At 59.7% G+C, this 57,671-nt stretch carries 50 protein-coding genes, 1 tRNA gene and 2 pseudogenes; 28 read left to right on the top strand and 25 right to left on the bottom strand.

The features are described from left to right. Nucleotides 1–243 precede the first annotated feature (243 nt). From LMG28727_RS29640 to LMG28727_RS29650, 3 genes are all read right to left on the bottom strand, one after another. A complete protein-coding gene (locus LMG28727_RS29640) occupies nt 244–618 on the bottom strand; it encodes a hypothetical protein (RefSeq protein WP_201645894.1) in 375 nt (124 codons plus the stop codon). Between the two features lie 209 nt (nt 619–827). Then, nucleotides 828–1,559 (bottom strand): hypothetical protein, encoded by a 732-nt coding sequence (locus LMG28727_RS29645; protein WP_201645895.1) that lies wholly within the window; start codon nt 1,557–1,559, stop codon nt 828–830. A gap of 2 nt (nt 1,560–1,561) precedes the next feature. Then, nucleotides 1,562–2,014, bottom strand: coding sequence for a hypothetical protein (locus tag LMG28727_RS29650; protein ID WP_201645896.1), 453 nt, complete (start codon nt 2,012–2,014; stop codon nt 1,562–1,564). A 234-nt stretch (nt 2,015–2,248) separates the two neighbouring features. Here LMG28727_RS29650 and LMG28727_RS29655 point away from each other — a divergent pair, with 234 nt between their 5' ends. Beyond that, the gene (locus LMG28727_RS29655; protein WP_201645897.1) at nt 2,249–2,524 is read left to right on the top strand and encodes a hypothetical protein; all 276 of its coding nucleotides are present in this window, start codon (nt 2,249–2,251) and stop codon (nt 2,522–2,524) included. On the opposite strand, the gene LMG28727_RS29660 is transcribed toward LMG28727_RS29655, so the two are convergent. From LMG28727_RS29660 to LMG28727_RS29700, 9 genes are all read right to left on the bottom strand, one after another. Then, on the bottom strand, nt 2,482–3,873 hold the full coding sequence (locus tag LMG28727_RS29660) for an amino acid permease (RefSeq protein WP_201645898.1): 1,392 nt from the start codon (nt 3,871–3,873) through the stop codon (nt 2,482–2,484). The two genes, LMG28727_RS29655 and LMG28727_RS29660, sit on opposite strands and share 43 nt — an antisense overlap. Nucleotides 3,874–4,255: 382 nt before the next feature. After that, nucleotides 4,256–4,912 carry a response regulator transcription factor RqpR gene (gene rqpR / locus LMG28727_RS29665; RefSeq protein ID WP_201645899.1) on the bottom strand — a complete coding sequence of 219 codons (657 nt, stop codon included), beginning with the start codon at nt 4,910–4,912 and terminating at the stop codon, nt 4,256–4,258. A 10-nt stretch (nt 4,913–4,922) separates the two neighbouring features. Further along, nucleotides 4,923–5,786 carry a sensor histidine kinase gene (locus LMG28727_RS29670; RefSeq protein ID WP_201645900.1) on the bottom strand — a complete coding sequence of 288 codons (864 nt, stop codon included), beginning with the start codon at nt 5,784–5,786 and terminating at the stop codon, nt 4,923–4,925. Nucleotides 5,787–6,223: 437 nt separating this feature from the next. Continuing rightward, nucleotides 6,224–6,994: a ferredoxin--NADP reductase gene (locus tag LMG28727_RS29675; RefSeq protein ID WP_201645901.1), complete on the bottom strand. Its 771-nt coding sequence runs from the start codon at nt 6,992–6,994 to the stop codon at nt 6,224–6,226. A gap of 777 nt (nt 6,995–7,771) precedes the next feature. After that, entirely contained in the window at nt 7,772–8,731 is a 960-nt protein-coding gene (locus LMG28727_RS29680) for an ABC transporter permease (protein WP_201645902.1), read from the bottom strand. Between the two features lie 30 nt (nt 8,732–8,761). Next, on the bottom strand, nt 8,762–9,673 hold the full coding sequence (locus LMG28727_RS29685) for an ABC transporter permease (protein WP_407945884.1): 912 nt from the start codon (nt 9,671–9,673) through the stop codon (nt 8,762–8,764). Nucleotides 9,674–9,788: 115 nt separating this feature from the next. Then, the gene (locus tag LMG28727_RS29690) at nt 9,789–11,363 is read right to left on the bottom strand and encodes a sugar ABC transporter ATP-binding protein (protein ID WP_236592479.1); all 1,575 of its coding nucleotides are present in this window, start codon (nt 11,361–11,363) and stop codon (nt 9,789–9,791) included. A gap of 311 nt (nt 11,364–11,674) precedes the next feature. Beyond that, nucleotides 11,675–12,694, bottom strand: a complete 1,020-nt coding sequence (locus LMG28727_RS29695; RefSeq protein WP_201645905.1) for an ABC transporter substrate-binding protein — start codon at nt 12,692–12,694, stop codon at nt 11,675–11,677. Between the two features lie 115 nt (nt 12,695–12,809). Next, entirely contained in the window at nt 12,810–13,862 is a 1,053-nt protein-coding gene (locus LMG28727_RS29700; RefSeq protein WP_201645906.1) for a LacI family DNA-binding transcriptional regulator, read from the bottom strand. Between the two features lie 339 nt (nt 13,863–14,201). Between LMG28727_RS29700 and LMG28727_RS29705 the strand changes: the two genes are divergently transcribed. Continuing rightward, the gene (locus tag LMG28727_RS29705) at nt 14,202–15,185 is read left to right on the top strand and encodes an aldose 1-epimerase (protein ID WP_201645907.1); all 984 of its coding nucleotides are present in this window, start codon (nt 14,202–14,204) and stop codon (nt 15,183–15,185) included. A gap of 78 nt (nt 15,186–15,263) precedes the next feature. Here the strand turns inward: LMG28727_RS29705 and LMG28727_RS29710 are convergent, their stop codons facing one another. Beyond that, on the bottom strand, nt 15,264–16,061 hold the full coding sequence (locus LMG28727_RS29710) for an endonuclease/exonuclease/phosphatase family protein (RefSeq protein WP_201645908.1): 798 nt from the start codon (nt 16,059–16,061) through the stop codon (nt 15,264–15,266). Between the two features lie 91 nt (nt 16,062–16,152). Further along, nucleotides 16,153–16,677, bottom strand: coding sequence for a hypothetical protein (locus tag LMG28727_RS29715; RefSeq protein ID WP_201645909.1), 525 nt, complete (start codon nt 16,675–16,677; stop codon nt 16,153–16,155). Between the two features lie 293 nt (nt 16,678–16,970). Here LMG28727_RS29715 and LMG28727_RS29720 point away from each other — a divergent pair, with 293 nt between their 5' ends. From LMG28727_RS29720 to LMG28727_RS29735, 4 genes are all read left to right on the top strand, one after another. Then, nucleotides 16,971–17,948, top strand: coding sequence for an AAA family ATPase (locus LMG28727_RS29720; protein WP_201645910.1), 978 nt, complete (start codon nt 16,971–16,973; stop codon nt 17,946–17,948). A gap of 455 nt (nt 17,949–18,403) precedes the next feature. Further along, nucleotides 18,404–19,510, top strand: a complete 1,107-nt coding sequence (locus tag LMG28727_RS29725) for an NAD(P)/FAD-dependent oxidoreductase (protein ID WP_201645911.1) — start codon at nt 18,404–18,406, stop codon at nt 19,508–19,510. Nucleotides 19,511–19,741: 231 nt separating this feature from the next. After that, a complete protein-coding gene (locus tag LMG28727_RS29730; RefSeq protein WP_201645912.1) occupies nt 19,742–20,053 on the top strand; it encodes a high-potential iron-sulfur protein in 312 nt (103 codons plus the stop codon). 254 nt (nt 20,054–20,307) lie between these two features. Beyond that, entirely contained in the window at nt 20,308–21,600 is a 1,293-nt protein-coding gene (locus LMG28727_RS29735) for an MFS transporter (RefSeq protein WP_201645913.1), read from the top strand. 64 nt (nt 21,601–21,664) lie between these two features. Here the strand turns inward: LMG28727_RS29735 and LMG28727_RS29740 are convergent, their stop codons facing one another. After that, entirely contained in the window at nt 21,665–23,182 is a 1,518-nt protein-coding gene (locus tag LMG28727_RS29740; protein WP_201645914.1) for an amidase, read from the bottom strand. 244 nt (nt 23,183–23,426) lie between these two features. Continuing rightward, entirely contained in the window at nt 23,427–24,125 is a 699-nt protein-coding gene (locus LMG28727_RS29745) for a dienelactone hydrolase family protein (RefSeq protein WP_201645915.1), read from the bottom strand. Between the two features lie 283 nt (nt 24,126–24,408). Here LMG28727_RS29745 and LMG28727_RS29750 point away from each other — a divergent pair, with 283 nt between their 5' ends. The 3 genes and pseudogenes from LMG28727_RS29750 (at nt 24,409) to LMG28727_RS29760 (ending at nt 28,293) form a co-directional block, all read left to right on the top strand. Continuing rightward, a complete protein-coding gene (locus LMG28727_RS29750) occupies nt 24,409–25,512 on the top strand; it encodes an NAD(P)H-dependent flavin oxidoreductase (protein WP_201645916.1) in 1,104 nt (367 codons plus the stop codon). 480 nt (nt 25,513–25,992) lie between these two features. Then, a complete protein-coding gene (locus LMG28727_RS29755) occupies nt 25,993–27,138 on the top strand; it encodes a branched-chain amino acid ABC transporter substrate-binding protein (RefSeq protein WP_201645917.1) in 1,146 nt (381 codons plus the stop codon). 139 nt (nt 27,139–27,277) lie between these two features. Next, nucleotides 27,278–28,293 (top strand): annotated as a pseudogene (locus LMG28727_RS29760) (cupin-like domain-containing protein). Nucleotides 28,294–28,431: 138 nt separating this feature from the next. Here the strand turns inward: LMG28727_RS29760 and LMG28727_RS29765 are convergent. Both LMG28727_RS29765 and LMG28727_RS29770 read right to left on the bottom strand, forming a co-directional pair. Further along, nucleotides 28,432–29,937 carry a collagen-like triple helix repeat-containing protein gene (locus tag LMG28727_RS29765; RefSeq protein ID WP_201645918.1) on the bottom strand — a complete coding sequence of 502 codons (1,506 nt, stop codon included), beginning with the start codon at nt 29,935–29,937 and terminating at the stop codon, nt 28,432–28,434. A 256-nt stretch (nt 29,938–30,193) separates the two neighbouring features. Further along, nucleotides 30,194–31,405, bottom strand: coding sequence for an MFS transporter (locus tag LMG28727_RS29770; RefSeq protein WP_201645919.1), 1,212 nt, complete (start codon nt 31,403–31,405; stop codon nt 30,194–30,196). Nucleotides 31,406–31,606: 201 nt separating this feature from the next. Here LMG28727_RS29770 and LMG28727_RS29775 point away from each other — a divergent pair, with 201 nt between their 5' ends. The 3 genes from LMG28727_RS29775 to LMG28727_RS29785 all read left to right on the top strand — a co-directional run bounded on the left by LMG28727_RS29775 (nt 31,607) and on the right by LMG28727_RS29785 (nt 34,496). Next, nucleotides 31,607–32,269: a HugZ family pyridoxamine 5'-phosphate oxidase gene (locus LMG28727_RS29775; protein ID WP_201645920.1), complete on the top strand. Its 663-nt coding sequence runs from the start codon at nt 31,607–31,609 to the stop codon at nt 32,267–32,269. Between the two features lie 396 nt (nt 32,270–32,665). Beyond that, nucleotides 32,666–32,971, top strand: coding sequence for an H-NS histone family protein (locus LMG28727_RS29780; protein WP_201645921.1), 306 nt, complete (start codon nt 32,666–32,668; stop codon nt 32,969–32,971). A gap of 280 nt (nt 32,972–33,251) precedes the next feature. Next, a complete protein-coding gene (locus LMG28727_RS29785; protein WP_201645922.1) occupies nt 33,252–34,496 on the top strand; it encodes a cation diffusion facilitator family transporter in 1,245 nt (414 codons plus the stop codon). A 123-nt stretch (nt 34,497–34,619) separates the two neighbouring features. On the opposite strand, the gene LMG28727_RS29790 is transcribed toward LMG28727_RS29785, so the two are convergent. The 3 genes from LMG28727_RS29790 to LMG28727_RS29800 form a co-directional block, all read right to left on the bottom strand. Next, entirely contained in the window at nt 34,620–35,078 is a 459-nt protein-coding gene (locus tag LMG28727_RS29790; RefSeq protein WP_012431468.1) for an Lrp/AsnC family transcriptional regulator, read from the bottom strand. Between the two features lie 90 nt (nt 35,079–35,168). Further along, nucleotides 35,169–35,798, bottom strand: a complete 630-nt coding sequence (locus tag LMG28727_RS29795; RefSeq protein ID WP_201645923.1) for a 3'-5' exonuclease family protein — start codon at nt 35,796–35,798, stop codon at nt 35,169–35,171. After that, nucleotides 35,795–36,439, bottom strand: coding sequence for an MBL fold metallo-hydrolase (locus tag LMG28727_RS29800; protein ID WP_201645924.1), 645 nt, complete (start codon nt 36,437–36,439; stop codon nt 35,795–35,797). The genes LMG28727_RS29795 and LMG28727_RS29800 overlap by 4 nt, the downstream gene beginning before the upstream one ends. 638 nt (nt 36,440–37,077) lie before the next feature. On the opposite strand from LMG28727_RS29800, the gene LMG28727_RS29805 reads away from it, so the two are divergent. Further along, nucleotides 37,078–37,677: a septal ring lytic transglycosylase RlpA family protein gene (locus tag LMG28727_RS29805; RefSeq protein ID WP_407945883.1), complete on the top strand. Its 600-nt coding sequence runs from the start codon at nt 37,078–37,080 to the stop codon at nt 37,675–37,677. A 134-nt stretch (nt 37,678–37,811) separates the two neighbouring features. Here the strand turns inward: LMG28727_RS29805 and rsmI are convergent, their stop codons facing one another. Next, entirely contained in the window at nt 37,812–38,690 is an 879-nt protein-coding gene (gene rsmI / locus LMG28727_RS29810; RefSeq protein ID WP_201645926.1) for a 16S rRNA (cytidine(1402)-2'-O)-methyltransferase, read from the bottom strand. 247 nt (nt 38,691–38,937) lie between these two features. Here rsmI and LMG28727_RS29815 point away from each other — a divergent pair, with 247 nt between their 5' ends. The 7 genes and pseudogenes from LMG28727_RS29815 (at nt 38,938) to LMG28727_RS29845 (ending at nt 43,323) form a co-directional block, all read left to right on the top strand. Continuing rightward, nucleotides 38,938–39,342, top strand: a complete 405-nt coding sequence (locus tag LMG28727_RS29815; RefSeq protein WP_236592469.1) for a YraN family protein — start codon at nt 38,938–38,940, stop codon at nt 39,340–39,342. Nucleotides 39,343–39,603: 261 nt separating this feature from the next. Next, on the top strand, nt 39,604–40,191 hold the full coding sequence (locus LMG28727_RS29820; RefSeq protein WP_201645927.1) for a phosphoheptose isomerase: 588 nt from the start codon (nt 39,604–39,606) through the stop codon (nt 40,189–40,191). A gap of 26 nt (nt 40,192–40,217) precedes the next feature. Beyond that, nucleotides 40,218–41,012 carry a BON domain-containing protein gene (locus tag LMG28727_RS29825; RefSeq protein ID WP_201645928.1) on the top strand — a complete coding sequence of 265 codons (795 nt, stop codon included), beginning with the start codon at nt 40,218–40,220 and terminating at the stop codon, nt 41,010–41,012. Then, nucleotides 41,009–41,362, top strand: a complete 354-nt coding sequence (locus tag LMG28727_RS29830) for a c-type cytochrome (protein ID WP_201645929.1) — start codon at nt 41,009–41,011, stop codon at nt 41,360–41,362. Before LMG28727_RS29825 ends, LMG28727_RS29830 begins: the two co-directional genes overlap by 4 nt. A 64-nt stretch (nt 41,363–41,426) precedes the next feature. Next, nucleotides 41,427–41,502: transfer RNA gene (locus LMG28727_RS29835), tRNA-Ala, on the top strand. 301 nt (nt 41,503–41,803) lie between these two features. Further along, a pseudogene (locus LMG28727_RS34855) lies at nt 41,804–42,106 on the top strand (integrase arm-type DNA-binding domain-containing protein); the annotation flags it as partial. Nucleotides 42,107–42,108: 2 nt separating this feature from the next. Then, nucleotides 42,109–43,323, top strand: a complete 1,215-nt coding sequence (locus LMG28727_RS29845; protein ID WP_201645930.1) for a tyrosine-type recombinase/integrase — start codon at nt 42,109–42,111, stop codon at nt 43,321–43,323. A gap of 63 nt (nt 43,324–43,386) precedes the next feature. Here LMG28727_RS29845 and LMG28727_RS29850 read toward each other — a convergent pair whose 3' ends face one another. After that, on the bottom strand, nt 43,387–44,040 hold the full coding sequence (locus tag LMG28727_RS29850) for a hypothetical protein (RefSeq protein WP_201645931.1): 654 nt from the start codon (nt 44,038–44,040) through the stop codon (nt 43,387–43,389). A gap of 402 nt (nt 44,041–44,442) precedes the next feature. Between LMG28727_RS29850 and LMG28727_RS29855 the strand changes: the two genes are divergently transcribed. The 5 genes from LMG28727_RS29855 to LMG28727_RS29875 all read left to right on the top strand — a co-directional run bounded on the left by LMG28727_RS29855 (nt 44,443) and on the right by LMG28727_RS29875 (nt 50,574). After that, entirely contained in the window at nt 44,443–44,820 is a 378-nt protein-coding gene (locus LMG28727_RS29855) for a hypothetical protein (protein WP_201645932.1), read from the top strand. Nucleotides 44,821–44,835: 15 nt separating this feature from the next. Then, entirely contained in the window at nt 44,836–46,410 is a 1,575-nt protein-coding gene (locus tag LMG28727_RS29860; protein ID WP_201645933.1) for an AAA family ATPase, read from the top strand. Nucleotides 46,411–46,569: 159 nt separating this feature from the next. After that, entirely contained in the window at nt 46,570–47,736 is a 1,167-nt protein-coding gene (locus LMG28727_RS29865; RefSeq protein WP_201645934.1) for a hypothetical protein, read from the top strand. A gap of 785 nt (nt 47,737–48,521) precedes the next feature. Next, nucleotides 48,522–49,652, top strand: a complete 1,131-nt coding sequence (locus LMG28727_RS29870) for an inovirus-type Gp2 protein (RefSeq protein WP_201645935.1) — start codon at nt 48,522–48,524, stop codon at nt 49,650–49,652. A 547-nt stretch (nt 49,653–50,199) separates the two neighbouring features. Beyond that, on the top strand, nt 50,200–50,574 hold the full coding sequence (locus LMG28727_RS29875; RefSeq protein ID WP_201645936.1) for a glutaredoxin family protein: 375 nt from the start codon (nt 50,200–50,202) through the stop codon (nt 50,572–50,574). A gap of 392 nt (nt 50,575–50,966) precedes the next feature. On the opposite strand, the gene LMG28727_RS29880 is transcribed toward LMG28727_RS29875, so the two are convergent. Then, a complete protein-coding gene (locus LMG28727_RS29880; RefSeq protein ID WP_201645937.1) occupies nt 50,967–52,673 on the bottom strand; it encodes an RNA-directed DNA polymerase in 1,707 nt (568 codons plus the stop codon). A gap of 40 nt (nt 52,674–52,713) precedes the next feature. Next, a complete protein-coding gene (locus LMG28727_RS29885; protein ID WP_201645938.1) occupies nt 52,714–53,562 on the bottom strand; it encodes a class I SAM-dependent methyltransferase in 849 nt (282 codons plus the stop codon). Between the two features lie 735 nt (nt 53,563–54,297). Here LMG28727_RS29885 and LMG28727_RS29890 point away from each other — a divergent pair. From LMG28727_RS29890 to LMG28727_RS29900, 3 genes are all read left to right on the top strand, one after another. Then, nucleotides 54,298–55,314, top strand: coding sequence for a hypothetical protein (locus tag LMG28727_RS29890; protein WP_201645939.1), 1,017 nt, complete (start codon nt 54,298–54,300; stop codon nt 55,312–55,314). Nucleotides 55,315–56,220: 906 nt separating this feature from the next. Beyond that, nucleotides 56,221–56,553 (top strand): hypothetical protein, encoded by a 333-nt coding sequence (locus LMG28727_RS29895; protein ID WP_236592471.1) that lies wholly within the window; start codon nt 56,221–56,223, stop codon nt 56,551–56,553. Between the two features lie 92 nt (nt 56,554–56,645). Next, nucleotides 56,646–57,620 carry a DUF932 domain-containing protein gene (locus LMG28727_RS29900; protein ID WP_201645941.1) on the top strand — a complete coding sequence of 325 codons (975 nt, stop codon included), beginning with the start codon at nt 56,646–56,648 and terminating at the stop codon, nt 57,618–57,620. Nucleotides 57,621–57,671: the final 51 nt, after the last annotated feature.

Raw genomic sequence — 57,671 nt, forward strand, 5'->3', positions numbered from 1 at the left:
GCAAGGCAAGGCAAGGCAAGGCAAGGCAAGGCAAGGCAAGGCAAGGCAAGGCAAGGCAAGGCAAGGCAAGGCAAGGCAAGGCAAGGCAAGGCAAGGCAAGGCAAGGCAAGGCAAGGACTGGGGCCCGGCTACGCCCCGGGCGTGGCACGCATTGCCGGCTTTAGTCGCGTGACTTCAGGAATCTGGCAGACGGACGCCCCCTCGATGTTCGCGTTTAACCCAAGGGGACGCCGCAACGGTTATCTAGGAATCGCGCTTACGCGCGGATACAAGCGACAGCGCGACGAGCAAGATCGACCCGCCAATACACAGAAGGACCGGCAGCCGGTTCCATCCGCGGACGTATCCAACGAGCGCAGGTCCAAGCAAAACTGCTGCGATGAGCTGCATCAGCTTTTCCCGCAGACCCAGCACAATGGTCGGTTTGCGAGCAAGCCAGAATGTCGCGCCGCATGTATCTGACGTGATCCACGCTTCTGATGTTTTATCGCGAGTTAGCGCTCGTGCGCCGAAGCGCAGCGCGATAATTCCTGCGACTCCGAGCAATGAATATCCGCCGAGTTGGGAAAGCGGACCCTTGCCGAGGGGCCACCAAAGCAGACTCAACGGCGCAAGCACAACCAGTGCTCCATAGGCCCATCTGCGCCGCATCAGACAGTACAAAAGAACCAGAGGATTAACACAGAGGAGTGGTAGCAATGCTACCGAATGAAATACGGATAGCAATTGCGAGTGCATCAGAGCAAAAACTATCCCTGCTTCGCATACCGATGCAATGAACCACGCTGAAAGCGCAAATTTGATCCTTATTGGCATTCGCTGCTTTTTTATCTGAACTGACTTATGCAGTAATCTCTGGCGGCGATTGAATTTTCAGACGCGCAAAAGTTTTCCTTATAAACGGCTTCATGGACCGGTGTCAGGCTACCGGGAACCGGCGTATTAAGCGGGAAAACAAACTGGCCTCCAGCGCCCTGATCGCCCAGGCAGACGAACAAGCCGTTCTGCGAAAAGATTTCGTTGTACGTGGCCAATGAGCGCCCGGAATTCGGCGGCAGAGTTGCCCAATAGAGCGAAGAACTGGCGGTGGATATGGGATCTTCGATAGGTAGATAGGTTGTGATGGTGTTGCCGAGCCAGATTTTCAGCGACGGCAGGTACGGTTCAGCCGCTGTCTGCACGTCAGCGGTCAGCGCAAGCCCTGCTATCGTGCGTCCAACCCCGGGCCCCATTTCCGCCCACACCTGCATCGGAACAGTTACTACGCCTGTGGCTGAAACCAGCGTTAGCACGTCACCGGGCTGGACCCGTTTCGCCGGATCGGCCCAGTCGGCGACAACCTTTGCCATTGCCGTTGTCGCAACCAACCCATTCGCGACGACTCGTACCGGTTGCAGCATCGGTGCCAGCTGACTGATAACCGCGACAACGCCAACACCATTCTGGACGATTGATATAGAGTCCGTACCGCTATTGACCGCCCCCATGAGCGTCTGGAAAGCGTTCATATTATTTGAACCCGCTTCCATTATCTGAATTGCAAATTCTGAATGCGCCATTGTTATTGGACTCTCGATTCGTTATCCCAAGGAGCAATGCTGCCCACCACGGCGCTGACGGCAGGCGCTGCTGACGCGCTTTGACCGATGACATACCGGTAATAAAGTTGCGTATTGCCCACTCGCGGCATGTAGGGAATCTGCGCGATAAATGACTTTGGGGCAGTGAGTGTTACTGGCAAAACGTCGACTAATTGCTGAAAGTCTCTATCGGTTGCAATCTGAAGATTTGCCGAAACAGCTACGCCAGGTTGATCCAGATTCACAACGCGGACCCAGAAAACCCAGGTGCCGTCTTTGCGCTTTCTCGCGGTGACACCGTTGGTGAGGGCATAGCCTCTTTGGTCCATGCTGATTTTCGGTGGCGGCATGGCTGGCGCCGCCCGCGCGACCGATGAGATGGCGCTGAACGACGAAAGCGTTCCGGCCTGAAGAAAGAGTCGTCGACTAGTCATTGTTCGAGCTGCGCTCCCATATGAATGCGTGATTAAAAAGGTTCGGATCACGCAATGACGGTAACGTGGGGCGTGGGCGACGGAGCATCGGACAACTCCTAAATCGCACCGCTGAACGACAACGTTTGAATCGATGATGGGGATTTACACCGGTACGGCGCAAAGCGCCGCGCGACGCGTCACGCCACCTCGTCACACAGCGCGAGGTGGGTAATCGTCTCTTGGAGGGTTTTGTTGCGAGTCGATCGCGTAGAGGTGGCGCGTGGCCATGACAGGTACGCGCCAGAAAACCAGTCCGCCTATCGCGGGCATGTTTTGCCGGTAATGAAGCAAAACGGTACTGCTAAAAAACGCTTCGGGTTCCACAACTCGGACCTGCTGCTGCGACCGACGGAAGAAGTCGCGACGCAGATCAGCAGCGAACACCACGCCTTCGTACCGACCACGCCCGCACGAAGGCGAATCTGTTACTCGGCGAGCCTGGAATTGCGCCGCGAATACCCGAAATAAATCACCATGCCGATCACCAGCCAGATCCCAAATGCAGCCCAGGTGACCCCCTGAAGGTTAAGCATAAGAAACAGGCACGAGGCAACAGCCAGCACCGGCACGACCGGCACGCCAGGGCATCGAAACGCGCGCGGCAAATCCGGATGCGTCTTTCGCAACACCAGTACCGCAATCGACACCATCGAGAACGCCGCCAGCGTCCCGATATTGATCAACTCAGCCAGCACATTCAACGGCACGAGCGCGCCAATCAAGCCGAAGAAAATCCCCACCAGCCAGGTCGTGAAAAACGGCGTCGCAAACTTCGGATGCAAACGCGACAGCCGCGCCGGCAACAGGCCGTCACGCGACATTGCGAAGATCACCCGCGTTTGCCCATAAGCCATCACGAGAATGACGGTCAGCATGCCCAGCACGGCGCCGAGGTCGATAAAGCCTGCCACCCAGGTTTGCCCCGCCAGTTGCAGCGCATAAGAAACCGGATGCGAAATGCCCGCAAACTTTTCCGACGGCACAATACCCGTCACCACCGCCGCCACCGCCACGTACAACACCGCGCACACGCCAAGCGACGCGATAATTCCGATCGGCAGATCGCGCTTCGGATTCTTCACCTCTTCCGACGCCGACGACACCGCGTCGAAACCGATAAACGCAAAGAACATCACCGCCGCCGCGCCGAATACGCCATTCCAGCCGTGCGGCATGAACGGATGCCAGTTAGCCGGTGTCACGTGGAAAACGCCCACGCCGATCACCAGCAGCACGACGGTCACCTTGATCGCGACCATGATGTTGTTGATCCGCGCGGATTCGCGGATGCCGACCGACAACAGCGCGGTGATCACCATCATCACAAGGAACGCGGGCAGGTTGAACAGCGTATGTTGCCCAGCCACCGCGCCCGGTGCCGCGCTCAACGCAACCGGCAGCGAAATGCCAAAGCCCGACAGCAGCGACTGCAGATAGCCCGACCAGCCGACCGAGACCGCCGAGGTTGCCAGCCCATACTCGAGCATCAAATCCCAGCCGATGATCCACGCGGCCAATTCGCCGAGCGTGGCATACGAATACGTATAGATGGACCCGGCGACCGGAATTGTCGACGCAAATTCGGCGTACGAGAGCGCGGCGAAACCGCATGCGATCGCCGCGATGATGAACGACACCATCAGCGCCGGGCCGGCCTGGACGGCGCCCGTGCCGGTCAGCACGAAAATGCCGGTGCCGATGATGGCGCCGACCCCGAGGAAGGTCAGATCGAGCGCGCCGAGCGCTTTCTTGAGGCCGGCAGTCTGAGCGCTTGACGCGATCATCTGCTCGACGCTCTTTTTGCGAAACAGGGACATTGGCGTGGGTCTCCAGTGGTGCACGCGTGTTGCGAGCCGAATGTCAGGGAAACCCACGATTTTAACGGATGCAGCGCGCTGCACTATTTTGAGACGTGCTTTCGGGGTGATCAGGAGTGGGCGGAAACTCCCAGCCGGAAGGGCTTCGAGCGCGTCGTTCGTCCGCCGAACGCAGAACGGCAGCAAAGCTTTAGCGCGATGCGTGATAAATGGGGAGGGAATCTCTCCGTTGCAAACCCGCCGGGTTCACGGCGGGTTATTCAGCAGGCGTAGAGCAACGCAGCGGCCACGGCAACGCAACGGCAACGCAACGGCAACGCAACGGCAACGCAACGGCAACGCAACGACAACGCAACGACAACGACAACGCCGCTCGGAGCGCTCAACCCGCCATCGCCGGATTCAGGTCGACGAGACGGTTGCTCATCACATAGAAGGTCAATTCGGCGTTATTGCGCAGCTTCATTTTCTCGAGCAGCCGCGTGCGATACACGCTGACCGTCTTCACCGACAGCGACAGCGTCGCGGCAATATCGGTCAACCGCTTGCCGGATGCCAGCATGCACAGGGTCTGGTATTCGCGATCGGAGAGCTTTTCGTGCGGCAACTGTTCGCCGTCGAAAGAGACGTAGTCGGCCAGTGCTTCGGCCATCGCCGGGCTGACGTATTTGCGGCCGGCCGCGACCTGCTGGATCGCGCAGATCATCTGCGCGGCATCGACCGTTTTCGACAGATAGCCGGAAGCGCCTGCTTTCAACGCGCGCACGGCGTACTGGTCTTCGCGGTACATCGAGAACATCAGGACGGCCACGCGCGGCGCCTTGCGCTTCAGGCGTTTCAGCACTTCGACGCCGTTCATGTCGGGTAACCCGATATCGAGCAGCACGACGTCGAACGCATGCTGCTCGACCGCCTCGAGCGCTTCGATGCCGCTTTGCGCTTCAATCACTTCACGCGCCACGCCACGGTCGAGCAGCAATTGGCGCACGCCCTGGCGAACCACGGCGTGGTCTTCGGCGATCAGAATGCGCAGGCTCATGACAGGGCGCTCACGATTGCAGTGCGTGCCGTTCGGTGCGCGGCGCTGGTGCCAACATCGCGTCCCACATAAAGCGCGCCCGCACGAGCGTTCCGCGTGGCGCGTGGGTGTCGCCGCTTGCGGCGCGGCGCGTACTGGTGCGCTTCGTACTGACGCGCAACGTGCCATTGAACGCCGCGCAGCGCGCCTGCATCCCGCTCAGGCCGAAATGCCCGCGACGATTGCCGGCATGGCGGGCGAGCCCGATGCCGTCGTCGCTGATAAGCAGTGTGAGGTGCTGGCGGCTGGTCTCGATTCGCACGTCAGCCGATTCGGCGCGCGCATGTTTCGCAATATTGTTCAGCGCTTCCTGCGCGACGCGGAACACAGCTAGCGCGGCATCGGCGGGCAGGCGCGTGAGGCGCAGGTCGGCGGCGCACACGAAACTCGTGCGCAGATGCGTGCGGCTCGCAAAGTCGTCGGTCCAGTGCGCGAGCGCGCTCACAATGCCCGATTCGAGCGACGGCGCATGGAGTTCGGCCACGGTCTGGCGGCTTGCGTCGCACGCGGCGTCGAGCGAACGGTTGGCGACTGCGAGTGCATTGGCGCATTGCGGTGGCGCGCTGGCGGGCAGCCACGTTTCGACACCGGCGAGCGCAAAGCGCACCGCGGTCAGTTCGGCGCCCACGCCGTCGTGCAGTTCGCGCGCCACGTGGCGGCATGCGGCTTCCCGAGCCTGAACCAGTTCTGCCGACAATTCGCTGACCCGGGCGCGCAATCGTGCAAGCTCACGCTCAACGGCCAGCGACGGCGCAATCACGCTCGCGTCGGAGCCGTCACACGTCGGTGACGAAGGAGGCTGGGGGTTGAACGGCACGACAGTCAGCGTATCCATAAGGTTTCCCTGTCAGGAAGCGATGTGGATAGCGAGGCGGGGACGCACCGGCGGCGCGAAGACGAAAGAACGCATGCGAATCTCTGGCCTCCAGATAGAACCGCCGGATCGAAAATCTGACGGACAAAACGCTATGGTAAGAGGTAACGAAAGTTACATTCAGTAACAAGCTAGACGGTTCGCCGAAGGTTTGTCAAATCGTCTGATTGTGCGGCGCGATGATATCTCAAAAAAAGAAAAAAAGCAGTCTCAGCAAGGGTTAGAGCTTGCTTTTCATGCAATCCTTGATGATTTAATAGGCATCATTTGTAGGAAGAAAGCCGACACTAAATGTTAAATTGCAGCTGCGTAATTTGTAACTGGCCAAATAAAAAAAGGAGCCCGAAGGCTCCTTTTTTCTGCTTCCGCGACACGGTGTCGCGCACTTGCAACCATGCTTAGCCAACGAAGGCTTTTTCGACGACATAGTGACCCGGCGAATTGTTGCTGCCTTCCTCGAAACCGAGGTCGTCGAGCAGCTTGCGGGTGTCGCGCAGCATGTGCGGGCTGCCGCAGAGCATCACGCGGTCGTCTTCGAGCGAGAAGCCCGGCACGCCGAGGTCGGCGAACAGTTTTTCAGTCTCGATCAGCTCGGTGATGCGGCCGCGGTTCTGGAACGCTTCACGCGTGACCGTTGGGTAGTACAGCAGCTTTTCCTGAACCAGTTCGCCCAGATGCTCGTGCGCCGGCAGGTGGTCGGTGATGTACTCCTTGTACGCCAGTTCGTCGACGAAACGGCAGGTGTGCGTGAGCACCACGCGCTCGTAGCGGTCGTAAATGTCCGGATCTTTGATGATCGACATGAACGGCGCGAGGCCCGTGCCGGTGGACAGCAGCCACAGCGTCTTGCCCGGCAGCAGGTTGTCGGCCATCAGCGTGCCGACCGGCTTCTTGCCGATCAGGACCTGGTCGCCGACCTTCAGATGCTGCAAACGCGACGTGAGCGGGCCGTCCTGCACCTTGATGCTCAGGAATTCGAGATGTTCTTCGTAGTTCGCACTGGCGAGGCTGTAGGCGCGGATCAGCGGCTTGCCGTCGACTTCGAGGCCCACCATCGTGAACTGGCCGTTTTCGAAACGGAAGCCCGGGTCGCGCGTGCAGGTGAAGCTGAAAAGCGTATCGGTCCAGTGATGGACGCTCAGGACGGTTTGTGAATTCAGGTTGCTCATGGCTTCTTGGATAGTGCGAAAACAAAGGCGGCCAGTCGTTGGAGCCGGCCGGCACGGCAAGGGCGATGCTGCGCTCACCCGTGGTCGGGAGTCACGCGCAATCCGCTATTTTACCGCGCCCGCTGGCTGGAGGCCTGCGGCGCGGCGGTTGAGCGTGTGATGCGGGTTGCCGGACCTGGAAGCGACGGCGCCGGCTAGCGATACAGTCGGGCGCCGCGAAGTGCCCCGGCGTGAGTGCTGCCGCGCTTCAGCAGTGGAACGGCGATAGGCGAAAACCGCGCTGGGCGGCTGCCATCCGCTGCCCGGCAAGCACCGGATAGGCGCGTCGCACGAGCAACATTTTCAGGATGATACCGAAACCCGGCGTGCACCGCAGCATTGACCCTGCTAATAAAACTGGCAAATGGGGATGGTCAAGGGTCGCGGCCGGGCGCGGAGACGCTGGGTAAGCCGGTATTTTGCACCCGCGTGAACGCAGTTTTTTGGTACACAGCGGAGGAGGGGGCTATGTGCCGACCGCTTCGAGGTCTTGCAGAGAAAGGCTTTTGCTGCCAGGCAGTTTGATTACTTTGAGGAGGCTTGGCGTAGGATTGAGGGCCCGGCCGAAGAGAGAACGGCGCTGGGAGACACCACGGGGCGGAATCGAAAGGCGACAAGCGACAAGCGTCAGCGACCTCCCCCGCCTGCCAACTATTGAAGCCAAAGCAACGGTATCAAACCCGCCACCTCGGCCCCGTCACGCTTCACCGCGATTCCCGCCCCGCCTTGGCCCAACAATCAAGCCGCAGCAGCCACCCGTTTCTTCCCACGCTGCTTCAACACGCGAGCCTGCAACACGATCACCAGCAGCAGGAACACGCCGCGAATCACCGACTGCCAGTAAGCCGACAAGCTGATAAAACCCAGCCCGTTTTCGAAATTCAGCAGATTGAACACCAGCCCGAGCAGCAGCACGCCCGCAATCGTCATCGCCACCGAGCCTTCTCCGCCAGTCAGCAGCGTGCCACCCAGCACCACCGCCGAAATCGCGAACAGCTCCCAGCCCACGCCTTCGTTCGGCTGTCCCGCGCCGAACTGCGCCGCGAGGATCACGCCGGCCATGCCGGCCAGCAGCCCGCTGACCGCATAAGCCAGCACCAGCGTACGGTCGACATTCAGCCCCATCAGCCGCGCGGCTTCCTCGCTGCCGCCGATCGCCAGCGAATGCCGGCCAAAGCGCGTACTGCGCAGCGCAAGCCAGCCCGCCACCGCCGCGACGACCGCGACGATCCCCGGAATCGGCAGACCGAACAGATCGCCCTGTCCGAAGTTGCCGAAGTTCGAGTCCGACGCAATCGACACCGCGTCGTTCTTGCCCAGCAGCAGCGCCACACCATGCGCGCCGAGACTGGTCGCGAGCGTCACGATAAACGGCAGGATCTTGAGCCGCGTAATGATCAGGCCGTTGAGCACGCCGACCACGAGTCCCGCGACGCAGCCCGCCACGACGGCGGCCAATCCGCCGTACGTGCTCGCCAGTGCGGCGACGACGCTCGCCAGCGCCGCGACCGTGCCCACCGACAGATCGATACCCCCGGTGATGATCACGAACGCCATGCCGATCGAAATCAGCGCGAACATCGAGTTGTAGCGCCAGAACGACGTGATGTTGTACGCCGAGCCGAAATGGTCATAGCGCACGAGGCCGAAGATAACGAGCGCGGCCAGCGCAACCAGGATAGGAAGATTCTTTTTCATCGCATCGAGTCCAGGAGTGTCCTTGAGGCGTTAGCGCGAGCGCCGCTGCACATAAACCGCCGCGACGATAATGCCGGCCTTCACCACGAGTGCCGCCGCATCGGGGATACCGTGCGCAAGCAGCGTGTAACGCAGCAACTGGATGATCAGCGCGCCAATCAGCGTGCCGCCGATATACGCCTTGCCGCCCGTCAACGCCGTACCGCCAACCGCCACCGCTGCAATCGCGTCGAGTTCGACGCCGAGGCCGACCACGTTCGCATCGGATGACGAGTTCACCGAGATCGAGATCAGGCCGGCGAGACCTGCCAGAGCCGCGCACAACGTGTACGCGATCAACTTGACGGTGGCCGTCGGTACGCCGCACAGATACGCGGCTTTTTCGTTGCCGCCGGTAATCAGCAGGTATTGACCGAACAGCGTCTTGCGAACCACCCACACGAAAATCGCGACCAGCGCCAGCATCAGCAGAACCTGGAAGGGCACGCCGGCGACCTTGCCGAGCGCGATCCACTGGAATGCCGGTGTGTTGAACGCTTGCAGACTGCCGTCGGTGACAACCTGCGCGATCCCGCGTCCGGCGATGAACAGCACCAGCGTCGCGACAATCGGCTGAACGGATAGCCTCGTCACCAGCAAGCCGTTGAACACGCCGCACAACCCGGCAGCCAGCACCGGCAGCACGAATGCAAGCGCGATCCCGCCAGGCCCCGCGATGTTCAGGAACAGCATCGGCGCGAGCGCACCGGAAATCGCCATCGACGCACCCACCGACAGATCGATCCCGCCCGTCGCCACCACCAGCGTCATGCCGATGCCGACGATCACGATCGTCACCACCTGCGTCATGTTCACGTTGAAGGTTTGCAGCGACCAGAAGTGCGGCGTGAAGATCAGGTTGAACAGCACCATCGCGAGCAGCACGATGACTTCGCGCTGCATCGCCAGATGCCGCCACTTCTGCACGGTGGACGATGCTTTGGTGCGGGTCGCGGCAGCGGGCGTGGAGCCGGTGTCGAGCTGGCGCACTTCGGGTTGCAGTGTTTCGGTATGCAGCTTAAGCGCCATGACGGTCGCCCTCCAACGCGTCTTCGATATGGGCGGCGTTCGCCGTTTGCGCGGCGTCGGCCAGTTGCGAATGACCTTCGCTGCCGTAGGCGATCGCGTCCATGATCGCGGTCTCGCTCATCTCGGCGCCATTCAGTTCGGCGACCGTGCGGCCGTCGCGGATCACCACCGCGCGGTCGGCCACGGCGGTCAGCTCTTCCAGTTCGGATGCGGACAGCAGCACCGCGAGGCCCGCGTCGCGCAATTCGCGGACGATTTTCGCGACATCCGCTTTCGCGCCGACGTCGATGCCACGCGTCGGCTCGTCGAGCAGCAGCAGCGACGGCTCAGCGGCGAGCCAGCGCGCCAGCAGAACCTTCTGCTGATTGCCGCCCGAGAGTTCGCGAATCGGTTGATCGGCGGAACGCAGTTTGATGCCGAGCGAGGCGATGAAGCGGTCGACAATCACCTGCTGCTTTTTCACATCGACCACGCCGTTTTTCGCCAGCGTGCGCAGGCAGACCAGCGTGAGGTTGTCGCGCACCGAGAGCTCGGGGACGATACCTTCGCCCTTGCGGTCTTCGGTCAGATACGCGAGGCCGCGTGCGATCGCATCTTGCGGCGACTTCAGCGTGACCGCTTCGCCGCCAATCGACAACGAACCTTGCTCCAGCGGATCGGCGCCGAACATCAGCCGCATGGTTTCGGTACGGCCCGAGCCGAGCAGACCTGCGAGGCCCACCGCTTCGCCCGCGTGCACCGCGAGCGACACGTCGTTCACCTTCGGATGTGCGCTCAGTTGAGTCGCGGCAATCGCCTGCTTGCCGCGCCGCGCCAGATTGGCTTCGCGCGAGGCGGTGTCTTCCTGCACGACGGCGGCCAACGTACGGCCAAGCATCGTCGTGACGAGTTGCAGCTTGTCCATCTCGGCCATCGTGCTTTGCGCGACGGTCTGACCATCGCGCATCACGGTGACGCGATCACACAGCGCATACAGCTCGTCGAGCCGGTGCGACACGAAGATCACCGCGCGGCCGTCGTCGCGCAGCTTGCGCACGACGGTGAACAGCAGTTCCACTTCGCGTTCATCGAGCGACGACGTGGACTCGTCCATGATTACCATCTTCGCGTCCGACGACACCGCGCGTGCCAGCGCCACCATCTGCTGGATCGCGGTCGAATAGCGGCCAACCGGTTTTTTCACATCGATCTGCAAGCCGAACGATTCGAGCAGCGCGGCGGCGCGTTGCTGCACCGCGCGCCAATCGATCAAACCGTAACGACGCGGCTCGCGGCCCAGAAAAATGTTTTCCGCGACCGAGCGGAACGGCACCAGGTTGATCTCCTGATAGATCGTGCTGATGCCCGCTTCACGCGCCTGCTTCGGCGTGCGGAAATCGACTTCGCGGCCTTCGAAGCGCACGCTGCCCGACCCTCGCCGATAGGCGCCGGTCAGGATCTTGATCATGGTCGATTTGCCCGCGCCGTTCTGGCCGATCAGCGCGTGGACTTCGCCTGCGGCGACGCTCAGATTTGCGCCCCGCAATGCGGGTACGCCGCCAAAGCTGATGCCGATGTCCTGCATCTCAAGCAGCGGCGAACGGGTAAGGGGGGAGTGTGGCGTCTGCGTGCCGGATTCCGTCACGGGGTGTCCTCCTGATGCGGGTGCTGCGTGTGCCGCACGGGCAAAGTGCCGTGCATGTCCGGACTCGATGCAGGGGCGTCTCAGATCGTTGTCGGATCATGTTACGCCGCATAAAAGCGAAGCGACGGTCCGTGCAATCACGGGCACGTCGCTTCGAACCCTTCCCGTCACCCGCTTCCCGAGGAGACGGTTGTCAAAGCGGGTGACTTTCCTGCTGCAACGCTTCTCTACAGCTGATCGTGGCTAGTCGATCAGTAGCCGTACTGCATGTTCTGCTGGACGTTGTCCTTGTCGTAGAACTTGTCGGACACCTTGACCCACGTCGGGATCTTTTCGCCCTTCGCGTAACGCTGTGCGACGTCGCAGGCGAGCGGGCCGAAGAACGGGCTCGACTGCACGCTTGCGCCGAGTTCGCCGGCAGCGATGGCGTCCATGCCGCCCTTGGTGCCGTCGATCGTCACGACCTGGATGTCCTTGCCCGGCTGCTTGCCCGCAGCCTTGATCGCGGCAATCGCGCCGAGCGCCATTTCGTCGTTATGCGCGTAGACCGCGGTCACGTCCGGATGCGCCTGGAGCAGCGTTTCCATCACCTTGCGGCCGGTGTCGCGTGCGAAGTCGCCGCTTTGCGACGCGATGATCGTCATGCCCGGGTTCTTCGCGATGACTTCGTCGAAGCCCTTCTTGCGATCGTTTGCCGCCGACGCGCCGGTCGTGCCTTCGAGTTCGATGATCTTCGCCTTGCCGCCGGTCGCTTTCACGAGCCAGTCAGCGGCGCGATGGCCTTGATCGATAAAGTCCGAGCCGATGAACGTGATGTAGTCGCGGCCTGCCTTCGCCACCGATTGATCGACGTCACGGTCGACGAGAATCACCGGAATGCCGGCCTTTTTCGCTTGCAGCACGATCGGTGCGAGCGGCTTTTCTTCGCGCGGCGGGAACACCAGCAGATCGACGTGCTGCGCGATCATGCTTTGAATGTCCGAGACCTGCTTGGAGTTGGAGCCGTTGGCGTCGGTCATCACGACCTGCCAGCCGCATTTCGCGGCGACGTCCTTGAACGACTTGGTTTCCGCGAGACGCCACGGATTGTTGCTTTCGGTCTGTGCGAAGCCGACTTTCAGCGGGGTCTTGGCCGGCAGCTTGGGCAATGCGTCGTCAGCGTGCGCGGTGGCGACGCCGAGACCGATTGCCAGGGCCAGCAGTGAACCTGCCAGCGGACGAATCTGATGCTTGCGCGCGAGTTTGCGCGACTGCGTATTGAGCGACGCCATGTCTTCCTCCAGTACCTGGTGAGGTAGGTGTGTATTTGCTTTTGTGTTTCTGTTGCCGGTCGCGCCGTTGTGCTTGACCGGACGTGCCGATTATTCCACTCAGAATTATTATCGGTCAATCACTAATAATATTAATTATTGGTTTTTTTGCCTCGGTAATTACCCTGACCGATGCGCGTTCGACCAGCGGACCATCGAGCTTGACCATCCGGTGACGCACCGGCGCACCGGCGGCGCGGTTGTGTTCCTCCTGTAGCAGGGTTTCGACGGCCCAGCGTCCCAGTTCGTAGTTCGGCAGCACGACGGTGGAGAGCGGGGGGTGCGTGTGGCGGGCGATTTCCTGGTCGTCGTAGCCGAGTACCGACACGTCTTCGGGCACCCGCAACCCGAGTTGCTTCAACGCTTCGATTGCGCCGATCGCGGTCAGGTCGTTCGCGCAGAAAATCGCGGTGGGCGGATTGGCTTCGCGCATTAGCGAAAGCGTCAGTTCGAAGCCGAGACCCGAGCTCCAGTCGCCGTCGCGCACGAGTTCTTGCGCGTAGGGCAGGTCAGCGGTGGCGAGGGCGGTGCGATAGCCTTTCAGGCGATCTTTCGACGCGTCCTGCCACGGTTCGCCGTTGATAAAGCCGATCCGCCGATGCCCGGATTGCAGCAGGTAGTCGGTGGCGAGATGACCGCCCGCGACCTCCGCCGGGACCACCGACGAAAACCCGCCATCGCCCGTGTAGCAGTTCAGCAGCACGGTTGGAATCTGCGATAGCGCTGCGGGTGGCGTCACCTTGCGCGTGTAGACCGTCGAGTAGATCACGCCGAACACGTGCGGATTCGTGAGCACCGTGTCGAGCACCTGCTTCTCGATGTCGGCATTGCCGTGCGTCGAGTAGACGGCCAGCATTTTGCCGGCCGCATACGCGGCGTCGCGCGCGCCGTCGGCATTCACCACGGGGTGCGGGCTGGTTGAAATTTCGTCGGCGAGGTAGACGATCAGATTGCGCTCATCCGTCGATGTCGCGACCGGTTCGCGCAGCGACAGCCGGTAGCCGAGATCGTGCGCGGCCTTCAGCACCTTGTTGCGGGTGGCCTCGGAGAACTTCGCGCCGGTCGCGTTGTTCAGGACTAGCGAGACAGTGGATTGCGACACGCCAGTGAGCTTGGCGATGTCAGTCATGGTCGGACGTCGTTGAGTCGATTTTTTCATTGGGCGGGCCGCGCTGTGGCGGCGCGAAAGCAGGGGCATGCCGTGGGCATCGTGATGCTGACGGTACCACTAATAATATGCGCGCGGCAACGCGCGCTAACCCGCCATTTGGGACTTTTATGCGTAGTGCGGAGAGGTCCGGTAAGAGAAATTTATTACTAATAATATTGACCAATGGGCTTTGTCGTGCGATTCTCGGTCGCGCGGACTCCGATAAGTCCGTCGGCCGCGCGCTGTGCGCGGCACGCTACAGGAGACACCGATGCGCGTATTTGCCGCCATCCGCCCGAGGCCTCGCCTCTTCTGACCATGCGCGACGTTTCCTTGAATTCAATTCCAACGATTGCCACCGACCTCGCGTGGCTCGACGATCCCGTGATTGCAGCCGGGCTTGTTACTCTGCAGGCCGGTGCGCTGCGAGCCGTGCTCGCGCCCAACGTGGGCGGTGCGCTTGCGGCTTTCTACGAAATCACGCCTGACGGTCCGCTGCACTGGCTGCGGCCCGCCGTGCCGGAAGCGTTTGTTGAGCGCGATCCGCTGAAGATGGCGAGTTTTCCGCTGTTTCCGTATTGCAACCGGATTCGCGACGCGCGTTTCGAGTTCGACGGCGCGACCGTCGATCTGACCGGCAATGACCTTCGCTTCGCGCATGCGCTGCATGGGAATGCGTGGCGGCATCCGTGGCAGGTCGGCGCGCGCACGGAAAGCGCGGTGGAGTTGCAGTTTGAACACCAACCGGACGCGGGCGTGCCGGGCGACTGGCCGTTTCGTTATCGCGCGCAACAGCGTGTCGAGTTGCGTGACGGGGCGCTGCACATCACGATGTCCGCGCAAAACCTGAGCTCACGGCCCATGCCGTTCGGGATGGGGCATCACCCGTACTATCCGCGCACCGCGCAGACCCGCGTGCATGCGAACGTGCAGGCAATGTGGCATGCCGACGCCGACGTGTTGCCGACGCATCTTGGTCCGCATCCCGCGGTCGACGCGCTGCGCGACGGCATGTCGGCCGATGCGTTCGACCTCGACAATAACTTCGCCAACTGGTCGCGCGAGGCGGTGATTGCATGGCCCGACGAACACCGTCAACTGACGATGACCGCCGAAGCGCCGTTCGATCACATGGTGGTTTTCGCGCCGGCCAACGATCCGCAACTGTGTGTGGAACCGGTGACGAACACTACCGATTCGTTCAATGCCGCAGGTCAGCGCGAACAGGTAGGCGGCTGCGTGTTGCAGCCGGGCGAGGAGATTGCCGCGACGCTAACGTGGACGCCGCTGCGGGCTTCGTGACGGCGGTTGACTCCTTGTGGCGTTACACAAAAGGAAAGGGGCGGCATATGCCGCCCCTTTCCGTTGACGCCAACCCGGTCACTCCACCCGCAACCGCGCCATATACGGCAAATGATCCGACAGCCACGCGGTTTCCTGCGTCGGCTGAATCCATTCGACGGGTTGCATACCGCGTATGAACATCTTGTCGAGCGCGAGCGCCGGTGAGAACGCCGGAAACGTGCGGCCCGATTCTCCCAGCAAGGTCGCCACTTCCTGCAAACCGTGCTCGCGAAACAGCGGCACCGAGTCGTTGCGCCAGTCGTTGAAATCGCCGGCTAGCACGAGCGGGCCTTCCGGCGCTTCCTTTTCGATCCAGTTCGCGATCCAGTGCATCTGCCGCAGACGCGCCGGCCGCGTGAGCGCGAGGTGCGCGCACAGCAGCGTGACCGAGTGACCGCCGAAAGTCGCGCGCGCTACCAGCAGACCACGCTTCTCGAAGCGATGTGCGGAGATGTCCCAGCGTCCGCCGAGGTCGAGCGGATGCGGCGACAGAATCGCATTGCCGTGCCTCCAGGACGGCTTGAACACATTCGGCCCAAGCGCGACTTCGAGTTCCAGCGCCCGGGCGATCTCGGTGGCCTGGCAATGCCAGACGTCGTTTAAAGGATCGTCGATCGGCGCGCCGAAACTGCTGGCCAGCACGGGCGATGGCATACGCCGCGCCATGGCTTCCTGCAGGAAATAGGCGTCGGCGTGAGTCGACTGAACCCAGCGCTGCATGGCCTGCCACGCCTGAAAACCTAACGGTGTACGGCCTTTGTGCAGGTTCCAGCTCACCGCGACGAAATCGTTCGGCGCGAGGTTCTCGCGGATCAATTCTTCTGGGTTTCGCATGCCGCGTTATCCACGTGTTCTGTTTTGAGGGCTTGATTGACGCGCGCTGTTGCTTGCCTCGTGGCTGCCGTCACGGCGCGCGGGTCTCATATCAGTTTGCATTGTTGGCCGCGTCGCTGGCCGCACTGCCAGTGTCCGTGAGATTGGCGCGCACGCGGTAGACCAGGTTCGGATTTTTGTCGACGATCGTCCAGCTCGCCCATTGGCCGGCCGGCGCAATTAAGCCCGGATGGCTCGCGTTCACCTGACGCGGTTGTGGCGGCAATTTGCAGCCGGTGTCGGTTTGCTGCGCGGCGTCGTCTTCCAGCGTTTCCTGCGTGTCGATTGACAGCGTCACCTGGTTCGCGTCCGCGCGCAATGGCGAAACCGTCAACGTGCGCGACAGATCGATGCTGCCGCCCGGCTGATCCTTACAGCCGACGTTATGTTGGACCATCTTGTGATGCGTGTCCGTGCGCGCCTGGCCGACGGTGGTGGTGCCGTCGAACGAATCGATCTGCTGGCCGTCGCGCATCACCTGCAACTGCCATTGCACGACCTGCGGCTGCGGCCGTTGTTGCGCGTTTGCAAGCAACGAAGTGCCGAACAGCACGGCCACGATACTGATTTTCCACATAGAAGGAATCTCCGGTCACTGCGCCGGCCCGAGGCGTCAAAGGGCCATCTTACCCCCGATAGGGGCAACGATTTTCTGACACGTCAAACGGGGCCGGGTTCAGCAACAATCCATTTCAGATAAGGACGCTTATTGGCGAAAACAACCTGTCGCCGCCGCCATGTTCCAGCCATGCCGTTAGCAGCAGAGCCATGAGACTGCTGGCTTGCACGGGAATATGTCCTCGCTACACTGGGCTTGAAACGGTGCTCATCAGGCGCCGTCATAGCAGCACCAGCCAGACGGGGTAAGCGATGACAACAGCAATGGTCAAACAGGAAATCGCCGTGGCGTCATTCAGTCGGGTGTACGACCTCGATCAGGTCGAAACCGCGCTGAACGATCTGGGCGACGGCGCGAACGAGGCGCTGCGCGCGACGTACGAGAAGATGCTGAAAACCGGCAACCTGCGCTTTTGCGTGAAGCCGAACCGGATGCCGTCGATCGACGATCTGATCGACGCGCTGCCCAATTTTTCAGCGCCGCTCGACGACATCCGCAAGCAGGTCGCGCTGTGTCTCGAAACCGAAGACCGGCTCGAACTGATGCCTATTCTGCTGCTCGGCGATCCCGGCATCGGCAAGACGCACTTTGCCAAGCAACTGGCGCGTCTGCTGGGCACCGCTTATCAATATGTGGCGATGAGTTCGCTGACGGCGGGGTGGATTCTGTCGGGCGCATCGTCGCAATGGAAAAACGCCAAGCCCGGCAAGGTGTTCGAGGCGCTCGTGAACGGCAGCTACGCGAACCCCGTGATCGCCGTCGATGAAATCGACAAGGCCACCGGCGACTCGCAGTACGACCCGCTTGGCGCGTTGTACGCGCTGCTGGAGCACGACACTGCGCAGACTTTCATCGACGAATTCGCGGAGATTCCGATCAACGCGGGCAACGTGATCTGGATCGCGACGGCGAACGACGAGCGCTCGATTCCCGAGCCGATTCTGAACCGGATGAACGTCTACGAGATCCCGCCGCCGGATCGCGACGGCGCGCGGCGTATCGCGCAGGCGATCTACGACGAGATCCGCTCGGCGCACAACTGGGGCCTGCGTTTTCCCGAGGTACTCGGCGACGATGCGCTCGACGCGCTGAGGTTGGCCTCGCCGCGAGAAATGCGTCGCGCGATGCTGAATGGATTTGGTTCGGCGCGGATTGCGGGACGCGACCAGATCGAATCTGGCGATATTCGCCTGGACTACGGAAATCGGCGAAAACCGATCGGTTTTTGAGGTTTTTTGCCTATTTTTCGCACGAAATCTGCGATTGAGGCGGCTTTTTCAAGGCTTTTTCGGCAGAAAAAACAGGTTGTCTTTACTGAAAATAAATGAATGCACTGGCAATTATTGCCAATTATGGGATGAGTGCGTGCGATCAATCGACCTGTTTTTTGATGCTCGACAAATGCATTGGGCTCCAACGAAGCAAGCGTTAGACCCTTCGACGGCGTACACTGAATGAATCAGTCCAACCGATACGCTTCAGACGCGCCCCATACCGAATGCCCGCAGTCGCCCAGACTGCGGGCATTTCTATCTGCGCGGCGTCGCGGAATTTTCGCGCAACGGTTGTGCAAGGGCAGGTGCGTATGGCAACGAGCGGTTTGCAAGAATCGAGTGCCGCATCCTGTCTTCTTCTTATCCGCTGAACGAGGCAGCGCGCGGCGAATCTGGCCGCGTCAAGGGACATGGATCAAATCGAATGTGTTGTGATCGGCGCGGGTGTGGTCGGTCTTGCCGTGGCACGCGCCCTGGCAGCGCGAGGACGCGAAGTGATCGTGCTGGAAGCTGCCGAGGCAATCGGCGTGGGCACCAGCTCGCGCAATAGCGAAGTCGTTCACGCGGGCATCTACTATCCGCGCGGGTCGCTCAAGGCGGCGCTTTGCGTACGTGGTCGCGAGATGCTTTACGACTACTGCGTCGAGCATAACGTGCCGCATTCGCGTTGCGGCAAATTGCTGGTGGCCACGTCGCGCAACCAGATTCCTCAGCTCGAAAGCATCATGGCCAAGGGCCGCGATAATGGCGTGCTCGATCTGATGCGTATCAGCGGTGAACAGGCGCAAGAACTCGAACCCAAACTCGAGTGCGTCGAAGCCGTGTTCTCTCCGCAAACGGGCATTGTCGATAGTCATCAGTTCATGCTGGCGCTCCAGGGCGACGCCGAACGCGATGGCGCGGTGTGCGCGTTTCACGCACCGGTGGAGGCGATCGCTGCCAGCAACGGCCGCTTCGTTGTCACGGTCGGCGGCGATGCGCCGATTACGATCAGCGCCGCGTGTGTGATCAACAGCGCCGGATTGCACGCGAATTCGCTCGCCCGCAAAATTCGCGGGCTCGATGCGCGTCATGTGCCGCCGCTTTATCTGGCGCGCGGCAACTATTTCAGCATTTCGGGGCGCGCACCGTTCAGTCGTCTGATTTATCCGATGCCAAACGAAGCCGGCCTCGGCGTGCATCTCACCATCGACCTCGGTGGCCAGGCGCGCTTCGGTCCCGATGTCGAATGGGTCGATGCGATTAATTACGACGTCGATCCCCGTCGCGCGGAGTCTTTCTATTCGGCGATTCGCGCGTATTGGCCAGAGCTTCCCGATAACGCATTGCAACCGGCGTATGCGGGTATTCGCCCGAAGCTGTCGGGCCCGGGCGAGCCTGCCGCCGATTTCGTCATTCAGGGACCGGCCGCGCATGGTGTGCGTGGGCTGGTTAATCTGTTCGGTATCGAGTCGCCTGGTTTGACTGCATCGCTTGCCATTGCGCAGCGGGTTTGCGAGTTGAGCGGCCGCGCCTGATCAAAGTGCGAGCTACTCGCGTCTGTTCGTTGTCGTTTTGCCGCACCGGTTCGCTATCCGTTTGCATGAGCGCAGCGTGACCCGCTACGCAGACGTCGGCACGTGAACAGCCTAGCTACCAATTCGGTTATCTCCAGCATTTGGAGCGTCACGCACGGCGGCTTCATTGCTATCCTTGGGGACCGCTGTCGAAGAACAGCGATCGGTTCAATACCAACAAGCGAGTCCCCCATGAAATCATCCCGTCGTACGTTTCTGATTACGAGCATTGGCGTCGCATCCACATTCGCGCTGTCGCGCCAGGCTTTCGCCGATGCGCCGAAAGTGGCCGACACCGATCCGACCGCCCAGGCGCTCGGCTATAAATCGGATGCAAGCAAGGTCGACAAGGCGAAGTTCGCCAAATACGCAGCCGGCCAGGACTGCGGCAACTGCAGCTTCTACCAGGCAAAAGCCACCGACGCGTACGGCGGTTGTCCGATGTTCGCGGGCAAGCAGGTCGCGAGCAAGGGTTGGTGCAGCGCATATAACAAGAAGAGCTAACGGCGCTTTGAGGTGGCGCCTCCTCGATGTCGGACGGGAAGCGCCGCAACATGAATACGCACTGCCGGCGGTCAGCCGCGAAGGCGTCATCCGTCTCGCGCGGACGACGCCTTTTTGTCCCTTGAAAACCGCACAAGCGCTCTTTACACTCGAATTCGACCCCTTCCGCTAGCAAGTTTTTGCGCACGCTAACGAAGCGTCATGGCGTCTGAAACGGCCTGACTCGGAACTCTTTCCGCTGGCTGGAGATTCGAATGTCACCTGCGTCAAGGAGCTTCAATACACGGGCCGTCGTCGCGGCCGTGATCGGCAATGCGCTGGAGTGGTACGACTTCACCGTGTTCGGTTTTCTGACGGTGGTGATCGCGCAATTGTTCTTTCCGGCGAGCAATGACTACGCGTCGTTGCTGCTGACCACCGCGACGTTCGGCGTCGCTTTCGTGATGCGGCCAATTGGCGGCATCGTGCTCGGACTCTATGCCGATCGCGCTGGACGCAAGGCGGCGTTATCGCTGGTCATCGCGCTGATGACGTTCGGCATTCTGCTGCTGGCTATCGCGCCTCCGTATTCGGCAATCGGTGTTGGCGCGCCGTTGATGATCGTCGTTGGACGTATGTTGCAGGGCTTCTCTGCCGGCGGCGAGTTCGGCAGTTCGACGGCATTACTGATCGAAGCGGCGCCGTTCTCGAAACGCGGCTTTTACGGTAGCTGGCAGATGGCGAGTCAGGCAGCGGCGCTGCTGCTCGGCGCGCTGGTGGGCGGCGTCATAACGCGCGGCCTGTCGCCTGAAGCATTGCATTCGTGGGGTTGGCGCGTTCCGTTTATTCTCGGGCTGATCATTGGGCCAGTCGGCTTTTATATCCGCCGACATCTGGCTGATTCCGAAGCCTTTCTGCTCGCACAAAAAACCGCGCCCCGTGCGACGCTTGGCGAGGTCTTCAAGAGTCATAGCCGTGATGTGCTGTGCGGACTCGGCTCCGTCGTTGCACTCACGGTGACGATCTATGTGTTGATCAGCTACCTGCCGACCTTCGCGGTCAACCAACTGAAACTGCCTTATGCGCAATCGTTTTATGCGGTGATCGTCGGCAATCTTTTATTGACCGTGCTGTCGCCGCTCACCGGCGCATGGTCCGACAGAATTGGACGCAAAGGGCTTTCGCTGTGGTCGCTGGTGATTACGCTGGTGGCTATCTACCCGTTGTTCGCGTGGCTCGCCGCTTATCCCAGCGTGTCGAAGCTGATTCTCGTGCAGGCGCTTCTGTCGATCACGCTGTCGGGCTATTACGGGCCGTTCGGCGCATTGATCGCCGAACTGTTTCCGACGAACGTGCGCTCAATCGGCTTATCGATCGCCTATAACATCGCGGTGATGGTGTTCGGCGGTTTTGGCCCGTTTGTCGTGACGTGGCTGATCAACACCACCGGTTCGTCGCTCGCGCCAATCTATTACGTCATGGGCGGACTGATGGTGTCGATTATCGCGGTGGCCTGTATTCCCGGGCAGCGTCACGTGGATCTCGACGCGCAGCGCAAACCGGCGTAACGGGTGGCAGAACGGTTCAGATTCTGGCCTTGCCGTGCAGCACTCGCAGCGATTGTTTGAGCCGCTAACTGCGCGCCTGCATCAACGGTGGCCTTTTGTCGAACCATGGCCGCGCGGCTTCTAGTTGTGCCGCCAGACGCAACAGCGTCGCCTCTCCGCCAATGCGCGATGCGAACTGCACGCCAATCGGCAATCCACGCGCATTCCAGTACAGCGGCACCGACATTGCCGGCTGGCCGCTCAGATTGAACACCTCCGTGCATCCTGCCCACGCGAATGCTTTGTTCGACGCTTCGGTCAGCAGTTTCTTCATCAGCGCTTCGAGCGGCATGGCGGTAACGGCGCGCATCTGCAGGCGTTCTGCGGACGTGGGTTGCATCTCGCCAATCTTGATCGGCGCGGACGCGAGTGTCGCGCACAGTACGACGTCAAACCGGTTCAGCAGATCGGTCAGGTGTTCCGTGATGCGGCGTTGTTCGTCAAGCGCAGCGGGGAGCCCTCGCTCACCGAGTTTGCGGCCGACATGCGCCATCGCCCATGTCGAGATTTCGAATTCGCCGCGCTGCGGTTTGTGTCCGGAGATGCGCTCGGCGTTCAGCACGAGATCTTCTGCTGTGACTGACCACAGCGTCAAAAACGCATGACGTACCGCGGCGAAATCGATGCCGAGCGAGACCGGCTCGATGTTATGACCCAGCGAACTGGCGAGCTGCGCGGCGTCTTCGAGTGCCGCGAGTGAATCGACGGACAGCGACGGCGCGAGCATTGCGTCGGTCACGTACGCAATATTCAACGGGTTGCATGGCTCGCGGCTCGCGCCGAGAAAAGTACCCGGCGCGCCGGGCGCACGTTCGGCGTTCCCCGCGAGCAGGTCGAGCAGCAACGCGCTGTCACGCACGCTGCGCGACACCGCGTGATCGATGCCGAGGTCGCCCGCGCCTGGCGGTGCGGCGCGCGGCACGCGTCCACGGGATGGTTTGAGGCCGAAGAGTCCGCAGCACGAAGCCGGAATGCGGATCGAGCCGCCGCCGTCCGACGCATGCGCAAGTGGCACGATACCCGCGGCAACGGCCGCCGCTGCGCCACCGCTCGACCCGCCTGGCGTATGGTCCAGATTCCACGGATTGCGGCACGCGCCAAACAGTTCGGGCTCCGTATAAGGCATCTGGCCGAGTTCGGGCGTGCTCGTCTTGCCAAAGATATTCAGACCGGCCGCTTTGGCCAGCGCGACGACCGGCGCATCCTGCGCGGGAACGAAGTGCCGATAGTGACGGCTGCCCATTGCCATGCGTAACCCCGCAACGGGAGCGCCAAGGTCTTTGATCAGATAGGGCACGCCCGCGAGAGACGCTTGTGCGCCCGTACTATCTGCGCTCGTTTCGCCGCTTGCCCGCTTCTCGTCGTCGCGCGATGCACGTTGACGGGCTGCATCGTAGTCCTTCAGCACAATCGCATTGATCGCGGGATTGACGGCTTCGGTGCGCGAGATCGCGATGTCGATTAATTCACGTGCGCTGGCCTGGCGGGTTCGCACGAGTTCGGCGAGGCCGATGGCGTCATGGGCGAGATAGTCTGATTGCACGTCGGATGGGCCCTCGTTATTGAGTTTGTCGAGTGTGGATCAGCCGCTTTTCATGCGCGCGTTGCGTTAGCCCGAATCGATTCAAGCCGCCGCACGGATGGACCCGCATGGAAAAAGACGGCGTGCCGTTTGACTGACACACCGTCTTTGACAGCGTACCCGAGTTGCAAGCGGGACAGTGATACGCCTACCTGATTAATGCCGATTTAGAAGCGCCAATCAGTGCGCAATTCAATGCCGCCAATTACAGACGTTCGCCAAGGAAAGTCAACGTGCGGCCGTGCGCCAACGCAGCGGCGCGCTGGTTATACGACGGACGGTCCGAGCAATTGAAACCGTGATCGGCATTCGGATAAATGTTGAAGTCGACATCGGTGCGGCCTGCGAACCGTTCCTGAATCTCGCCCACGGCCGACAGCGGGATATGCGCGTCGAGTTCGCCGTAGTGGAATTGCATCGGCACCTTGATGTTCGGAACCAGTTCGAGCTGGTTCTGGATGCCGCCGCCGTAATAGGCGACCGCGCCGTCTACCGAGCCTTGCGCCGCAGCCAGATACGCGAGGCGTCCGCCAAAGCAGTAGCCGATGGCCGCAACTTTGCCCGTGACTTCCGGCATTGCGCGCAATGCTGCCGCAGCGGAGCCGATGTCGGCGACCGCCTCGTCGACGTTGAGCTTTTGCATCAGTTCGACGCCCTTGTCGCGATCGGCGCCGTTGTACGTCAATTCGACGCGCGGCTGCACGCGCCAGAACACGTCCGGTGCGAGCGCGATGTAGCCGTCTTGTGCGTACTGATCCGCGACCGAACGGATGTGGCTGTTCACGCCGAAGATTTCCTGAATGATGATGACGGCCGGTCCTTTGCCACCTTTAGGCAGCGCCAGATAGCCGCCGAAACTGTCGTTGCCGGCGGGGATGTCGATCCATCGGGAAGTCGTGCTCATACTGTTCTCCTTAGACTCGCGCCGTGCCGCGCGGGGTTGGTTTTGATGAAGCGCCAGAGGGCGGAATGCCTGAAGCGGGCGGTTAGTTTGCCATCAAAAGATTGGCCTTGCAGTGGCGCCCGGAGTGGGCGCAAAGGGCCGCTGCGGGCTTTGCGCGTGACACGATTCTCGTAAGGGGATTGAAACGTTCTCGATAATTCATTTCTCCGCCGGGAGCCGCGTCGGTACAGTTCAGAGTGTCGGCTCGCCCTATGGTGAGCGTGTGGCTGAACAGGAGTGGATCATGAGCGAAGGCAGTTTTGTGACACCGTTTGCCGAGCGTTTTCAGATGCGGGTTCCCGTAATACAGGCACCGATGGCAGGCGGCGCCACTACACCGGCACTGGTGGCCGCGGTATCGAATGCGGGCGGATTCGGTTTTCTGGCGGGCGCGGCGCTGTCGCCGGAAAAGATTGCGAGTGAAGTCGCAGCGATTCGCGCGCTGACGGACCGCCCGTTCGGGGTCAATCTGTTCGTGCTCGACCCCGCATCGCCGGATGAAGCGACCGTGCGCCGCGCGCTCGAAGCGATCGATCCGCTGCGGGCCGATCTCGGTTTGCCGCCGGGCCAGCCTCTCGAACGCTATGCGCCGGATTTTCGCGCGCAACTGGACATGCTGATCGAATTACGCGTGCCGGCGGCGAGTTTCACGTTCGGGTTGCTTTCCAGCGCCGATGTCGGCCGCCTTCATGACAACGGCCTATATGTAATAGGCACCGCGACGCATGTCGCCGAAGGCGTGGCGTGGCGCGATGCCGGTGCCGATGCGATTGCGGCGCAGGGTGCGGAAGCGGGCGCGCATCGCGGCACGTTCATCGGCGCATTCGAAGATGCGCTGGTTGGCACCATGGCGCTCGTGCCGCAACTCGTCGATGCAACCGGACTGCCGGTGCTCGCCGCTGGCGGCATCATGGACGGCCGCGGCATCGTCGCCGCGCTGTCGCTCGGCGCGCAGGCCGCGGTGATGGGCACGGCGTTCCTCACCTGCGAAGAGAGCGCGATCCCGCAGGCATGGAAAACCCGGGTACGGTCCATGTCCGATACGTCAACCACCGTCACGCGCGCGATCACCGGCCGGCATGCGCGCGGCATACGTAATCCGTTGATGCAGCGTTTGAGCGAATCCATCGACAGGATTGCGCCGTATCCCGTGCAAAACGCGTTGACGCAGGAACTGCGTCAGAACGCGGGCCGCGCGCAAAACAGCGACTATCTGTCGTTATGGTCGGGCCAGGGCGCGCCGTTGGGCCGCACGCGCCGCGAAGGGATCGGCGCCGCCGAATTGATGGCGCAACTCGAACAGGAATGGCATGCGGCAACGGCACGGATCGCCGCATTCAGGCCGTGATTTGGCATGAGTCACGCGCATCGTGCGGCAGCGTGCGGTGCGCCTCCTTTTTAAGCAGAAAAGCGAGTTGAATCATGAGTCGTTTAACCCGCCTTCAGATCGCATTTACTCTTCTTTAAAACCAGGTTCAACCCTCCAGAAAAGCCTCGCGGCGTGCTGTCAGAGGAATCCTTCACATAGCGGAAACCCGCATGGGCCGGTGCTTTCCAGCCCGTTTGCCGGGTCGTCCGCGACACCTGTTGGATAAACGCTATTAGTGTTCATCCCACTTTCTCAAAAAAGCCCCACAAATTAATTTGATCACCTACACTTGCGCGCAAGTACGGTTTGCCGCCTGCCACAAACAGCCCGGCAACTTTACTGGCCAAGTGCATGAACGATGCAACCGGCGTGGTCGTCCACGGGACTGAGCGACACGTGTTGGGGAAGCGGGGGCACAGGGCGATTACGTTGTTTTTGGGACCGAAACTGGAGACTTACATGAACATCAAGATTCAAAAGCTGTTGCCGATCAGCGCTGCGGCGATGCTCTTCGCGACGTTGGCAACATCGGCGGCAGCCGACACGGTCGTCAAGATCGGTCACGTTGCACCGTTGACCGGCGGTATCGCTCACCTGGGTAAAGACAACGAAAACGGCGCGCGTCTGGCAGTTGAGGAAATCAACGCCAAGGGCCTGACGATCGGTGGTCAGAAAATCACGCTGCAACTCGATCCGCAAGACGATGCAGCCGACCCGCGCACGGCAACTCAAGTCGCGCAGAAGCTGGTCGACGATAAGGTCGTCGCAGTGGTTGGTCACTTGAACTCGGGCACGTCGATTCCGGCTTCGAAGATCTATAGCGATGCTGGCATCGTGCAGATCTCGCCGTCGGCAACGAACCCGGCCTACACGCAACAAGGTTTCAAGACGACGTACCGCGTCGTCGCGACCGATGCGCAACAAGGTCCGGCACTGGCTAACTACGCAGCGAAGGGTCTGAAAGTGAAGAGCGTCGCGATCGTCGACGACTCGACCGCTTATGGCCAGGGTCTCGCAAACGAATTCGAAAAGACCGCCAAGTCGCTGGGCCTGAACGTGATGTCGCATGATGCGACGAACGACAAGGCTGTCGACTTCCGCGCGATTTTGACGAAGATCAAGGGTGAAAACCCGGATGCGATCATGTACGGCGGCATGGACGCCACCGGCGGCCCGTTCGCGAAGCAAGCCAAGCAACTCGGCCTGCGCGCGAAGGTGCTGGCAGGTGACGGCGTCTGTACCGACAAGCTGTCGGATCTGGCCGGCGACGCAACCGACAACATCGTCTGCTCGGAAGCCGGTATGGCGCTCGAGAAGATGGCTAGCGGCCCGGCGTTCCTCGCCAAGTATCAGAAGCGTTTCGGTCAGCCGATCCAGATTTACGCTCCGTTCACGTATGACGCTGTGTACATCATCGTCGACGCTATGAAGCGTGCCAACTCGACCGATCCGGCGAAGATCCTGGCAGCGATGCCGGCGACGGACTACAAGGGTGTGATCGGTGAAACCACGTTCGACTCGAAGGGCGACCTTCAACACGGCGTGATCTCGCTGTACAACTACAAGGCCGGCAAGAAGACGCTGCTCGACGTAGTGAAGATGTAAATCTGTTTGATCGAAGGCGGCGGGTTCGCTGACTTCGATTAATGGATTAAAGGGCACGCGCGCCGAAAGGCCCGCGTGCCTTTTCTTTTGTGCGCTCGCATAAGAGACTGTCGGCTTGAGAAACGCGCAGGGGAATGCAGTGACGACGACAACCCGCTCAATCGACGACGAATGGCGACGCTGGATTGCCGAAAATCTGCTGCTCGATGCATCGCCGTCCGCGTTACATGGGGCACTGGTCAGCGAGGGGTTCGACCCAGGGGACGCCGAGCGAGAAATCGAAACTGTGCTCGCGAGTCCTTATTTTCATGGTGCGGCGCACTTGCGCAATCGTTTGCGCAAGCGCGAATGGATTTTGTCGGTGTATGGCGAGTTAAACCGGATGCGCGCTCGGGCGGTTTGATTGAACGGCGTGAGCGTCTCGCGCGCGATGAGTTCTTTGAGCAGTACTACTTCCAGAACCGCCCGGTGATTATCACCGGCGCGTTCGATTTCTGGCCGGCACGCAAGCTATGGGGTTTCGGCTATTTGCGCGAGCGTTGTGGCGATTGCGAAGTCGAAGTGCAGTTCGGCCGCGAGTCCGATGAGAATTACGAAATCAATCAGCCCAGCCACAAGCGGATGATGCGATTTGCCGATTATGTCGATCTCGTTGCGCGCAGCGGTCCGACTAACGACTTCTACATGACGGCGAATAACACGTCGCACAACCGGGCGGCGCTGGCGGCATTGTGGGCTGACGTGCCGGTTATTGCGGAATATCTCGATGGGGAGTCGGCTGACAACGGCTTTTTCTGGATGGGGCCGGCTGGAACCCGAACGCCGTTTCACCATGATCTGACCAATAACTTCATGGCGCAGGTCGTGGGCCGCAAACGAATCAAACTCGTGCCTTTATCGGACACCGCGCAGATGGCTAACCACCTGCATTGCTATTCGCAGGTGGACGGCGCGGCGATCGACTACGAGCGTTTTCCGTCGATGCGACATGTGCAGTTGATCGAATGCACACTTTCACCCGGCGAATTACTGTTTTTGCCGATTGGCTGGTGGCATTACGTGGAAGGACTCGATGCGTCGGTGACGATGACGTACACCAATTTTCTGCACGCTAACGAGTTCGCGCGTCGCTACGATACGTATCACGAACTATGACGCACGCTTAATCACGCGATTCGGAAAGACGCACTAAAACCTGCGAGGCAAAAAAATGGCGAGCCGGTTGCCCGACTCGCCGCTCCCCTATGGCGCTTCTTACTGCTGCGCCTTTATTTGCCGTCGTTATACATCGAGTTATTTCTTCGTCGCCAGGTTGCTGAGGCCGCCGAGCAGGCCGCCTCCCGTGGTCGTGCCGCCCGTCGTCGTGAGCGTGCCGGTCAACGTGCCCGTGACGGTGGTCAACAGCCCGGTGATCGGCGCGAGCGGGTTGGTCGTGGTGCTGGCGCTGCCTGTTCCCGTCGCTGAGCCGAGTGCGCTGGTCAGCGAAGCAACCGCTGATGTCACCGGCGCCAGCGGATTGCTGCCACCGCTCGTCGCGCCGCTCAATGTGCTCGTGACAGTGTTCAGCACGCTGGTGAGGGGGGCGAGCGGACTGCTTCCGGACGTGCTGCCGCCAAGGCTGGTCAGACTGCCGGTCAACGTAGTGACGACGCCGGTGATCGGCGCGAGCGGGCCGCCGGACGTACTGCCGCCCGATAGGCCACCGCTCAGCGTGCCGGGCAACGCAGTGAGGATGCTGGTGATCGGCGCAAGCGGATTGCTCGATGTGCCGCTGCCGCCTGGATTCAGAAGACCCGTCAGGCCGCTGAGCGGACTGGCGCCGCTGGTGCCGCCCGCCGTCAGAAGACCACCGGCTGACGTGACCGTGTCGCCGAGTTTTGTCACGACGTTGCCGAGATTCTGGCCAATCGCGTTGCTGGTCGCATCGCTGATTTTGGTGCCGGCGCTGTCGAGCCCGTGGCCGATGGTCGACAGCAGGCCGTTCAGGGGTGCGCCGAGGCCGGTCGTGTCGCCGACGGTTTGGGTGGTCTGCGCGAGCGTGCTCGTGATTGGCGTGATCGCGGTGCTGACCGTCTGCGTGACTTGCTGGATCGGGCCGGTTGTCAGTTGCGAGGTCAGTTGCGTGCCCACGCCGCTGACTGTGCTGCCGAGCGTCGAGACGACGGTGCCGAGGGGCGTGGTCAGCGGACTGAGCGCCGCGGTGGGGCCGGTGCCCAGGCTTGTCACGAGCTGGCCGGCGCTGCTGACCGCCTTGCCCGTGTCGTTGACGAGGCTGCCGCTGCTGGCGAGCGTCGTGCCGAGCGGATCGCTGGCGTTGCCGAGCTGGCCGAGGCCGTTTGCCGCGCCGGTGCCGAGCGCAGTCACGCCGTTACCAAGGTTCGATACGACACTGCCCAGTGCGGCAGTGGTCGCCTGATTCGCGCCCGGGATCGCGGTGAGGCCGACCTGGTTGCCAATCGCCGACACGGTCTGGCCGGTTGCGGTGACGACATTGCCGGTGTTTTGAACGACCACGCCGATGGGGTTGGCGCTGGTGGGTGTTGGTGTTGGTGTTGGTGTTGGTGTTGGTGTTGGAGTCGGTGTCGGGGTAGGCGTCGGTGTTGGTGTTGGCGTTGGCGTAGGCGTAGGCGTAGGCGTAGGCGTAGGCGTAGGCGTAGGCGTGCCACCACCCGTCCCCGCTCCGCCACCACCCGCGCCACTGCCCACACTTGGCTTCGTCAACGTGCTTCCGCATCCTGTCAGGATGACCATCGACGACACGCACAGGGCGATCGCCGACATTTTGAATTTTCGATGCATGGTCTGCTTCCCCGTAATCTGAAGATTGTTGGGGGAGCTAAATGCAAGGCCTATGCCATTTGTGTTTTCTTCGGAGTTGCACGAAACAACCCATATAAATCAACGGATTGTGGAGAATGTCGGGCGGCATCGGTGAGTGCGGTTCCCGCCGTGTGTCGCGGAACACAGCGGCGTGCCGGCCGGGCGTAACGTAACGCAAGGTGATGCGTCCTCGTCATCAGAAGACGCACCGATCCCGCATCGGTGCGCGTCGCCGTCAGATCTTCAAGCGCCGCAGCACTTTCGGACCCACGATTGCGATCAGGGCGGAACAGACCGCGACGACCGACAACCCGATCGTCAGATTGGTCAACTGCGTGACCCCGCCGATAATCACCGGCCCCAACATCAGCCCGAAGTACGCGAGCCCCGCAACGTGCGCCAGGCCCTCGGCCGCGTGGATGCCCTTCACGCTTGCCGCCGCCGCGAACAGCACGGGCATCATGTTCGCGAGGCCAAGACCGAGCAGCGCGAAACCCACCAGCGCCGCAACCGGGTTGGGCAGCAGCAGTGCGTCGACCATGCCTGCGCAGGCGAGCGTCGCGCTCATCATCACCAGTTGGGGAGCGCCGAAACGGGCGCGCACCGCGTCGCCGGCAAAGCGTGCCGCCGCCATGCCGCCCGAAAACGCGGCGTAGGCCGCACTGGCCAGCGCGGGGCTAGCCAGCACGACGTCGCGCATATAGACCGTGGCCCAGTCGTACATCGCGCCTTCCGCGATTAGCGCGACGAGCGCCATCGTGCCGAGCGCCCACAATGCCGACGAGCGCCAGCGGCTGGCGCGCGGCGTGGCGGAATCAGGATGCTCGGCATGCGGCACGTGCGGCAGCACGGACGGACAGGCGAGGACCAGGACCAGCGCGCTCACCGTAGCGGCGAGCGTAAGGTGCACGGCGGGCGCCATCCCGCGTGCCAGTAACGCGCCACCGACAGCGGCGCCGAACATGCCGCCAAGACTGAACATGCCGTGCAGCGACGACATGATCGGCTTGCCCATGGCTTTTTCGACGGCACTCGCTTCAGCGTTCATCGCGACGTCGAGGGTGGCCATCCCCGCGCCGAACACGGCGAGCGTGACCAGCAGCATCCAGTACGCCGGTACGATCAGGATCAGCGCCGCGCACGCGGCCATCACGAGGCCGCCCGTCAGACAGGCGCGGCGTGTGCCGACCCGGGCGATCCACGAGGCGTTCGTCACCATCGCGCCGATCGAGCCGCCCGCGACAGCCAGCAGCGCGAAAGACAACATCGCTGCATTCAGATGGAAGCGGTCGCGCACCGTCGGCACGTGCACCCCCCACGACGCGTACATCATCCCCGCGATGAAAAACAGCGCCATGGTGGCTAACCTGGCGCGCTGCCGCGCGGTAGCGGACAGGTCGCGATGAGCGGCGGGCAGGGTGGCGATGTCGGAAGAGTGGTCGGGCACTGAGATCTCGTGAAAGGGAGCGTCAGAAAGCGGGTTGAAAGCGGATTTCCGATTTTATCGAAGCATGCTGTCTTATGCTGGGAAGGGCAGGCCTGATATCGACGACTATTCGTGATTGTTCGGCTCGAACGTGACAGAGAGCGGTCAGTACGCGTCGTCCGTTTTCCGTGATTTGCGGTTCATCTATCGAGGTACGTGCACTTGAACATTCCCTCTCACGCGCCGCTGCACCTACTGCACACGGCGTCTGTCGGCACGCTTGCCACGCATGCGCGCCAGCCCGAAGGTTTTCCTTATCCGACCGTGCTGCCGTTCGCACCGGATGCGCGCCATCGCCCGACCATTCTGGTGAGCCGGCTCGCCGAGCATACTCACAACCTGCACGCCGACCCACGCGCTGGCTTTCTGGCCGTCGACGCCCCCAATGGCGACGTGCTCAGCGCTCAGCGTGTCACCTTACTGGGCACATTCGAACCGGTCGACTCCACCCCGGACGTCGTCCAGCGTTATTTGCGCTACCACCCGGATGCCGAGCGCTATCTCGTTCTCGGCGACTTCACGTTCTGGACGATGCGGCTCGAACGGCTACGGTATATCGGCGACTTCGGTGCAATGGGCTGGCTCGGCGGCGACGAACTCGACCCGCTGCCGCCGCTGGCTCACGCTGAAGAAAATGCGCTGATCGAACAATTCGGCCGCGAGGCGGGTGGCCCAGGCGGTTTTGAGCTGATCGGTATAGATCGATATGGGATCGATCTGAAACAGCACGGCACGCGTATCCGATTTCCGTTCGACGACGCGCATCTCAATAATGAAACCTTGCATACAGCGCTAGAAGTTTGCATGCAGCGCTACGTGAAGTAGATCTATTGCGAAGTCGGGAAAACACTCATGCGTCAATAAAGACGTGCGCTGTAGCTCGCAATATGATCCACCCGTTCATGTAAAAGCTGTCATCGCATGAGATGTTTCTGCAGAATGCATACGTTAGATTTCATTTTTTGATAATTAATCTCATAAATACCGATGCCGACTGAGAATTTTCAGCGGAATCTGAAATCAGCTATTTGAAAGGGAATCGCGGGACTCTGGATGAGATGGAAAGTTTTTGAAACAAAGCGCGATTAATTTTTCACGGACGCTTTTGCGGATTTTCTATTTTGTGTTAATCTCGCCCTCAAATTCCGAGGCATGAACACCTTCAAAGGGCAAGCTGGCGTAAGACTGGCAGTCATTTATCCAAACAATCAAAGGGTACCTATGTCTTCCTACAAGGAACTACTCGCTCAACGCGAAAAGCTCGAAAAGCAGATCGAAGAAGCGAAGTCGCGTGAATACGCAGAAGTGTTGAATGAGATCAAGCAGAAAATGGCCGATTACGGCATTACGCTGGCTGAACTCGGTGGTGGCCGCGCAGCGAAAGGCGCTGTTAAAGCCGGCCGTCCGCGCGCAGGCGTCGCACCGAAATATCGCGACCCGGACAGCGGCAGCACGTGGTCTGGCCGTGGCAAACCGCCGCGCTGGATCGCAGGTCTGGATCGTGACGCGTTTCTGATCGAGAAGTAAAGTCTGGAGTAATACCTCGGGTGTAATACAGAGGGTGTCAAATGGCTGCGCTTAACGCGCGCTGATAGGACTGAAAAAACCGCGAACCGTACTGGGCGCGGTTTTTTTATTGTCCCGACGAATCGCATTGTTTGTCGCAAGTCCTTCACGTAAGTGGAATACAAATGCTTTTCGTTTAGATAAGCGAATGATTTAAAAGGGTTTTTTTGCGACTGCCAGCAGTTGCTGGGGAAGCCGCCGGGTAGAATGGAGGGGATTGAACTTCCATGCAGCTTTACAAATGCCTTCCGCCGCCACCCACTCTGCCGAGAAACACCGCGTTGCGCGCAAAAGTACTTTTGCGAGTATTGCGCTCAATACGGCTTTGATGATGTTGCAAATCATCATTGGAACGTTTGCGCACTCACAGGCATTGATTGCGGATGGCGTCCATTCTCTGGCCGACCTGATTTCCGATTTTGTCGTGCTGATTGCCAATCGGCATAGCGGCGCGAAGCCCGACGCGGATCACAATTACGGACATAGCCGTTATGAAACGGTCGCTTCGTTATTTTTAGGCGCGTTGCTGATTGCGGTTGGTGTCGGTATGTTGTGGCGCGCCGGAGCGCGGCTAGCCAATTTGCAAAGCATTCCGGCGGTTCATCTCAGTGCGCTTGTCGTCGCGGTGCTGGTTCTGGTTTCCAAAGAGAGTCTGTTTCGCTACATGCTGCGGGAAGCGCAACGTGTGCGTTCAGCCATGCTGATTGCCAATGCCTGGCATGCGCGGTCTGACGCGGCTTCGTCGCTGGTGGTTGCGATCGGGATTGCCGGCAGTATTGCAGGCGTGCATCTGCTTGATCCGATTGCCGCGGCGATTGTGGGATTTATGGTTGCGCGCATGGGCTGGATGTTTGGCTGGGATGCACTGCAGGATCTTTCCGACCGCGCACTCGATGAAACCGCCACGGCCGACGTGCGCGCGTTACTGATTGCGACGCCCGGCGTGCGCGGCGTGCATGAAATGCGAACTCGGAAGATGGGAGATTTTGCGCTTGTCGATGCGCATATTCTGGTTGATCCGCTGATCTCGGTGTCGGAAGGACATTACATCGCCGAGTCGGCGCGTTTGCGTGTGCTGGGCGATAACCGCGTGCTCGACGCGCTGATTCATGTTGATCCGGAGAACGATGCGGAGGCGCGGCCGCCCGTCGATCTGCCACCTCGGGAGAGGGTGGTCGCGGAGGTCAACGCTGCGTTAGCCGCAATCGGTGTGCAGGCCGCGGCAGTCAACATTCACTACCTCAGCAGCGGTCTGGATGTGGAGGTGGTGTTGCCAGCGTCCTTCCGGGCTTTGGACGGCGGCGCACACACGCCTGGGCTGATTGATCTGGGTGCGCTTAAGCGCCGCCTGAATGCCCGCAAGCTGGATGTGTTGCAGGAGTTGAGACTGGATGAGTCTCGGTCGGAAAGCGATCCGCCGAAAGAGGCATGGATCGACGGAGCCATCGCCCCTTTCAGGCGCGAAGAGCCGCACGGCGCCGGCTGATTTCTGTGCCGATTGCGGACTGGTCTTTTGCAGGCGCCAATAGTTCGTTCTGATACTGCGCGCCTGGCAGAGCCGCGCAGGCGCCCACACGCTTACGCGGCCGCGTGCTGCTGCATCCCTCTGTCAAAGCGGCAACTGCGTATCAAATTTAATTTCGCGTAACACGACGCTTGTACGCACCTGCGCGACAGCGGGAATCTTGAAAATGCGTTCGTGCAGAAAACTGTCGTACGCCTTGATATCCGGCGCGACGATTTTAAGAATGTAATCCGACTCGCCAGTCGTGCTGTAGCACTCGGTCACTTCCGGGCAAGTGGCAATTTCGCGCTCGAATTGTTCGACACCGCCTTCGGTATGCCGTGTCAGGTGAATATGCGCGAGCGCGCACACGTGCAGTCCCAGCTTCTCGCGATCGAGCAACGCGGTGTAGCGCTGAATCACTCCCGACTGTTCCATGTCTTTAATGCGCCGCCAGCATGGCGTACTCGACAGGCCAACCTGGTCGGAAATTTCTTGCACCGATCGGCGTGCGTCAAGCTGCAAAAGGCGCAGGATTTTTTGTGAGAACGTATCGAGTGTCAACTGCGCCTCCGTTTGCGTCGCCGTATCAACGCATGGTAGAGGGCGCGAAAACGAAACGCAATGCAAACCGGCTCCCGCGAGGGAGTTTGCCTAATTTGCCGGTTCCTCGGCGGCGTTTTGTCCTAAGCCGTCCCCATCTTTTGCCGCCGCCAGCAAGGTCGCCTGATTCGCTCGCAATTCTTTCAGCATGTTGCAGAAAAGCGCCCCCTGTTCGATCGCGTCGTCCAGCGCGACGTGAGTATGCGGATGGTCGTCGAACCATTGTTTCGGGAAGCGCGGCTTGATGTTCTTGCGATACGGCAAACCAGTCATCGCGAAGGCGAGCGTTTTGATATCGAGCGCGGACCACGAAAACGGACAGCGTCCGACGAAGCGCATCATGTACCAGAACATATAGGTGAAGTCGAAACCCGCCGGCATCGCGACGAACACCGGTTTGCCAGGCAGTGCTTCTACCCAGTCGACATACGCCGTCAACGCGGATTCAGGCGTGCGCAGATCTTTGCGGCAGGCTTCCCAGGCGTCAGGCTGGGTCTTCCACCACGCTTCCTGCACGGGATGCGGCTTTGCCCCGTCGAGCAGTTCGAGATTGGCGGAGAAGGTGGCGATCAGTTGCTTGTCTTCCGTGTACGCAGCAGACGCGAAACTGAGCATGGAATGCGGGCCGGGAATCGGGCCGTCAGCTTCCACATCGGTACTGACATAGATTTCGCTGCTCATGTTTGCACCCCGTCGGCGACGTAGGGATTCGTGCGACGCTCCGCACCGAATGTCGAAGTGGGACCGTGGCCCGGCACGAACGTGACATCGTCGCCGAGCGGCCAGAGTTTTTCGCGGATCGAGCGCACCAGGTCCGCATGATTGCCGCGCGGAAAATCCGTGCGGCCGATCGAGCCGGCGAACAGCACATCACCCACCAGTGCCAGCCGATGCTCACGGCTGAAAAACACCACGTGTCCGGGTGTGTGTCCTGGGCAGTGGTAAACCTCGAGCGTTTCAGCGCCGAATTGCACGGTGTCGCCGTTTTGCAGCCAACGGTCCGGCTCGAACGCGTCGGCGGCCGGAAAACCGAAGCGAGTGCTTTGATCCGGTAACTTGTCGAGCCAGAAGCGCTCGTCTTCGTGCGGTCCTTCGATCGGCACGCCGTAATGCGCGGCCAGCGTCTTCGCGCCCGCGCAATGATCGATGTGACCGTGCGTCAGAAAAACTTTTTCGACCGTCACGTTCTGGCGCGCGATCTCGCCCTGGATGACGTCGAGGTCGCCGCCCGGATCGACGACTGCCGCGCGTCCGGTTGCTCCGCAAACGAGCAGCGAACTGTTCTGCTGGAACGGCGTGACGGGGATCAAGGTGACTTTCATGGGATGACGGCGCCGCTGGAAAAACGTTGATTGTACCGGCGTCTCGCGCGTGTTCGCCGGTCGTCTCGACGGCTTGAAATCGGCACGTCGGACGGTCGATCTTTGCGTTAAATGTGAAGATTGGCCAAGGTTTACAGTCGGTTACCGTCTTCAAATTTTGTTTTAGGTATAATGGCGGTCATGTACAGGTAACTGTACTGCCACACGGCGATGCGTCCCCATCACAAATGGGAGCGCGGATCGCCACTCAAGTATGGGCTGTCGGCTTTGTCGACGGCCATCAAGTATCGAGCTTTTCGATGCACACGTCTTGCCCAACCAGGCGCCGCGCGCCTGCAACGGACTTAACTGCCGTGACGTTGGGTGGGGCCTACGCCGCCGTTCCTGTGCGCTGAGTTCCGCGCACAAGAACGTGTTTGCCACGTTCGATGGCGGCATGTGGGGTCTGGTCAGGCTGCCGGGGACAGGTTGCGCCAGACGTGAAAACTAACCGTGCGGTAGCGGCTGAATGAGCCGCATCCGGGCTTTAACGTACTGCGCTTGTCAGCGCGGCGCGTTGTCGTCCATTGCCGCCGGAGTCGCAGGCAACACGCATAACTTTTCGCGTGATGCGGCTCGACAATTTGATTGCACGTCTTATGAAAACTCGGTTAACCCGCAGTCTGGGGACTGTTTTTGCCTTTTTTGTGCTGGCCGGCTGCGCTACGCCGCCGGGCGCCACCGACACGTCCGCAAACGACGTGCCACGCACCACAAAAAATGCGCAGGCAGGTTCCTTCGGACCGCAATCCTTCGGTAGCGCGCCAGCTTCGACTACGGCTGATAACGCTGCTCAAGGCACCTCGCTGGCAGATGCCCAGCCCCTGACTGATGACAGTGTGAATGTTTCGGACTTTCATCAGACAGGTCGCGCCTCCTGGTATGGCCGTGGCTTCCACGGCCGTCGTACCGCGAATGGCGAACGTTACGACATGCATGCGCTGACAGCGGCGCATCGCACGCTGCCGCTCGGCTCCTATGTTCGTGTGACGAATCCGGCTACGTCGCGCTCGGTCGTCGTGCGGATTAACGACCGTGGGCCGTATGCGCGCGGCCGCGTGATCGATCTGTCGATGGCGGCTGCCGCTGCGCTCGATATGCGTCATGCCGGTACGGCGCGCGTGCGGATCGAAGGTCTGACGCAGCAGGAAGCCCGCGCAGAGATGAACGAAACGTTGGCGTCGAACACCGACAAGTAATGTTGTAACAGCTGCCAGGGCGCCTGATGCGCGCTTGTGGCAGTGCAGATCGCGACCGCCTGCTCCAGGTCGCTACGTCTGCAGAAAGACGAAGGGCCGCGTAATGACGCGGCTTTTTTTTCGTCTGGTTTCTTTCAGTCTTCTTCTTTTTTCAGCGACAACGCGCGGGTGTACAGCGCGTTGCGCGATGCCCCCGTGATGGCTGCGGCGACCTTCGCCGCGCTGCTCACCGTCAGTTCTTCCAGCAGGATGTTCAAGAGTGCGTCGTGATCGTGTTCGCCAGCGGCTTGCGGCGTCGCGCCTTCCACGACCAGCACGAATTCGCCGCGTTGCCGGTTCGGATCCGTCGCGAGCCACGCTGGCGCTTCGGCCAGGGTGCCCTGATGCAGCGCTTCATGTAACTTCGTCAGTTCCCGTGCAATCAGCAGACGACGCTCGCCGCCGAACGCGTCCGCCAGTGCCTGCACCGTTTCGACGATCCGGTGCGGCGCTTCGTAGAACACCATCGCGTGAGGATGTTGTGCGAGCGACTGCAACGTGGTGGCACGGGCCTTGGGCTTCGGCGGCAGGAAGCCGAGGAATGAGAACGTTGCGACCCAGTCGCCGGCTGCGCTCAGGGCTGTGGCCAGCGCGCTCGCTCCGGGCAGCGGGATGACCGGGAAACCTGCTTCACGTACGGCGTCGACGAGTTTCGCGCCAGGGTCCGAGATGCCGGGCGTGCCCGCGTCGGACACATAGGCTACGCGCTCGCCTGCTTGCAGATGCTCGATCAGGCGCAGCGCGGCGGCGCGTTCGTTGTGTTGATGCACGGCCACGAGCGGTTTCGAAATGCCGTAGCGCGCCAGCAGTTGACCGGTGTTGCGGGTGTCTTCGGCGGCGATACGGTCCACCAGTCCGAGCACATGCAAAGCGCGCAGCGTGACGTCGGCGATGTTGCCGATCGGCGTGGCCACCACATAGAGCGCAGCGGTGGGGTATTGCTGCCCTTGCGCGAGTTCGGAGAGAGGAGTCATGAGGCAAAAGACGCAAACTGACGTAAGGAGGCCGACATTGTGCCATGCGGGGGAAGGGCGTTATGAACGGCGCGGGCGGCAGGCGGAGGGCGAGCCTACGGAAAGCGCTGGTCCCGGCGAAACGACGGCGCCGCGGACGAGTGCGCAGAAGGTGATCGTCGCAAAGAAAGCAGCGCGGCAGGAAACCACCGCGCTGATGACGGCTACCCCCAACTCAATTGAACAGGAGAGGACTGCAATCAGGCCCATGGGCAAAGCCGCCACGCCGGACAACTTTTCTCCGCCCGCCGGGTCCAAACTCGTCGGCTCAGCTTTCGAGTCGCGAGCGCAGGAATTCTTGCAGCGCCAGCGTTTGCGTTTCGTCGCACGCAATGTGTCGTGCCGGGGCGGCGAGATCGATCTCGTGATGCGCGACCGTGACGGCTCGCTGGTCTTCGTCGAAGTTCGTGCACGTAGACAGCGTCAGTATGGCGGCGCGGCGGCGAGCATCGGCTGGCTCAAGAAACAGCGCATCGTGCGCGCGGCGCAGCATTACCTCGCCTCGCGCAATCAGGTTTCGCGAGACCAACCCGCGTGTCGCTTCGATGTGATTGCATTCGAAGCCGGCCGGCTAGTCTGGTTGCGCGATGCGTTCCGAGCCGACGAAGTCTGAGGCCGGGTGCGGGTCTCGTCCGTGAGTGCGATAAACTTGCGCTCGCGTGCGGGCCTTGGGGCAACGCCGGCGATCAGGACGCAACGCAGAAGCAGGCGCAAAAACCTGCGCGGAGAGCAATGTATTTCACGCTGCATTCGCACTCTTGCGCTGCGGAACGTGACGTCGCCGGCCAGCTTTATCGGCGTGCACTACTTCGCAATACGACTTCACAACAGGGCCGCGCAGTGCGGTCCATTCGCGGTAGAAGATAGAGACTCGATGTCAGTCGAACGCATTCAACAACACTTCCGCGACAGCGCGGCAGTCAAACTCGAAGCCCTGGAATCCCTGTCGATGCCGATCGCCGCAGCGGTCGACACGATGTTTGGCGCGCTTGCCAACGGCAATCGTATTCTCGCGTGCGGCAACGGCGGCTCGGCCGCCGACGCGCAACATTTTGCCGCCGAGCTGATCGGCCGTTTCGAACGTGAGCGGCCAGGCTTGCCGGCGATTGCACTGAGCACCGACACGTCGGTGCTCACCGCCATTGCCAACGATTATTCGTTCGAGCAGATTTACTCGAAGCAGGTGTGGGCACTCGGTCAGCCCGGTGACGTGTTGCTGGCTATCAGCACGTCCGGCAATTCCGCGAATGTGCTCGCCGCGATCGAGGCCGCGCATGAGCGTGAAATGATCGTGGTCGCGCTGACGGGTAAAGGTGGCGGACGCATGCAGGACGTGTTGAGCGATACCGACATTCACATATGTGTGCCGTCGGATCGCACGGCGCGCATTCAGGAAGTGCACTTGCTGACCATTCACTGTCTATGCGACGGCATCGATGCCATGTTGCTGGGCGAAGACTGAGACTGATTCCGAAGGAGAGCTAGTTGATGAGCGTATTCCGCGTCAAGAAGACACTGGTGAGAACCGTGCTGGTGATTGGGTTCGCGGCGGGGCTGTCCGCAACGTTGCAGGGATGCTTTCTCGCCGTGGCTGGCGCGGCGGGCGGCGGCGCGCTGGTGGCGACCGACCGGCGCACCATCGGCGCGCAGACCGAAGATCGCGAGTTGCAGGTCAAGGCGCTGTCGCAGATCAGCCAGAATCTGCCGGATTCCGCGCACGTGAATGTGGCGGTGTTCAATCGCCGCGTGTTGCTGACCGGCGAGGTGGCGGGGGATGCGTCGAAGCAACGCGCCGAGAGTATTGTGCGCGGTTTGAATAACGTGAATACGATCGTGAACGAACTGGCGATCATGCCGGCTAGTTCGTTCTCGTCGCGCACTAACGACACGTACCTCGAAACGCGTGTGAAAACCGCGTTGATCGCCGAGAAGAACATTTCGGCGAACAACTTCAAGGTGGTGGCCGAGCGCGGTTCGGTGTACCTGATGGGCCTCGTCACGATGGATGAAGGCAATCGCGGCGCCGATGTCGCGAGCCGTGTGCCGGGCGTCGTGCAGGTCGTGAAGGTGTTCCAGTACATTCAGCCGCAGGAAGCTGCGGCGGCCGCGACTGCGGCGAACACGGCGCCGGTGGCTGCTTCGCAACCGGATGCGAGCGAGCCGACAGTGGGCGCGATTCCGGATTCGTCGGTGAGCGCGCGGCCTTTGGACCAGCAGGCGCCTGCGCCGGTTAGCAATTCGAGCTCGGTGCATCCGGGCAATCCGAAGGCAACGACGCCATGAAGCGCGTTGGTTTCATCGTGAGCTCGGCGGCGGTGGTGTTGGGCGCGTGGGCGAGCGCTGCGGGGACATCGGCTTTTGCCGCCGATGCGCCGCGTGGTCAGAGCATCGCCAATGCCAATGCATGCATGGGATGCCACGCGGTGGATCGTAAGCTGGTCGGCCCATCGTTTCAGCAGATCGCAGCGAAGTACAAGGGCGATGCACAGGCGCCGGCCAAATTGACGCGCAAGGTGAAGGACGGCGGGTCTGGCGTGTGGGGCATGATTCCGATGCCCGCGCATCCATCCATGAGTGATGCCGATATCCGTACGGTGGTGGATTGGGTGCTTGCCGGGGCGCCTGCGAAGTAGGGTTTTGCCCGGGTTTGGGGGCGGGCAAAATGGAAAATCGCTGTGCTAGAATTGGTCGGACGTTGGGGGGGTAGCTCAGCTGGGAGAGCGTCGCGTTCGCAATGCGAAGGTCGGGAGTTCGATCCTCCTCCTCTCCACCAAATACACTTCCGAAGCAGTCCGGGAAAGTCCGAAAACCCCGCAGCCGTAAAGGCTTGCGGGGTTTTTTGTTTCCGGGGCTGTCCGAAGGTGTCCATTGACATCTGCCCCCAATCGGGGAAAACTCTTGGGGCAACTCTGCATCCACTCAAGACAGTATTCCCTAATGTCGCTAACTGAAGCAGCGATCAAAAGCACGACGCCCGTCGAGAAGCCGAGAAAGCTTTTCGATAGTGGTGGGCTCTATCTGTTCGTCGTCCCAGTGGTAGCAAGTACTGGCGGCTCAAGTATCGGTTCGGCGGTAAGGAGAAAAGTCTCTCGCTCGGCGTCTACCCCAAGGTGACGCTTGCGGCAGCAAGGAAGCAGCGGGACGAGGCTCGGGCTCTACTCGTCGCTGGTGTTAATCCAGGCGAGGTAAGGAAGCAGACGCGCGCAACGCTGCGGGACGAAGTCGCTCGCCTTGATGCTGAAATGCGCTTCTCTCTGGATAGCGACGGGGCGCTGTCGATTCGAATCGGTACCCGCCGGGTGAATCTTAGTCCATCGGAAACCGCCGAGCTTCGCGCTTTTCTGGATGCAACGCGGGGTGTACCCGTCAAGGAGTGAAAATGGCATTGACCGATGTGGGCGTTCGCAACGCCAAACCTACGGGCAAGCTTTATCGTCTGTTTGATGAGCGCGGCATGTATCTGGAGGTTTCGGCCACGGGCGGTAAGTGGTGGCGCTTCAAATACAGATTCGGGGGCAAAGAGAAGCGGTTGTCTCTCGGCGTGTATCCGGACGTGGGTTTGAAGGATGCGCGGGCTCGCCGGGATGAGGCCCGTAAGCTGCTTGCCAAGAATATCGATCCGGGTATTGAGCGCAAGGTGCAGAAGGCGGCAACGGTCGAACGTGCCGCAAACAGTTTCGAAGCGGTGGCCCGCGAGTGGTTCGCGCGACAGGCGCCGGGCTGGGCTACAAGCCACGCCGACAAAATCATGGGGCGTCTAGAGAACGATGTATTCCCGTGGCTCGGGGGGCGGGCGATTGCGGAGATCAAAGCACCCGAAGTGTTGGCGGTTTTGCGCAGGGTCGAAGCACGCGGTGCGCTCGATACTGCTCATCGCGTTCATCAGAATTGTGGCCAAGTCTTTCGTTATGCGGTTGCGACCGGACGGGCGGAGCGCGATATTAGTTCTGATTTGCGCGGTGCGCTTCCGCCTGCGCGGCACACCCATTTCGCATCCGTGACGGAACCCGCCGAGGTTGCGAGTCTTCTAAGGGCGCTCGACGGTTTTCAAGGCACATTTGTCGTTCAGTGCGCGCTGCGTCTAGCGCCGTTGCTGTTCGTTCGTCCGGGTGAGCTGCGCACAGCAGAATGGACGCAATTCGACCTGGATAAAGCGCAATGGCGTTATACCGTCTCCAAGACCAAGACCGAGCACCTTGTTCCACTTTCAACGCAGGCAGTAGCAACTCTGCGCGAGCTCCACGCGCTGACAGGACAGCGCCAGTACGTATTCCCTGGGCGTGACGTCAAGAAACCAATGAGTGGTGCGGCCATTAATGCAGCGTTGCGTCGAATGGGGTTCGATACGAAGACGGAAATTACCGGGCATGGGTTTCGCGCAATGGCGCGTACGATCTTGCACGAGCAATTGCGTTTCCCAAGCGAGGTAATCGAGCACCAGCTTGCACACAGAGTTGCGGATGCGCTTGGGACAGCTTACAACCGGACTAGATTCATCGACGATCGGGTTGTAATGATGCAACGATGGGCGGATTATCTGGACAGGCTGAAAGCGGGGGCGGAAGTTATCGAGATGAACAGCGCTACGGGATGAGATTGCGTTGGCCCACTGACTCGGTGCAATTCCGACTCGTATGTGGGCATTGTTGCAGTTACGTCATCTACTGTTGCGCATAGTTGTCGTCAGGGCAGCGTTAACATCCTTATCGACGGTCAGCAGATCCGACAGTTTTGCGTAAGAATCCTCGATTGGATTACCTAAAGTCTCGAGAGCGATAGTCGCAACCGCCGAGACACTCTTCACGGCTTCCACTTTGGATGACCAACCGTCTTGCGGTGCCAATGTGCCCAGCAACTGGATGTAAAGCTGCCGCATTTTCTCCTCTAGATTTCGTGCCTTTTGCCGTCCTCCTTGGGATGCACGAGATTTCTTCATATTCACGTGGGACATCACTTCATAGTAGCCATTTGAGCGTCCCATGTACTCCTTCGCCACCGATATAAAGAACCAGGCCTCTTCGTGATTTCCCTGTCTCCTGGCTTCTTCGGCACGTGCTAGATGCGTGCATGCGTCTACCTGATACGAGCGAAACGTCGAGTCTTGGCAGTTTTCTGTGACCGGATAGGTCGCGAGAAGTGCGGACTGTAATTCGTCCCGACGGACAGACGAGGCGTCATCTCTGGGAACCTCTGATTGATCCAGTGCAATGACGCGCTCCATGTACGCATCGAATGTCTCCTTTGCTCGCTCGAACGGCCAGCTTAAGGCATGACGAACGTGATTGATCTCGCCTTCGAGATCGAAAACCATTATCTCCTTGTGTCGATAGCATCTTGACGATTTCATCATCGCAATTTTCCTATGGCTTGCCTTCGTGTGTTGTAGATGAGATTCGCGTGGTCTCGCAGCTTTCAGCTATCCGCATATAGGTCTCAGCAACTCTTATCTATACATTTTTTATCGGAAATGAATTTTGCCTGATCGGCAGGAATTTGGAATTCCTGCGGAGGGCTTCGATTGGTATCGAGTACGCACGGTCGGCGGCTATTCCGCCAGCCAGCTCAACGCGGGACTGGCGCGAGGAGTAGACAAGTCCAGTAGCATTTGCTGGAGGCTGCTTGCAATATTTTTTTACTCGAAGTAGGGCCTGCGCAAGTTCGATGCGGATCTTTAGCCTCTGTTCTGGTTTCAATCAACGGAGATACGGAACAAATGAACAAGCCTGCTCAACTGACTTCCATCACCCCCCTCCTGGAGGCGGTCCGCTGTATCAATCGTTCGAAGTCGACTTATTACGACATGCAGAACCCGAAGTCGGCGCGCTACGACCCCGATCTGCCGGTGCCGTTCAAAATCGGCCGTAGCACCTTCGTTGTTACGGAAGAGCTTGAGCAATACATCCAGAAGAAGATTGCCACGCGTCGCGCACCGGAGACGAAAAAGGACCAATTCAAAGTCAAAAACGGTATGCATGCACCCGACTCTTTGGATACGGCTGAGAACAAGTTGAAGGCACGCAAGATCGGCTTCAACTCGAGCGAAGGCAACGCCTCAAGCGTATCGCACGCGGACTTCCGCGCAAGCAATTAACGGAGGCGAGTTCTCATGTTCCCTACAATTTTCGGCAACCAGGGCAATGGTCCCGTTCTCTCGCCGGCGAGCGACATTCCGATGCTTTCCATTGTCTGGTTGTGGAAGTTTTGGCTGGCGCGCGGCAAGCTTCATATCCTTGCTGGTCCGCCGTCTACAGGCAAGACCACACTCGCCATGGCTCTCGCCGCCACAATAACAAATGGCGGTACAGAGCGGGGCGTCTGGCCGGACGGAACTCTTGCTCGGTTCGGGCGTATTGTGATCTGGACTTGTGAAGACGCCCACGAAGACACTGTCATACCGCGTCTTGAGGCGGCCGGCGCGAATCGCAATCATGTATTCATGTTGAGCGAGACGAGCGAAAACGGCCGTCGTCGCCCGTTTGACTTCGGGCGCGATCTGCCGCGTCTCGAAGCGAAAGTGAAAGAGCTCGGCGACGTCGCGCTCATCATCATCGATTCGATCGCCCAGGTGGTGTCGGGCAATTCGAACAGCAACACCCAAGTGCGCAAAGATCTCGATCCGTTGGTCGTCTTTGCTGAGCGCACCGGTTGCGCGATTCTCGGGCTGACCCATGTAAACAAGGGATCGAAGAAAAAGGACCCACTTGATCGCGTGAATGGAAGCACTGCGTTTGGTGCCGTTGCCCGACTCGTCTGGATCGTTGCCCGTGACGAAAGCGACCGTTCAGGCGACGGCGTGTCGCGCAGCGTACTAGTGCGTGCCAAATCGAACTTGGGTCCGACCGACGGTGGTCTCTCGTATCAGATCACTCCGATTGACCTTCCGGCGCAGGGCGGTGTTGCGAACACATCGAAGATCGAGTGGGGCGAGCCGCTGCCGGGCGCGCCGAAAGATATTCTGGATGACGCGGAAGGCGGCAGCGCGCCTGTTGGTGATGACAGGAAGCAAGATGGGATGGACTTTCTCTCGGAACTGCTTTCGGTTGGTCCGATGCCGAGCGAAGAGATCAGGGTCCGCACAGAAAATGCTGGCCTCTCGTGGGCGACGGTTCGCCGTGCGGCCGACGCAATAGGTGTCAATAAATATCGCCCGCTCGGCATGAAGAATTGGTGGTGGGCGTTGGACTGCGGCCAGCAGGCATGGCCGCAGTCGACCGCGCAAGCCGGTGCGATGGGTTTTTCGGGGGGCTTTGGTTCCGGTGCTGCTTTCGGTTTCGGCGCAGCGTATGCGGCAGGCTCTGAGCCAAAGTCAATCTGGAGCACTGCTTCGCCAACGCAGTGGCGGTCACCGCATCAGCCTCAGGCGACACCGCTAGGTGACACCGCATGGATCTCAAAAAACGGTGAGCAAGTTGAGCAAGTTGAGCAAGTTGAGCAAGTTGAGCAGCATGAGCAGGTTGCTAGCACCGCGGACCGGATGGATGCCGGGATGTGGAAACACATGGTGGATTGTTGCCTGACGCGATATCAGAGTCGCGCACGCCGCGTTGACGACGATGAATATCAGGTCCGCGAGTCGATCGTCGACTACGTTCTTGAGACGAACGTGGAGCTGGTCGACGCCGAGTGGATAGCGAGCGCGAAGAGCCTGCTCCTGCAAGGAGAGTTCTGGCGCAAACAGTGAACGGCGATACCCGCAGGGCTAACCTGCGGGCGCTATGCCTGTCTTTCATTTTCCCGCAATCGTGTTGCTCGCGCTGCCGCTAATCGGCCTGTGCGCGGCCCGGTGCGCCCTGAAAACGTAGCAACCGCGCCTTGTCGGCGCGGAAGCAGGAGTCGAATAATGAACGAAATCGATATCAAACAGCCGGTCGATGATCCGGCCATCGGCAGCGACGACGTGCCCGGCATCGCTGCAATGATCACCCCGGTCATTTTGCAGAAAATCGCGCTGGCGATCGCGCTGGCCGCTACGGTTGTGTCGCTTGGCATCGCCGTGTTCACTGGTCTGCAAGGAGCCGGCTCTGTGCAGGAACAGGTCGGCAATGTCGCGGTCAGTACGTTGGCCGTGTTCTGTCTGCATCTGATGCCGATGTTCTGGCGGATCGGTCGCGGCTTCACCCGTTTCATCGCAGTTCTAATGTGGATCGTTGCTCTGCCGGTCGTCCTGAAAGGTCAGGCGGACTTCGTCGTACTCGCGCACCAGCATGCAGCCGACCAGCGGGCGGAGGCCCTTCCTTCGGTCGAGGTGCTGGCACACGTCGACGCGCCAGTAGGCCGCAGCCTGACGTCCATCGCGCAGGAGGTCGCGAAAGTCCGCATGGACCTCGCTTGGGCTGATGAACGTCGCTGCACTTTCGATTGCACGAACCTCCGTGTGCAGAAGATGGCGCTGTCGGCACGGCTCGCCGCGCTGAACACGGAAGCGGCCGAAGCGAAGCGCCGAGAAGCCGAAGAGGACCGACTGCACGCCCACGCCGACCAGATCGAAGCTCTGCATGAGTCGCATCGTGCCGACCCTGTCACCTCGCAACTCGCGCCTTGGGTCGGCACGACCGAAGCGGGGCTGAATGTGCTGCTGGCGTTTGCACGCGCGGTCGTCGTGGAAGGCGCTGCCTGCCTGTGCTGGTGCTTTGCTGCGGTCGCGCCGACTCCGGGTGCTGGTCGCGCGGCGGTCGCGTCGGGCCGCAAGCGGGTCGCGCTTGACCACGCGGTCGTGGCTGATGGTCGTGATGGGGACGATCCCGGTCCCGTTGCGCGGCCAGCAGACATCGCAACTGCCGCGACTGGTCGCGAGCCGACCGCGCACGCAATCGCCGACCTTTCAGTGCCGCCCATTGTCGATCGCCGACTCGAGGCGATCCACAAAGCGGTCGTCGAGGGCACTATCAAAAAGCCGACTCAAGAAGCAATCCGCAATCTTCTCGGTTGTCGCCAGGCAGCGGCAGGACTGCTGCGCAGGCAATATAAGCAGCACGTTGGCAGCTCAAGCAACAACGCGGCAGCATAAGCGTGGTCGCTCAGCCAATTGCCAGTACACCCGTCAAGCCCCTAGATCGCGCTCGAAAGCTGTAATCCTTCGGTTCGAACAGGATCGCACGGCTTATGCCACGCTGTTAAGGCTAGCCATCGTTTAGGGGGCGACGAGTATCGAACGTAAATGCGGCGAACTGAGCCCGGCGGAGCAAGCGACTGCTGACCACCGCTGAGACTGTCACTTTGTTTCGCGAGGCATGTTTGCAACCATGTCTCGTCTCTTCTTTCTGGCTACCGCTCTGTCAGACCGATCTCGGACGCGATGCCATGACGCTCCTGCTGGCCTTTCAATTTCTCCCTTGTCTAGTCTTCTCTTCAATTGACACGTCAGGCCATTACTTCGTCCACGTAAAAACTTGCCGTGCATCAGGTCGATGCACTAGCTCGTCCGGATAGGGGCACTCGTGCATCGCAGCAGCATGCCAGTCGCTTTCAACACTCGATTGATCGGCATAGCCTCGTCCGAAAATTGTCCACGGAGAATTCTTACTGCGGGTGTAACTCTGTATGTGGAGCACGGAAGAGAAACAACCTCATATTCGACGCATTTCTAGTTGAACGTGTAGGAATTGCGTCGCTATGGGTGCCATCGACTTATGGTTCCTATGTAATGCGAAGCAATTCATTATAGAGAAAGATATTGAACAGTACCTTGAGAGGTATCGACTCTATATCGTTGACGTAACAACCAGAACATCCGGAAATCAATGTCTACCTCCCAACCACAACGACAATAACCATCAACGGTAAGGATTGAAAATGACAGAGAATCTTAAGGAAGGGATCGAAGCTACTGAGGAACGGCACAACTTCGATACTGAAACGAAGGAGATCGACTCGGGGTGCGTCAGCATGCTTAACCCTGACGACGAGTCAGATTTCTCATACCTGTTCGAAATCGAACAGATGGTAGACCGGATCAGAGAGTACAAGCAACCAGGGTTCAGGATGCGGTCGAGCTGGTTTGGTAGTATTCCAGTGGAACCGCTCACGCTTGCAAAGCGGCATTACAAGCGGTTGGGAGAATTCATCCGGGGTTATTCATCTAATCGGTTCTATGCGCCACGGATAAAGGCGTTCTACGACGCCTGCAGGGTGATCGGGATACTGGACGACAGGTACCTCGTTCCCCGTGCACCGAACGAGTACTATGGATCGACCGGAAAGCTCTATGCGGAGATCTTCAACGAGTTGATCGAGAAGATACGCGAGACGTGTCAGTCCCGCGGGTTCAAGGAACAGCTTCGCTACCTGAAAGACACTGCGAAACGCAATGAAGCGAAAGGGCTGGAGTTTGAGGCGAAGATGTACGAGTGGAAATCCCGGCACCTGATTCTGGTACTGCACTTCGGCTACAAACCCGAGCATCGGAAGGATATTACTGAAGATGACATCCGCATGCACCGTAACCGGTTTTTCAATAACCGGCGCACGAACAGGCTGCTACGCGGTATCAACGGCTATATCTGGAAGATCGAGCGGGGGGAGGACTCGGGTCTGCACCTGCATCTGATCCTCTTCTATTCGGCGGAATATCGCAAGGACGTGATCATTGGAAAGATGATCGGTGACTACTGGGTGAGAGTGATTACGAACGGAAAGGGTGCTTATTGGAACAGCAATGCTAACAAGGAGAAGCACAACAAATGGGGCTATGGTGACGGAACAGGGCTGATCAAGCGGGGTGATACTGAGAAGCGCCATTCGTTGCGCAAGACGATTCGTTATCTTGCAAAGACGCATGAGCAATGCCTGTTGATGAAGGATGAGGAACATTTCCGGACGTTCGACGTCAGTCAGGTCCCGGAAAAGATGAAGGCGGGACGTCCCCGTAACGAAAAGGTGAGCTGTGACCAGCATTGCCGCGATGAATGCGGCGACGGGAATTGAGAGTCTGGGCTGCGAGCGAGAATGCTCAGGTTTCTGACGTGATCGTGTGCGGTTGTTAAGGGAAAAAGGTCACGCGGTTGCCGAAGTACGCGGCTGTCGTATCCGGCAGGCGATTATCGGATCGCAACCTGAGGCGCGCCGCTGACAGCTGCTCGCCAGTCGAGCTCTCATTCGACCGTCTACATGCTTCAAGGGCAAACCGCTCGCCGCAGCGAAATCAAACGCGTGCGTTATCTCTGAGATACGTCGAGGCGTCTGTCTGTGGCAGGCTCTCGAGCGTTTGGTTGATGAACTGCCTGGCGCGAACGTGAACCTGTGTACGTGCGCGCGGATATCTGACCAAGCCGGACTTCGACATCCCGATGACGAAGCGTGATGGTGATCGTGCCTTTTGGACGAGTCAGCCACCGAAGCTCAGGGCGAAGCGACGTGGTCGTAAGCGCAGCAAGGCAGAGGTGCTGCCGGCTGCGCTGCCAAGACCGGTGGTGCCGGATATTGGAAGGAGAGTAGACTTGCGCGCTCCAATTCGCCGTTGAAGGTAGTGTCTATGTTGATGAAAGCCCTGCGTGTCGGTTTCGGCCGGTTGATTTTAGTCGGCGACGCCGTCAGTCGCCCGCGCCCGCAACGTCGTTCGGCGCATGGACAGGCAATGGTGGAAAAAGAAGCGGCGCGGCTGTCGCTGTATCAGTTCCATGCGTGTCCCTTCTGCGTCAAGACGCGGCGAGCCCTGCATCGTCTGAATGTACCGATGACGCTGCGCGACGCCAAAAACGATCCTGTGCAACGGGATCGTTTGCTGGTCGGTGGCGGCAAGGTGAAAGTGCCTTGCCTGCATATTCAAGAAAATGGCCAGTCGCGATGGCTGTACGAATCCAACGCCATCATCGCCTACCTGGAGCAACGCTTTGCCGGGATCTTCTGATCCGTCGCACGCAGCCGTGAGGCCTTTATGAAAGCCCCGGGCCGGCCTCGCTCGTTGGCATCGAGCTTGGTCGTCTGCGGCTCCGGAATCCGACTTACATCGGCGGCATGAAATGGGTCGGGGCTCGGTCTATACCGGTCACTCAAGGGTCGCCAGTCGACCCATTCCCGTCGTTGAACCGGCCCAACCTGGCCGCCAGCTTTTAGGGCGCAGCGGTCATTCCCGCCTCCAAATTCTCGACCGTGTTCCGAAAAGACTCGCGCATGACCGCCTGTGTCGGCCACGAACGTCCAACGTAGACGTCCGAATGGCGTTTTGATTCGTCGTTAGGAATATTTCAGAAAACGATAAGTCGAGCCAATCCTCCAGATCAGACATGGGTGGCTATGTCATTAGCTTCGATATTCACTACTTGACAATGCCAGTGCGTCCAAGGCCGTGCTTTCGGTCAACGAGTAGCGACTCCTCGCGAGTTGTGCCAAATGGTCGTTGCTCATTCGTAGACGCAACGACTCGAGCTCGTCCTCGAACGATAAATCTGGATCCGATCGCCGCTCTGGCTGGTCCCGTGAAACGATACGCATCAAGCGTGCTTGCGGATGCTGTGCAACTGGCCAAGATCCCACGTCGGTAAGTATCCCGCTTAATTGCAGTGAAACGACGCTCTCAAGCTCTGCAGAGGTCAGCGCTGATTCTGCCCGGTCGAACGTTGCCGTGCCGTGTCCGTACTCTGCCCACAGTTCCGCGAAAGCCGCGGCACCCCTCCCGTAAAACGGTAGCACTGGATCTACCCGACCAGATCCTAAGGCCTCTGCTAAAGCATGCTGTTCTATCAGCTCGGGAAAAGAGTCTGCGAGAGCTCCACTCTGCCAAGATCCGAAGTCGCGGAGGTAAAAAAGCGCGTTGACGAGGCGCCGCACCCGTTGTACTTGCCATCGTCGAAGACTCGGCTCGTCTTGATAAGGCTCTTGGATTAGTTTGGCAAGAGTTGCTTCGTAGTCCGCCTTTAGTTGAATGGCACGCTCAATGAATGAGGCATTATTTGAAAGCCAGATCGACAGGGTTTTGGATAAATTGTCATTCGATTTTCGATGGCGCAAAAAATAACGAAATCGCGAATAACGCGATGTCGCGAGCAAGCGCGTAATTGGTATGGACATTCCGGCTGCCGAAAAAGCGACTTTCAGTTCACGTGATCTATCGGGGTGGAACGCCAGATAAGTTGTTAGATCCCGGGCGAACGCTCTGAACGAATCATTTGAGGCAATATCCGGCCTCGAAATGTGACGATCCCAGCTCTGCGCGTCCAAGGCGGTCGTTTTATCGGTATTGGGTTCAAAACCGTATTTCCTCAATGTCGACTCGACCTTCTTTTCCACATATTTCCGATCTGCCTCATTGGCTATGACGACTATGTCGTCGACGTAACGGAAGTACTTGATTCCAAAAAGTTCGGTCAACTCGTTGTCGACTGGCTCCAGCACAAGATGCCCCAATACGTGGGCAGACTCCGGGCCGATTGGTATTCCAGCCCCTCCCGCATTCATGAGGCCCCGAAAGAAATTCAGGATTTCGTCTGCAAAACCGCTCAATATCGAGTTTTTGCTGGTCAGTCTGGCTTTAAGTTTCGGCTCTATAACTTCTGCTGACACTGACGGATAGAAGCTCTTTATATCCATCACGATTGCAACCATCCCCTCGCCGAGGGCCGCCGCTATTTGTTTATTGCGACGCATGTAGCCTTCCGCAAAGTACTCGTAGCTGCCGCCCGCAGAAATGCTCTTTGGCCAGCGATAGCTGAATACCCGGTCGGGGACAGCAAAGGCGGGATCACTCGCAAGCAGCGCCAAAATAACTGCCTCCCCGATCGAAGTACTTGGGCTCGGCGCCCAGCAGTCGCGATAGATATGCTCTGGCTCCCCTTGACGGTTAATTGACCCCTTGTATAACTTAAATGGGCGATAGCGCCATGAATCGAGAGCGCGTAGCCGCCGAACAATCATCCGTTCAAGGTAAGCGCCATTTTCGTCCCCAAGTTGGGAAGCAATTAGACGCACGCCAACGTACGAAGGAAAGTACGTTGTTTTTGTGGCGTTCAATGCTCTCGTTAGAAGGACTTGATCTAGAGGGATTTTTTCATTAATCATTTTTAAAGCCTACAACGACGACATGACTTGTATTTATTTTTGCTAGATATGGGTCCTGCCAGAGAATCTTGCGAGCGACAGGTGTCGGCAGCAAGGGTAAGCTAGTTTTTACCTCAAAAGAATCCTTTTTTTTCGAAAAAATATAAGGTATTTTCTTTAAGGATAGCATGATTGTGCTGATAAACATCGTAAACCAGTTATTAGAAACTGTTGGTTCAATCCAAAGCCATGAGCTTTCGCGCGCTTTATGACTAAGACGTATGGAAGCCGCTTCCAATGACTTATGGATTTCTTCCATTCCGTCTTTTCCTAGACCGGTCAAAGCGGAGATAACGCATAGAAAGCGCTTGGTACCGAGAGACTTTGCATCGTCAAAAAAAACATCGAGCAATTCGCTGAAATCTCCAACGACTCTCAAGTCGCAGGGCCAACATTCTAGTTCAATCGATATACCCGCCATTGCAAGCCAGGGCTCTAGTTCTTCTAGCATTTCGCTATACAATGCGAGAGCATCTGTCGAATAGTCGACGCCAAAAATGTGAACGTTTAAAGGAAGTTGTGGAATGCAGTTTGCTCCACGAAGCTCACGGAGTAGCGCCAAAATTGCGAGTGTTCCGGCACCATTCCCCGCGCCAAGGTCGAGGAGAAAGATACGTCCATCCGCCATTTGGTCCAGTATCATGTCACGAATTTCAGGTTCCGAATCCATTGGGTCGGAACACACATACTGAGCACGGACCGCAGAGTTTAAAAATCGTCCAACAAAATGAACCTCCGCTTCCGATTGGGTTGCCCCTCCAATGGCGCCAGACGACCCACTAAGGGTGGAATAGTCGGCCATCCAGCCCTTCGCAATCAGCATTTTTTTGTGTGCACCGACCAATGGCTGAGGCAGATGCAGTAAGTCTTTGGACCAGATACTCGCGGGAAGACATTTACCGCTCAGCGACGATGGTGTTGACGAGTCAGACGTTGATTGGCTCACAGATTTCAGAGAAGTTTGCGGTACACGGATTATGCATTCCTCCGACCAAATTCGGACAAGCAATCGTGTCACCGGCTCGAATTGCGCAGGCCAAAGCGGCCCTCTTCGTTTGCAAGTCGGCAAACGAAGAGTAGACGTTTCGGAAAGCGTAAAGCGCTTTGATCGGCGAGCAACGTTCGCCTCGGCAATTGAATGTCCGTTTGCTGGGCAGTCCCGCCGCATGAACGTCCGGGCGACGAGATGGACGAATGTCCCTTCCTGGCCGGTCACTGCCTGACGGCGACCGGCCGCACGCGGCCCGAAGCCGCCGGTCGAACTATGAGGATACGGGTGACCGTTTCCAAGGCATAACTGCCCCACATGGTCCGGAGATCTGGCTGAGTTCCGATAATAGCTTGCAATCTTGCACGAATGCGCGGAGTCGTGCAGACCGGTCAACGGCGTATAGTCGACGCAGCACACCGAATCACTGAGAACGGCCATGTTTAACTATCACCTTGTGCTGAGACTATCCGAAAAATGAGACATGATGATCAGACGGTAGACGCTGAACTCGGGCCGATTGCGAGAAAACTTCGATTGCGGCGCCTAATGGTAGTCGCGAGTGTTTTTGCAGGCGTGTTCGGCATTGTTTTTCTATATTTAGCCAACTCTGAGATGTTTTACCGCATGTTGGATACCGGATCCGAGTCGAGCAATCCAAGGGTGGTCCTTCAGAGTCTATTCGTCGGCGCTTTTTTCCTCTTCTTGGTGAGCGCCGGGTCTGTCGCGCTTTTGTACCTTCAGACTGGATTCCGCTCCGAATTGAGACTTGTATCGAACGCGGAAAGAGTGATCTTGCCTAATCGCGAGGTCGTGCAATCTCGCTCCACTGCGAAGATCGAGACGCCTTCAGTGTCCAAACGGAACGTTGTGGATGATTTTGGGAACTTAATATCGAGTGACATCGCGTCGCCAGCGGAGGAAGACTCGCCTGCCTCCGTCCCGCCGGAGTCGATAGACGGCGCCTTGTCGAAAGACCAATTGGTGGAGCTGCAATTTGAGCAGTCTCGTGACCGTCTGCTTCGTGAAATAACGAGCCTTGGTTGGCGCGGGAATGTCAATCTTGTTCTAGGTATATTGATCTCAGTCTCCGGTTTGTCTGTTTTAGCTGTTTTTCTTCTGTCGGAAAATGGACATGTAAGTGTGACAGCTGCGGCAGGAGCTACGGTCAATGTGGCTACTGCCGCGAGACAGTCAGAGGAAGCAGTTTCATTTTTTATCCATTTTCTTCCCCGGCTAACCTTCGTCCTTCTAATCGAGTTATTTGCATATTTCTTCTTGCGACTATATAAAAACTCGCTTTCTGAAATCAAATATTTTCAGAATGAAATCACCAATTTGGAAGCGAAACACTTAGCTCTCAGGTCTGCATTTTTCACCGGCACGGGGTCGCTAATTAACAAGGTGGTTGTCTCCCTAGTAGAAACGGAGCGCAACCATATCCTCGAAAAAGGCCAGACAACGGTAGAACTCGAACGAACGCGAATCGAACGGGATGACCTTTCGGACGTTACTAAAAGCGTTTCGTCGCTTTTTGAAGCAGTCAAGGAAAAGGTGAAGAAATAGGCGGCACCGGTCCCTCTTTTCATATCAGGATTTGGCGTGCCACGCCCGAGAACAATAGTGGGAACGAAAGCTGCGGTGCTTCCCGCTAAACATGGCGCAACATTGCCGTGCACACAGTGCATTGACAGATGGTCAGTCGTCGGCTGCAGCGCGAGTGACGGGATCGACGCGTGCCAGGCTGAATTCCGCAGCAAGGTCGCCGTTCGAGCGTCTTCTATGGCTGCTGGACGAATGGCGGAGACTGGCCGATCACGCACAAAGCTTTCCCGGTTGTTCAAGCTATTTCGGTTCGCGTATTCGGCTCGATGCGGCTAGGGGAGTCACCGATTTCGGGGCAGTCCCGCAAATTCACGGTGACATTCCCGCCTGTTCTCCGATCAGCAGCCGCGAACACGAGCGTGTCGCCGTCATGCTATCACCTGGTAGACGCCTGACAGGATATTGATCCTCGCCGCGTCGTCAGCCCTTCCAGAAAAGGGCTGTGTCCGACTCGAGCGTGTCCATCGGCATGTCTCTTCCATTTCTGATTCGCTCAGATTCAAAATTCTTTCGGACCTATATCACTGCTCCGAGCAAGGCAGCAGCCCGCCGCTCCGTCAGCACGATCCCGCGCTGACGCATTCCGTCTCTGGAGTCTGGTGATGATCCCCATAAGTCCCCTCGACTATTTGGTCGCCTTCGCGACCGCTTTCCTTCTCGGCGCACTCTGGACGTTGTGCTTCGGCTGCTACGCCAACAAGATCCGACGAGAGGCGGCCGCCCATGCATGATCAACGTCCATTAGAGTCATCCGGCGATGACGAGGAATGGCTCCAGCACTGTCGGCGAGCGCACGATCCACGCGAGCCCCCGGATGATCGCCACCCTGGCGATGAACTGCCCCGCTACCACTCAGGCACGTCCAGCGTGATCTATCCGTGTCCGGCCTGCCAGTCGTTACAGACTGAGCCGCGTCATCGCGCACGCCGGATCGGCGGCGCGATTGGTGCGGCTGCCGGAGCAACTAGCACAGCGGCGGCAGCACTCTCCGGCGCAGAAATCGGAGCGACGGTCGGTACGCCTGGCGGGCCATTCGGTGTGCTGTGTGGCGCCATTGCCGGCGCGGTCATCGCTGGACTGGCCGGAGCTGCCGCTGGTTGTGCCACTGGCGCGGCACTTGGCGAAACTCTCGACCAGAAGGTCCTCGACAACTGGCGCTGCCGCGCCTGCGGACACACCTTCTCCATCCGGCCGGACTGATCCGGCCTGCGCTTCTCCCCTTTCCTGTTTCCCGATCTTTCCACTGTCGCCCGGCTACGTGCCGGGTTTTATGCACTTGTCTGGAGGTTGATATGCATCTTGTCAGCAATATGGCATATGTCGGCGAAATCCCGTGGCATGGTCTCGGCAACCAGCTTTCCCCGAAGCAGCCCATCGAGGTCTGGGCCCGTCAGGCCGGCCTTGACTGGACGATCGAATCGGCCGACGTACGATTCGTCGCCAGCAGCACCAGCGGATCACCCAACAACATCGGCTCAATCCATGCGTTTCCGGAACAACGCGTGCTCTACCGCTCCGACACGAAGGCTCCGCTGTCCGTCGTGTCGTCGCGCTATCAGGTCGTGCAGCCGCGCGAGATCCTGGAGTTCTATCGCGACCTCACCGAAGTCGGCGGCTTCGAGCTGGAGACGGCCGGCGTGCTCAAGGACGGCAAAAAACTCTGGGCGCTGGCCCGTACCGGCCAGTCCGTCTCGCTCAAGGGCCGCGACGAGGTGAACGGCTACCTGCTGCTCGCCACCGCCTGTGACGGGACGCTCGCGACCACCGCGCAGTTCACGTCGGTGCGTGTCGTGTGCAACAACACGCTCGCCATCGCGCTTGGCGATTCGGCAGGGTGCGTGAAGGTGCCGCACCGTAGCCAGTTCGACGCGCAGGCCGTCAAACGCCAGCTCGGCATCGCGATCTCGTCGTGGGACGGCTTCATGGTCCGCATGAAGGCGCTGGTCGAGCGCAAGGTGAGCGACGCAGCCGCCGAGGCGTTCTTCCAGCGCGTGCTGACGTATCCGGCGAGTACGGGTCTTCCTGCCCCGGCGACAAATGACAGCGCGATTAAAGCTGCGCACGCACTGTACGCCGGTCGCGGCAAAGGTGCCACGCTGCCGTCTGCGTCGGGTACGGCATGGGGTCTCGTGAACTCGATCACCGAGTTCGTCGATCACCAGCGTCGCGCACGCAGCGACGATCACCGGCGTGATGCAGCGTGGTTCGGTGCTGGCGCCACGCTCAAGCAGAGGGCTTGGGACGAGGCGATGAAGCTCGTCGCATGAAGTTCCCATTCCCTGTTGTTACGTCATATATGCCTGGCCGGGGTTTTCCCC

This window comes from Paraburkholderia metrosideri (assembly GCF_904848625.1).
Classification (GTDB): Bacteria; Pseudomonadota; Gammaproteobacteria; order Burkholderiales; family Burkholderiaceae; genus Paraburkholderia; species Paraburkholderia metrosideri.

Excerpts from the sequence above, each read along its gene's own strand:
- LMG28727_RS29645 (WP_201645895.1), bottom strand. The coding sequence starts at position 1,559 with ATGGCGCATTCAGAATTTGCAATTCAGATAATGGAAGCGGGTTCAAAT.
- LMG28727_RS29650 (WP_201645896.1), bottom strand. The coding sequence starts at position 2,014 with ATGACTAGTCGACGACTCTTTCTTCAGGCCGGAACGCTTTCGTCGTTC.
- LMG28727_RS29660 (WP_201645898.1), bottom strand. The coding sequence starts at position 3,873 with ATGTCCCTGTTTCGCAAAAAGAGCGTCGAGCAGATGATCGCGTCAAGC.
- rqpR (WP_201645899.1), bottom strand. The coding sequence starts at position 4,912 with ATGAGCCTGCGCATTCTGATCGCCGAAGACCACGCCGTGGTTCGCCAG.
- LMG28727_RS29670 (WP_201645900.1), bottom strand. The coding sequence starts at position 5,786 with ATGGATACGCTGACTGTCGTGCCGTTCAACCCCCAGCCTCCTTCGTCA.
- LMG28727_RS29675 (WP_201645901.1), bottom strand. The coding sequence starts at position 6,994 with ATGAGCAACCTGAATTCACAAACCGTCCTGAGCGTCCATCACTGGACC.
- LMG28727_RS29680 (WP_201645902.1), bottom strand. The coding sequence starts at position 8,731 with ATGAAAAAGAATCTTCCTATCCTGGTTGCGCTGGCCGCGCTCGTTATC.
- LMG28727_RS29685 (WP_407945884.1), bottom strand. The coding sequence starts at position 9,673 with ATGCAGCGCGAAGTCATCGTGCTGCTCGCGATGGTGCTGTTCAACCTG.
- LMG28727_RS29690 (WP_236592479.1), bottom strand. The coding sequence starts at position 11,363 with ATGCAGGACATCGGCATCAGCTTTGGCGGCGTACCCGCATTGCGGGGC.
- LMG28727_RS29695 (WP_201645905.1), bottom strand. The coding sequence starts at position 12,694 with ATGGCGTCGCTCAATACGCAGTCGCGCAAACTCGCGCGCAAGCATCAG.
- LMG28727_RS29700 (WP_201645906.1), bottom strand. The coding sequence starts at position 13,862 with ATGACTGACATCGCCAAGCTCACTGGCGTGTCGCAATCCACTGTCTCG.
- LMG28727_RS29705 (WP_201645907.1), top strand. The coding sequence starts at position 14,202 with ATGCGCGACGTTTCCTTGAATTCAATTCCAACGATTGCCACCGACCTC.
- LMG28727_RS29710 (WP_201645908.1), bottom strand. The coding sequence starts at position 16,061 with ATGCGAAACCCAGAAGAATTGATCCGCGAGAACCTCGCGCCGAACGAT.
- LMG28727_RS29715 (WP_201645909.1), bottom strand. The coding sequence starts at position 16,677 with ATGTGGAAAATCAGTATCGTGGCCGTGCTGTTCGGCACTTCGTTGCTT.
- LMG28727_RS29720 (WP_201645910.1), top strand. The coding sequence starts at position 16,971 with ATGACAACAGCAATGGTCAAACAGGAAATCGCCGTGGCGTCATTCAGT.
- LMG28727_RS29725 (WP_201645911.1), top strand. The coding sequence starts at position 18,404 with ATGGATCAAATCGAATGTGTTGTGATCGGCGCGGGTGTGGTCGGTCTT.
- LMG28727_RS29730 (WP_201645912.1), top strand. The coding sequence starts at position 19,742 with ATGAAATCATCCCGTCGTACGTTTCTGATTACGAGCATTGGCGTCGCA.
- LMG28727_RS29735 (WP_201645913.1), top strand. The coding sequence starts at position 20,308 with ATGTCACCTGCGTCAAGGAGCTTCAATACACGGGCCGTCGTCGCGGCC.
- LMG28727_RS29745 (WP_201645915.1), bottom strand. The coding sequence starts at position 24,125 with ATGAGCACGACTTCCCGATGGATCGACATCCCCGCCGGCAACGACAGT.
- LMG28727_RS29750 (WP_201645916.1), top strand. The coding sequence starts at position 24,409 with ATGAGCGAAGGCAGTTTTGTGACACCGTTTGCCGAGCGTTTTCAGATG.
- LMG28727_RS29755 (WP_201645917.1), top strand. The coding sequence starts at position 25,993 with ATGAACATCAAGATTCAAAAGCTGTTGCCGATCAGCGCTGCGGCGATG.
- LMG28727_RS29765 (WP_201645918.1), bottom strand. The coding sequence starts at position 29,937 with ATGCATCGAAAATTCAAAATGTCGGCGATCGCCCTGTGCGTGTCGTCG.
- LMG28727_RS29780 (WP_201645921.1), top strand. The coding sequence starts at position 32,666 with ATGTCTTCCTACAAGGAACTACTCGCTCAACGCGAAAAGCTCGAAAAG.
- LMG28727_RS29785 (WP_201645922.1), top strand. The coding sequence starts at position 33,252 with ATGCCTTCCGCCGCCACCCACTCTGCCGAGAAACACCGCGTTGCGCGC.
- LMG28727_RS29795 (WP_201645923.1), bottom strand. The coding sequence starts at position 35,798 with ATGAGCAGCGAAATCTATGTCAGTACCGATGTGGAAGCTGACGGCCCG.
- LMG28727_RS29800 (WP_201645924.1), bottom strand. The coding sequence starts at position 36,439 with ATGAAAGTCACCTTGATCCCCGTCACGCCGTTCCAGCAGAACAGTTCG.
- LMG28727_RS29805 (WP_407945883.1), top strand. The coding sequence starts at position 37,078 with ATGAAAACTCGGTTAACCCGCAGTCTGGGGACTGTTTTTGCCTTTTTT.
- rsmI (WP_201645926.1), bottom strand. The coding sequence starts at position 38,690 with ATGACTCCTCTCTCCGAACTCGCGCAAGGGCAGCAATACCCCACCGCT.
- LMG28727_RS29815 (WP_236592469.1), top strand. The coding sequence starts at position 38,938 with ATGGGCAAAGCCGCCACGCCGGACAACTTTTCTCCGCCCGCCGGGTCC.
- LMG28727_RS29820 (WP_201645927.1), top strand. The coding sequence starts at position 39,604 with ATGTCAGTCGAACGCATTCAACAACACTTCCGCGACAGCGCGGCAGTC.
- LMG28727_RS29825 (WP_201645928.1), top strand. The coding sequence starts at position 40,218 with ATGAGCGTATTCCGCGTCAAGAAGACACTGGTGAGAACCGTGCTGGTG.
- LMG28727_RS29830 (WP_201645929.1), top strand. The coding sequence starts at position 41,009 with ATGAAGCGCGTTGGTTTCATCGTGAGCTCGGCGGCGGTGGTGTTGGGC.
- LMG28727_RS29845 (WP_201645930.1), top strand. The coding sequence starts at position 42,109 with ATGGCATTGACCGATGTGGGCGTTCGCAACGCCAAACCTACGGGCAAG.
- LMG28727_RS29850 (WP_201645931.1), bottom strand. The coding sequence starts at position 44,040 with ATGGTTTTCGATCTCGAAGGCGAGATCAATCACGTTCGTCATGCCTTA.
- LMG28727_RS29855 (WP_201645932.1), top strand. The coding sequence starts at position 44,443 with ATGAACAAGCCTGCTCAACTGACTTCCATCACCCCCCTCCTGGAGGCG.
- LMG28727_RS29860 (WP_201645933.1), top strand. The coding sequence starts at position 44,836 with ATGTTCCCTACAATTTTCGGCAACCAGGGCAATGGTCCCGTTCTCTCG.
- LMG28727_RS29865 (WP_201645934.1), top strand. The coding sequence starts at position 46,570 with ATGAACGAAATCGATATCAAACAGCCGGTCGATGATCCGGCCATCGGC.
- LMG28727_RS29870 (WP_201645935.1), top strand. The coding sequence starts at position 48,522 with ATGACAGAGAATCTTAAGGAAGGGATCGAAGCTACTGAGGAACGGCAC.
- LMG28727_RS29875 (WP_201645936.1), top strand. The coding sequence starts at position 50,200 with ATGTTGATGAAAGCCCTGCGTGTCGGTTTCGGCCGGTTGATTTTAGTC.
- LMG28727_RS29885 (WP_201645938.1), bottom strand. The coding sequence starts at position 53,562 with ATGGCCGACTATTCCACCCTTAGTGGGTCGTCTGGCGCCATTGGAGGG.
- LMG28727_RS29890 (WP_201645939.1), top strand. The coding sequence starts at position 54,298 with ATGGTAGTCGCGAGTGTTTTTGCAGGCGTGTTCGGCATTGTTTTTCTA.
- LMG28727_RS29900 (WP_201645941.1), top strand. The coding sequence starts at position 56,646 with ATGCATCTTGTCAGCAATATGGCATATGTCGGCGAAATCCCGTGGCAT.